The sequence below is a fragment of the Tsukamurella tyrosinosolvens genome (assembly GCF_900104775.1).
Taxonomy (GTDB): domain Bacteria; phylum Actinomycetota; class Actinomycetes; order Mycobacteriales; family Mycobacteriaceae; genus Tsukamurella; species Tsukamurella tyrosinosolvens.
This window is the reverse complement of record NZ_FNSA01000003.1, coordinates 2437348-2492765: the sequence shown is the minus strand read 5'-3', so window position 1 is coordinate 2492765 and position 55418 is coordinate 2437348. Positions and strand designations below refer to the sequence as shown.

Genomic DNA, 55418 nt, shown 5'->3' with positions numbered 1-55418 from the left:
CAGGTTCGCCTTCTCGACGAGCAGGTACTCCGCCGGCATCGGCGCGCCCTTCGCGACGTAGTTGCGGAAGGCGTCGAAGCGCGGCTCGAGCACGGCGAAGGACTCGACATCCGTGTCGGCCTGGGTGGCGTCGGTACGGCCCGGCGTGAACGGGATCGTCACGGCGACACCGGCGGCCTTCGCAGCCTGCGCCACGCCCGCGTTGCCCGCGAGCACCACGACGTCGGCGAAGGAGACCTTCTTGCCCGACTCCGCGTTGAACGCCTCGACCACGCCTTCGAGCGTCCGGATGACCTGGGCGAGCTCGTCGGGCTCGTTGACCTCCCAGCCGGCCTGCGGCTGCAGGCGCAGGCGGCCGCCGTTGGCGCCGCCGCGCTTGTCGGTGCGGCGGAACGAGGAGAAGGCCGCCCACGCGGTCTTCACCAGCTGCGCGGTGGTCAGGCCGGTGGCCAGGATGCGCTCGGTGATCGCGTCCGCGTCGGCCGCGTCGATCGGCGCGCCCTCGGCTGCGGGGATCGGGTCCTGCCACAGGTGCTCGGTCGCGGGGATCAGCGGGCCGACGTAGCGGGACGTCGGGCCCATGTCGCGGTGGAGCAGCTTGAACCACGCCTTGGCGAAGGCGTCGGCGAGCTCCTGCGGGTTGTCCAGCCAGCGCTTGGTGATCTCGCCGTAGATCGGATCGAACCGCATGGACAGGTCGGTGGTGAGCATCGACGGGTGGGTCTTGCCCGAGCCGAACGCCTCCGGCACCGAGTTCGCCCAGCCGCCGTCCTTCGGGCGCCACTGGTTCGCGCCGGCCGGGCTCTGGAACAGTTCCCACTCGTTGCCGTACAGGATCTCGAGGAAGCTGTTGTCCCACTTGGTCGGGGTGTGCGTCCAGATGACCTCGAGGCCGCTGGTCACGGCGTCGGGGCCGACGCCGGTCCCGTTGCCGCCCTTCCAGCCGAGGCCCTGCTGGTCGATGGGCGCGGCCTCGGGCTCGGGGCCGTTCTCGACGGGGCCCGCACCGTGGGTCTTGCCGAAGGTGTGGCCGCCGACGATGAGCGCCGCGGTCTCCTCGTCGTTCATCGCCATCCGGCCGAAGGTCTCGCGGATGTCGTCGGCGGCGGCCAGGAAGTCCGGCACGCCCTCGGGGCCTTCGGGGTTGACGTAGATCAGGCCCATGTGGGTGGCGCCGAGCGGCTGGTCCAGGTCGCGCTTGCCGGAGAACCGGCCGTCCGACCCGAGCCACGTGTGCTCGGGGCCCCAGTAGACGTCCTCCGGCTCGGCGACGTCGGCGCGGCCGAAGGCGAAGCCCTCGGTGGTGAAGCCCATGTCCTCGAGAGCGACGTTGCCCGCGAACACGATCAGGTCGGCCCAGGACAGCGCGCGGCCGTACTTCTGCTTGACGGGCCACAGCAGGCGGCGGGCCTTGTCCAGGCTGACGTTGTCGGGCCAGCTGTTGAGCGGGGCGAAGCGCTGCAGGCCCGCGCCGCCGCCACCACGGCCGTCCGTGGTGCGGTAGGTGCCGGCGGAGTGCCACGCCATGCGGATGAACAGCGGGCCGTAGTGGCCGAAGTCTGCGGGCCACCAGTCCTGCGAATCGCGCATGACGGCGACGACGTCGGCGCGCACGGCGTCCACGTCGAGCGTGGCGACCGCGGCCGCGTAATCGAAATCGGCGCCCAGGGGGTCACCCTCGGCGGGGTTGTTCGCGAGCACCTTCAGGTTGACCTCGTCGGGCCACCAGTCGCGGTTCCCACCGCCGGCCACTGGCGGTCGCAGCGACCCGTGGGCGACGGGGCAGCCCCCGCTCGTCTGTTCCTGGGGGGAGGTGGTCTGATCCTCGGACACGGCGTTCCTCTCGGTACGGATGTGTGTACGGCTGTTGAAGCGAGGCGGCCGGGCTGGCGGGCCGCGCGTCCTTCACTGTACGTCCGTGGAGCCGCGGATTCCAGCTTTTCTGGAATTATTCTAGAAATCCCTGAAATTCGAGGTGAAACGCCCTATCGGTGCGGTAGGAATGCCCTATCGGCGGCCCGCGCGACTGCCATCGAGCCTCAGTCGCGCGGCCGCGGGAACGCCGCGGTGATGGCGTCCAGGAGGGCCGGGTAGCGCTTGGCCTCGGGGTGGCTGCCGGGCTTCCCGCTCGACACCACGGATGCGGCCAGTTCCCGTTGCGGGTCGGCCCACATCGCGATCTCGGTGAGGCCGGTGTGGCCGAACGCGGCGGGCGCGTGCCGGCCGAACGGGCCGAACCGCTCGGACCCCAACATGTACCCGGTGCCCCAGCGCAGCGGCGCGCCGCCGGTGGCGAAGTCGGGGCGCAGGCGCCGAGCCTGCCGGGTCGCGGCCGCGAGGGTCTCCGGCCGGAGCACGCGGACCCCGTCGAGCTCGCCCCCGCGGCGGAGGATCTCCGCGAACCGGGACAGCTCGTGCGCGGTCGAGACGAGGTTGGACGACGGCACGATGCCGGTGAGGAACTGCGGCGAGTTCGACATCGGGACGATCTGCTGCATGGTGCCGCCCACCACCTTCCGGAAGGCGGCCTCGACGGCGGGCGGTGCGGGCTTGCCCGTCGCATAGCTGAGGCCGACGGCGGGCAGGTCCTCGGGGGCGACGCCGAAGTTGGTCCAGCGGAAGCCCAGCGGGTCGAGGATCTCGGTGGCGGCGATCTCGCGGATCGTTCGCCCCGTGGCGGCCAGCACCAGCTCGCGGACCAGCGGGCCCCAGGTCAGCGCGTGGTAGAAGTGCAGCCGGCCGGGGGAGTAGACGGGCTTGATACCGGCGAGCATCGCCCGCGTGTACTCGCTGTCCTCGGACCGCTTGAGGTCGGGCTTGGGACCGGTGTTGATCGGGATGCCCGCGCTGTGGGTCAGCACGTGCCGCACCGTGATCCGGTCCTTGCCGTCGCTGGTGAACTCCGGCATGTAGTCGGCGACGCGGGCCTCGAGGTCGAGGTCGCCGCGCTCGATCAGCCGGTGCAGCACGGTGACCGCCACGCCCTTCGCCGTGGAGTACGTGCAGAACGGGGTGTCGACGGTGACGCGCACGGGCTCGGCGGCGTCGTCGCGGTTCGACGGGAGGCCGGGGCCGTTTCCGCGCGCGTGCCCGATCGCCCGGTTCAGCACCGTGCGACCGCGGTGCCGCACGCACACCTGGATCGCCGGCTGCATGCCCGCGGCGTACCAGGACCGCGCCGCGAGCCAGATGCGCTCCATCGCGCGCGGGTCCACGTCGGTATGGTCCTCGTCGCCGACGTCGGTGATCGCGTCCAGGTCGCGAGGGACGCGGATGCGCCCCTCCTCGGGTGCGGGGGCCTCCGGCACGGTGTCGCTGCTCACGGGACGAGCCTACGGATAGATTGGCGCGGTGACCCGCCCCAGCACCGCCCTCAAGCTCGCCTACGCCGGACTCGCCGTCGCCGACACCGCGCTGTCGGCCTCGCGGTGGCCCGCGCATCACCACGCGCGGCGGTTCACCAAGCCGCTCCTGCTGCCGACGCTCGCCGCGTCCTTCGCGACCGATCCGCGGGCGCGGCGCTCGCCGCTGCGCCGCAGCACCCTGGCCGGACAGGCCGCGGGATGGGCGGGCGACGTGGCGCTCCTCGGCGACGAGCCGAAGCACTTCGCCCTGGGCGCGAGCGCCTTCGCTACCGGTCACGCGGCTTACATCGGCGGACTGCTGGCCCAGCGCGACCCCGACGCCTCGCTCGCGAAGCCCGCCGCCGTCGCCGCCGCGTGGGCCGTGGGGGCCCCGCGCACGCTCCTCGCCGCGTACCGCACCGCGCCCGCGCTCGCCCCCGTGCTCGCCGGCTACTCGGCGATGCTCAGCGGGACCGCCGCCGCGGCGACCGTCCTCGGCCCGCAGATCCCCGCCGACGCGCGGCGCGCGACCCTCGCGGGCGCCGGCCTGTTCCTGCTCAGCGACTCGATCCTCGGCCTGCGCAAGTTCGTCCTCACCGACCCGCCCGCGTGGCTCGAGGGCGCCGTCATGGCGACCTACACCGGCGCCCAGTTCCTCCTCGCGGAGGGGGCGGCCCGGGCCGGAGCTTGACCCTCACACCGTGTCAGCGGCCAGAGTGGAGACCGTGACCGACACCCCGGACCTCATGCCCATCGGCAGGTTCTCCTCCCTGAGCCGGATCAGCGTGCGGATGCTGCGCCACTACGACACCCACGGTGTCCTGGTGCCCGCGGACGTCGACGCGACGAGCGGCTACCGGCGCTACGCGGCCGCGCAACTCGCCGATGCCGCCGCGATCCGCAGGCTGCGCGACGTGGGATTCGGCGTGTCCGCCATCGGGGCCCTGCTGGCCGTTCGCGGCACCGCGGCGTTCGACGAGGCGCTGCGCGCGCAGCGCCTCGACCTCGCCGCGGCGGCCGAGGACGCCGCGGCGCGGCTCCGCCTCATCGACACTCTGATCCGGGAGCCCACCATGACCGACACCGTTTCCCTCACCACCCTGCCCGCGCGCACGCTCGTGCACCTGCGCGGCACCGTTCCCGACTACGCCGGGGAGGGGCTGCTCTGGGAGCGATTCCTCCCCGCGCTCCGGGCCCAGGACATCGTCCCGATCGGTCCTGGCGGGTGCATCGAGCACGACGACGAATTCCGCGAGTCCGACGTCGACGAGTCCGTGTTCCTCGAGGTGCCCGCGGTACGGTCGCCGCGGCGCCGCTCGACGTCATCGACGCCCCGTCGACCCGCGCGGTCGAGGCCGTGGTCGACGGGCCCTACGCCGAGGCGATCCCGCGGGCGCACGAGGTGATCGGCGCGTACGTCGCCGAGCACGGTCTGACGCTCGCGCGGACCGTCGACGACCCGGCGACGCACCACTTCAACGTCTATCTCAACGACCCCAGCGCTGTGCCGGAGGACGAGCTGCGGACCCGCGTCGTGGTGCCGGTCCGGTAGGTCAGTGCGCGGCGGGGGCGCCGCGGAGCCTGCCGATCACGTGCACGATCGCGACGACCACGGCGCCCACCGCCAGCCCGAACAGGGCCGAGCCGAGGGTGTTGGCGAGCCACCCGACCACCGAGCCGATGGCCGGGATCAGGTCGTGCGCCCAGGTCTCGAAGTGGTGCACCACGGAGTAGGGCCAGTGCCAGCCCAGGTCGTCGAGGCCCACCAGCAGGATGTGCCCGCCGACCCAGCACATGGCGACGATGCCGACGTTCGCCAGCACGCTCAGCACCACCGGCATGGCCTTGACCATCGCGGTGCCGACCTTGCGGCTGAACTCCGACGGGCGCTGCGCCAGGGCGAGGCCCACGTCGTCCATCTTGACGATCGCCGCTACCACCCCGTACACCAGCGCGGTGATGAGGATCGCGACGACGACGAGGATCAGCGCCCGGGACCAGATCGACTCGCTCGCGACCTCGTTCATCGCGATCACCATGATCTCCGCGGACAGGATGAAGTCGGTCCGGATGGCGCCGGCGACCACGGTGTCCTCGTCCACCTCGCCCGTCGACGAAGAGGGCTCGGCGGGCTCGGCGTGCCCGCTGATCTTCTCCCAGATCTTCTCCGCGCCCTCGTAGCAGAGGTACGTGCCGCCGAGCATGAGGATCGGCGTCAGCGCCCACGGCGCGAGCCAGCTGAGCAGCAGGATCGCGGGGAGGATGAAGATCAGCTTGTTGCGCAGCGAGCCCTTCGCGATGCGCGCGACGATGCTCAGCTCGCGCTCGGGCTTGATGCCCTGCACGTAGCGTGGGGTAACGGCCGTGTCGTCGACGACGACGCCCGCGGCCTTGACGCTCGCCCGCCCCGCGGCGGCGGCGACGTCGTCGACCGACGCGGCGGCGAGCCGCGCGAGCGCGGCGATGTCGTCGAGCAGGGCAGCGAGTCCTCCGGCCATGGCGACAGCGTAATCGGCGCGCGCGGCCCGCGTTTGCCGGACTGCCGTCGCGGCCCGTCGGCGTGGGGGAGGATAATGGGGGAACCGTTACATGGAGACTGACAGAGCAGTTCGTACAGAGTCGACCGACCAAGACATTCGGGAGAAGCAAACACACATGAGTGCGCAGCAGCAGACCATCATCTACACGCTGACCGACGAGGCCCCACTACTGGCCACCGCGTCGTTCCTGCCGATCATCCGCGCCTTCGCCGGGCCCGCCGGCATCGACGTGCAGACGAGCGACATCTCGGTCGCGGCGCGCATTCTGGCGACCTTCCCCGAGCGCCTCACCGACGAGCAGAAGGTGCCGGACAACCTCGCGGCCCTGGGCGAGCTGACCCTCGATCCGTCGGCGAACATCATCAAGCTCCCGAACATCAGCGCTTCGGTGCCGCAGCTGCTGGCCGCGATCGCCGAGCTGCAGTCCAAGGGCTACGACATCCCCGACCTGCCCTCGGAGCCCAAGACCGACGAGGAGCGCGACATCGCGACGCGCTACTCCACCATCCTCGGCAGCGCGGTGAACCCGGTGCTGCGCCAGGGCAACTCGGACCGTCGTGCCCCGCGCGCCGTCAAGGAGTACGCGCGCAAGAACCCGCACAGCATGGGCGAGTGGTCGATGGCCTCGCGCAGCCACGTCGCGCACATGAAGCACGGCGACTTCTACCACGGCGAGAAGTCCACGACGCTCGACCGCGAGCGCGACCTGCGCATGGAGCTCGTCACCACCGACGGCCGGACCCACGTGCTCAAGGACAGCGTCAAGCTCGGCGCCGGCGATGTCATGGACTCGATGTTCATGAGCAAGAAGGCCCTGCTCGAGTTCTACGAGGAGCAGATGCAGGACGCCTACGAGACCGGCGTCATGTTCTCGCTGCACGTCAAGGCCACCATGATGAAGGTCTCGCACCCCATCGTGTTCGGCCACGCCGTGAAGGTCTTCTACAAGGACGCCTTCGCCAAGCATCAGGAGCTCTTCGACGAGCTGGGCGTCAACGTCAACAACGGCCTCGGCGACCTGTACGACAAGATCGCCACGCTGCCCGCCAGCAAGCACGAGGAGATCGTCAAGGACCTGCACGCCTGCCACGAGCACCGCCCGGAGCTGGCGATGGTCGACTCGGCGCGCGGCATCTCCAACTTCCACTCGCCGTCCGACGTCATCGTCGACGCCTCGATGCCCGCCATGATCCGCGCCGGCGGCAAGATGTACGGCGCCGACGGCCGCACCAAGGACACCAAGGCAGTGATGCCCGAGTCCACCTTCGCGCGCATCTACCAGGAGATCATCAACTTCTGTAAGACCAACGGCGCCTTCGATCCCCGCACCATGGGCACCGTCCCCAACGTCGGCCTCATGGCGCAGAAGGCGGAGGAGTACGGCAGCCACGACAAGACCTTCGAGGTCCCGGCCGCCGGCACCGCCAACATCGTCGACAACACCACGGGCGAGGTGATCCTGTCCCAGGAGGTCGAGGAGGGCGACATCTGGCGCATGTGCACCGTGAAGGACGCCCCGATCCGGGACTGGATCAAGCTGGCCGTCAACCGCGCCCGCAATTCCGGTACGCCGGTGCTGTTCTGGCTGGACCCGTACCGCCCGCACGAGAACGAGCTCATCAAGGCGGTCAAGGCCGAGCTCAAGAACTACGACACCGAGGGCCTCGACATCCAGATCATGTCGCAGGTGCGCGCCATGCGCTACACCCTCGAGCGCGCGATGCGCGGCCTCGACACCATCGCCGCGACGGGCAACATCCTGCGCGACTACCTCACCGACCTGTTCCCGATCCTCGAGCTCGGCACCTCGGCGAAGATGCTGTCGATCGTGCCGCTCATGGCGGGCGGCGGCATGTACGAGACGGGCGCCGGCGGCTCGGCGCCGAAGCACGTCAAGCAGCTCACCGAGGAGAACCACCTCCGCTGGGACTCGCTGGGCGAGTTCCTCGCGCTCGCGGTGAGCTTCGAGGACATGGGCATCAAGAACGAGAACGGCGCCGCGAAGATCCTGGCGACCACGTTGGACGCCGCGACCGGCAAGCTGCTCGAGAACAACAAGGCCCCGTCGCGCAGCACCGGGGAGCTGGACAACCGTGGCAGCCAGTTCTACCTCGCCCTGTACTGGGCGCAGGAGCTGGCCGCGCAGACCGAGAACCCGGAGCTGGCGGCGAAGTTCGCGCCGCTGGCGAAGGCGCTCACCGAGCACGAGGCCACCATCGTGGAGGAGCTGCGCGCGGTCCAGGGCGAGCCCGCCGACATCGGCGGCTACTACTACCCGGACCCGGAGAAGATGGCCACGGTCATGCGGCCCAGCGCGACCTTCAACGCGGACCTGGCGTCGCTCGACGACTGATCGATCCCGCGGGAACGGGCATCGCCGACTCGGGTCGGCGGTGCCCGTTCCGCTATTGCGGGACGGGTGCGGCCAGCGCGACGACCATGTCGGCGACGGTGTCGAGGTCCGCGGCGGAGCGCGCCGGGTCGGGGTGCGCCACGTGCTGCAGGATCAGGCCGTCGACGGCGCCGAGGATGACCCGGGCGAGCCGGTCCAGCGGCACGGCGCTGGTCTCGTGGGCGCGGTCGGCCGCCTCGGCGCACCACTCCCGCACGGCCTCGGTGTAGCGCTCGTACTGGATCCGCGCGAGGTCCTCGAGGCCCGGGGTGCGCAGGGCGTGGGTCACCAGCTCGTACTGCAGCACCTGGAGCTCGCGCTCGTCGGTGACCAGCGCCGACCAGAAGTTCCGCATGCCGTTGCGGATGGCGTGCGCGAGGCCGGCGTCGGTCTCGGCCGTGCGCCGGAGCACGTCGGAGATGTCGTCGACCACACGCTCGATGACGGCCTGCAGCAACTGCTGCTTGCTCGGGAAGACGTGCTGCAACGTGCCCAGCGGGATCCCGGCCTCGGCGGCGACCGCGCGCAGGCTCGTCTTGGCGACCCCGTCGCGGATCAGGACCGCGCGCGCTGCCGCGACGATCTGCGGGCCGCGCACCGCGGACTCGACGTAGGGCATCCGGCCTCCGGTTCCAAAGGGTGGGTGTCCAGCAAAGCACACCGGATTCCGGTCGAGGCCTCGACACAGGGGTGTGACTCGGCTTACAGTACGTGACCAAGTCATACAACTGACTGAGATGAGGGAGCGGGACATGACGGATGTGGACGTGATCGTGGTGGGCGCCGGTCTGGCGGGCCTCTCGGCAGCGCGGTGCCTGACGGCCGAGGGGCGGACGGTGCGGGTGCTCGAGGCGCGGGATCGCGTCGCCGGCCGCAACCACGGTGGTCTCCTCAGCAACGGGACGCCCGTGGAGCTGGGCGGGCAGTGGATCGGCCCCGACCAGACCGCCGCGCTCGATCTCGTGGCCGAGCTCGGGCTGGAGACCTTCCCCTCCTACGACGACGGTGACGCGATCACCTTCGTGGACGGGCGCGCCGTCCGGTACGCCGACGAGAGCTTCGGTCTCGACGAGGTGTCGCTCGCGGAGGTCGGGCGGCTGTGGGTGGCCATCGAGACCCTCGCCGCGGGCGTCGACCCGGCCGCGCCGTGGGACGCCGACGGTGCCGCCGATCTCGACCGACACAACGTCGACACCTGGGTGGGCGCGAACACCCAGAACGCGATGGCGCGCAGCTTCTTCCGGATCATCGTGCCGGCCGTCTTCTCCGCCGAGACGGCCGAGCTCTCGTTCCTGCACTTCCTGGCCTACATCCGTTCGGGGACCAGTCTGGCGATGCTGCTCACCACCGGGAAGGGTGCGCAGGACTCCCGGGTGGTCGGGGGGACGCACCTGATCTCGGAGCGGATGGCGGAGCAGCTGGGGGAGTCGGTCGTCCTCGGCGCCGTGGTCCGCACGATCACGCAGGACGACGGGGGCGTCACCGTCGCCTACGAGAACGCCGACGGCACGCCCGGCGGCGCGCTCACCGCCGACGAGGTGGTCGTCGCGATTCCGCCGACCCTCGCCGGCCGTATCCGCTACCTGCCGGCGCTGCCCTCTTCCCGCGACGGACTGACTCAGCAGATCCCCGCCGGCTCGGTGATCAAGGTGCAGGTCGGCTACGACCGCCCCTTCTGGCGCGAGGAGGGGCTCAGCGGCTTCGTCATCAGCCTCGACGACGCTTTCAATGTGGTCCTCGACAACTCCCCGCAGGACGCGAGCTGCGGCGTCCTCGTCGGCTTCCTCGAGGGGGCGCACGCTCGGGCCGCGGAACGACTCACTCCGGCCGAGCGGCGCGATCTGGTCCTCGGCGCCCTGGTGAAGTACTTCGGCCCGCAGGCGGCGACACCCTTCGACTACGTCGAGATGGACTGGTGCGCCGAGGAGTTCAGCCGCGGCTGCTACGGCGGCCGGCTCGGCTGCGGCGTGTGGACCCAGTACGGTCACGCCCTCGCCGCGCCTGTCGGTCGGATCCACTGGGCGGGCGCGGAGACCGCGAGCCGCTGGAACGGCTACATGGACGGCGCTATCCGCTCCGGCCGGCGCGCCGCCGAGGAGATCCTCGCCCAGCGGGCCCGGTGACTCAGAGGAAGCGGGACTGCTGACCGTCGACGAAGGACATGAGGCGCTGGTACCCGGAGCCGGTGACCCGGACGAGCAGGTCGAGCGCGACGGCATCGGGTCCGATGAGGATGCGGCCGTGGTTCTTCTTGACCCCGTGCAGAATGGTCCGGGCCGCCGAGGCGGCGCTGGTGCGCGCGAGGTGCTTGTTGAAGAAGTCGGCGAAGGCGGCCTGATCCTGCCCCTCGGCGACGGTGGCGTTGTTGCAGATGTCGGTCTTGATGCCGCCCGGGTGCACGCAGCTCACGCCCACGTTGTGCCCGCTCGAGAGCATCTCGATCCGCAACGCCTCGGTGAAGCCGCGGACCGCGAACTTCGCGGCGTTGTAGGCGCTCTGCCCGCCGACGCCGAAGAGGCCGAAGATCGAGCTGGTGTTGGCGATGTGCCCGTCGCCCGAGGCGATGAGGTGCGGCAGGAACGCCTTGGAGCTGTTCACCACGCCCCAGAAGTCGACGTCCATCAGGCGGTCGTAGTCCTTGAAGGAGGTCTTCTCGACACTCGCGTGGTGCGCGATCCCGGCGTTGTTGAACACGAGGTTGACCACGCCGTAGTGCTCGGCGACCTCGTCCGCGTACGCGAGGATCTGCTCGCGCTCGCCGACGTTGACGACCTTGGTGTGCACCTCGGCGCCCAGGGCGCGGGCGTCCGCCGCGGTCGCCTCGAGGCCCGCGGCGTCGTAGTCGCACAGTGAGAGCTTCGCGCCCTGCCGGGCGAGCTCCAGAGCCAGCTCGCGGCCCATTCCGGACGCGACGCCCGTGACGACGGCGACCTTGCCGTGGAAGTCCTTCATTCGATCTACTCCTGGTTCTCCATGATCCGCGCCAGGAAGGCGGCGGCGTCGTCGGCGGCCGCGTACACGGTGCCGAAGTGGTCGGTGGGGTACAGCTTGAGCGTGACGGGTTGGCGGTGCAGCGCGAGCGCTGCGGCGAGCGAGAGCCCGGAGGCGACCGGCACGTCGATGTCGGTCAGGCCGTGGCCGAGGAAGATCGGCCGGTCGTACCCCTGCGTCGGCGTGCCCATGTGCGCGTGCAGCGCGTCGTAGACGCCGGGAACTGTGCGCAACGGGGCGGTCACCCACGTGCTGATCTTCGCGCCGCGCACCGCCTCGCGGGTGTCGTACAGGCTCAGCCGCTCGGACAGGTCCACGATCCGCCGGCCCTCGTCGCTGAGCAGCCCGTCGATCCCGAGGTCGGGGCGCGCGTCGCGGATGCCGGCGAGGATGTACGCCGCGTAGACGTTGGTCAGCGGCGGCAGCACGATCGGCGGGAACGAGGGCCGCAGGAACTGCGCGACCCGCTCGATGTTCGCGGGGGTGCCGGTCGCGACGGTCCCGCGCAGGTCGAGGCCGTACTCAGCGCCGAACTCGGCGGCGTAGCGGGCACCGTTCATGGCGGCCCCGGCGCCCTGGGACTGCCCGACGAGGGCCCACCGTCGGGCCAGGGGGAGCCCCAGCCGCCCGGCGGCCTGGACCGAGTCGATGAGGTTGTGCGCCTCGACCTTCCCGTTCAGGTAGCTCATCAGGCCCGGGGTGCCCATGCCGGCGTAGTCGGTGGCGACAACGGCGTAGCCGTGCCGCAGCCAGTGCCCCAGGTAGAACTGCTGCCGCTCGGACTGGGGCTGGGCCGAGGGGGTCGCGTCGTCGCACAGCCCGACGGTGCCGTGCGCCCACGCGATCACCGGCCACCCGCCCTCGGGGGCGTCGCCGGCGGGCAGGAACAGCGCGGCCGTGCTCACGGCGGCCCCGTGCTGGTTGGTGGTGGAGTAGAGGAAGCGGTACGCCTCAGCGGCCTCGTCGAGGCTCAGCTCCGCGGCCAGCGGCACCCGGTCGATCGGGCTGCCGGGCGGCATCGCGGGGCCCGCGTGCTCACGCGCGTCGAGGCCGGACCAGTTCGGCGGCCCGATGGGCGTGACGGGGTCGGGGGTCGCGAGGCCCCGGAGCAGGCCGCCGACGCGGCTCGTCACCGCGCGGGGCAGGGCGGACGGCGTGATCGGCACCACTGCAACCTAACAGTCGCGGGGCGCCTCCGCCGCCGGCCGGCGCGGGATCGCGAGCGAGCATGCCGCGGCGACGGCGCAGACGACGAGGCACAGCAGGATCGTTGCGGTGTATGCGCCGGTCGACGGCGTTTCGACCGGCCCCGCCGGGGTCGCGGTGACGACGGTGGCGCCCGTGAGCACCATCGCGACGACTGCGGTCGCCATCGACGTGCCGACCGAGCGCATGAGCGCGTTGACGCCGTTGGCCTCGCCGGTCTGCTCGACCGGCACGACGGCCATGATCAGCGCGGGCATCGCCGAATAGGCGATGCCGAGCCCGGCTCCGACGAGCGCGCTCGACGCCAGGATCCAGGCCCAGTGCACGGTCCACGGCCCGGCGATCGCCAGGAGCAGCACCAGGTAGCCGCCGGCGATGACGACGGCGCCGACGGCGAGCGAGATCCGTGCGCCCCGGCGGTCGGTGATCCACGAGCTGACGCGGGAGAAGGCGAACATCACCAGCCCGCTCGGCATCAGGACGAGGCTGGCCGCGACCATGCCGAGCCCCAGCCCGGCGGGGCTCTGCTCCGGCGCCATGAGCAGCTGGATCGGCATCATCTGCATCGCGTAGAAGGCGAAACCGGTGGCGATCGACGCCGCGTTGGTGAGCAGGATCGGCCGGTGCAGGAGCGTCCGCACGTCGATGAGCGCGTTCGGGGTGCGCAGCTCGTACCGCCACCACGCGGCGCCCGTCACGACGAAGGCCGCGAAGAGCCCCAGCGTCAGCGGGTCGGTCCAGCCCCATTCGGCGGCCTTCGACAGGGGGAGCAGGACGAAGGTCAGGACCGCCGTGAGGCCGACGGTGCCGATGGCGTCGAAGCTGCCGCCGGGGTCGGCCGGGCCCTCCGGCACGGACCGCAGGATCGCCGCGCCGCACACCACCGCGGCGAGCGCGCACGCCCAGAACAGGGCGTGCCAGCTGACGTGCCGCGCGATCGACGCGGCGAAGGGCAGGCCCAGGGCACCTCCGACGCCGAGCGAGGCGCTCATGGTGCCCACTGCGGAGCCGAGCCGCACCGCGGGGACGATGTCGCGCAGGATGCTGATGCCGACGGCGATCGCGCCGATGCCGAGGCCCTGCAGGCCCCGTCCGATGAGGAACGGGAGGAAGGCCGTCGCGAGCGCGCACACGGTGGATCCCAGCGCGACCGCGGCCATGGTGCCGAGCAGCACCCGGCGCTTACCGAACATGTCGCCCAGTCGCCCGGCGATGGGAGTGCCGACCGCGCCGACGAGCAGCGTGATCGTAAGGGTCCACGACGCATTGGTCGGGGTCGTGCCCAGCATCCCCGGGAGCTGGGGGATGAGCGGCACGATGATCGTCTGCATGAGGGCGACGACGATGCCCGCGGCGCACAGCACCGCGACGGCAGCACGGGGATAGGGCTCGGACAGGGTGATGCCTTCGTGATCGGCGGCGGGCAGGTAGCAATCCTAACAATGAGGCGCGCGGTACCGGCGTGTCGATCGGTCACCGGCGTGCAGTGCTCGGTGTGATCAGTCGCGCCGCTCCAGGTCGGCGTGGCCCGCGAATCTGGCCGCGGGTTCGGCGAGCGCGCCGCGCAGGTGGAGGAAGAGCTCACGGGCGGGTGCACCGGGCCAATCATCGGGCAGCGCAGCAGTGGGCAGGCCGGGGTCCCGGTAGGGCAGGTCGCGCCACGCCGTGACCAGGTGGAGGTGATCGGCGAAGGCCTCCGCGTCCGGCCCCGGTTCCGTGTCCCACCGGACACGGACGGGGGTGAACTCGGCGAGGAACGTGCGGTACTCGTCGGCGAGGGCGTCGAGGTCCCACCAGCCGCCGGCCTCTGCGCGGAGCCGGTCCGAGGCCGGGGGATGCAGGTCGAACCATTCCACATAGCCGTCGAGATCGAGCTGGCTCAGGCGCGCTCGGGCCTCCGCGCCGATCCCCGACGGGGCGATGTACACGCTGGCGCCGACGACGCCGAAGCCCATCTCTCCCAGGGTCTTCTTCAACAGCACGCGGCGCGCGCGCTGGGACTCGGGCACGGAGAAGACGGCGAGGGCCCACGGCGCGGCGGGGTCGTACGGGTGATCGCCGAAGATCCGGCTGTCGCCGGCCTCGAAGGCCGCGGCGCGGCGCCCCGCGAGGCGGTAGTGGCCCGGCGTCGCGGCGTCGAGGAGGCCCCGGGACTTCATCCGGGAGACGCTGGAGCGCACGGACTGCTCGTCCGGCCCGGCGGTGCCGATCAGGGCGATGATCTGGGAGATGGGGAGCGGCTCCGCGCCGCGGCCGTAGAGCCCGAACAGCGACACGATGAGGTCGCGCACCAGCGGCTGCGGTCGCACTGCCTCCGTCATCGCCCCTCCTCGGTGCCGCGCGGCGCGGGCGCGGGCTCCCCGCGAGGTTACCCCCGTGCGCCCGATCCGATCTCGGCGATGCCCGCGATCTCGATCAGCGCTTCGGGCTGCCACAGCTCGCTGATGCCGATCCCGGCCATGGCGGGGTAGTGGTCGCCCGCGAGCTCGCGCCAGATGCGGCCGATCTCCCTGCCGTTGCGCTGGTAGTCCTGCACGTCGGTGAGGTAGATGGTCACCGACACCAGGTCGTCGGGCGTGCCACCCGCCTCGGCCACGGTCGCGAGCACGTTCGAGAAGGCGCGGCGGAACTGCTCGACGATGCCTCCGGGCACGATCGCGCCGTCGGCGTCCATGGCGGTCTGTCCGCCGAGGTGGAGCGTGTTCCCGACGCGCGTGCCGTGCGCGAAGCCGCGGGGGACGGCGAGCTGCGGGGGATTGACGGTGACCTTGGCGGGCATGGGGTTCCTTTCGTGCAGAGGCGGATCGGTGGAGAAGTGGGGTCTGGTCCCGGTGTGTGATCCGTGCTACATTCAGCCTATCTGACGGCCGTCAGAAACGCTATATACGACTTCCGGAGGCGCTCGAATGAGGCTCGCAACCCATCGGCTCGGCGACGGGACGGTCGCCACGGTGGACGTCGGAGACGGCGCGCGGTGCACCGACGCCGCGAGTGTCGACGAGCTCCTGCGCCGGGAGGACTGGCGCGCCGCGGCCCGCCGCGCCGCGGACGAGGGCGCACCGCTCCCGTCCTCAGCACGCCCGCTCGCGCCGATCCTCGCCCCGGGCAAGGTGCTGTGCTGCGGACTGAACTTTCGCGCGCACATCGAGGAGATGGGGCGGGGCGTGCCCGCCGTGCCCACCTTCTTCGCGAAGTGGGCCGATACGCTCGTCGGCCCCGACGCCGACGTCGCCCTCTCCGCAGGTGACACCGAGAAGCTCGACTGGGAGGCCGAACTCGCCGTCGTCGTCGGCGCGGACCTGCGCCGCGCCTCCGTCGCCGAATGCGCCGCGGCGATCGCCGGCTACACCGTGAGCAACGACGTCTCCCTCCGCGACCGACAGTGGGCCACCACGCAGTGGCTCTCCGGGAAGTCGTGGGACGCCACGACGCCCATCGGTCCGGTCGTCGTCACCGCCGACGCCTTCGACCCCGTCGAGCACACCGTGACCTGCCGCGTCGACGGCGAGTCCGTGCAGCACGCGCCGCTCGACGACCTGCTCTTCCCACCTGCCGAACTGCTGCACCACGCCTCGCGATTCACCCGCCTGCGCCCTGGCGATCTGGTGCTCACCGGTACCCCGGCCGGCGTGGGCGCGGGCCGCGATCCCCAGCGCTTCCTCACCGACGGGCAGGTCCTGGAGACGGAGATCTCGGGGATCGGGCTCCTGCGCAACACCATCCGCATCTCGTCCTGACCGCACCCACCACCAGAAAGGCGAAGCCCATGACCGAACAGATCGTCGATCCCGCGCTCCTGCCCACCGGCGACGTCCCCGTCGTCACCCGCCACGGCGCCGAGAGCACCGACACCGCCCAGTCCGGCGACTGCATCCGCGTCTCCGGCGTCAGCGTCCAGCACACGCCTGCCACGAAGATCTGGTACGGCCAGGTGCGCAACAAGCCCGGCTACCGGTCGTTGCCGCACCACCACGGCGAGGCCGAGACCGGCGGCTACGTCCTTTCGGGCCACGGCCGGATCTACTACGGCGAGGGTTACGCCCAGTACACCGACATGACCGAGGGGGACTGGGTCTTCGTGCCGCCCTACATGCCCCACGTCGAGGCGAACATGTCCGTCACCGACGACCTCGTCTGGCTGACCTGCCGCACGCCGGAGAACATCGTCGTCAACCTCGACGATGTCGACGACGCCGCGCTCGAGGGGTACCGCCGCGCATGACCACCGTCGACGAGTTCACCAGCAACGTGGCCGATTCCGCACGCTTCCTCGACGCGGTGCGCCTCACCGAGGCCGACGACGCCCCCGCGGGGCACCGCGCGTTCACGGCCACTACCCAGTACGTCCCGTGGCCCAAGGCCTACGGCGGCGACCTCGTGGCGCAGGCGGTGGCCGCGGCGTGCGCCACGGTCGAGGGCAAGACCGTGCACTCGGCCCACAGCTACTTCCTCCGCCCGGCCGAGATCGGCGGCGACGTCCGCTACGAGGTCGAGATCCTCCGCGACGGGCGGGGATACGCCACCCGGCACGTACGCGGCCTGCAGGGCGGCAAGGTGATCTACACCTGCTACGCCTCCTTCGCCGCCGGAGCAGACGGGACCGAGGTGCCCGGTCCGCCGCTCGTCGGCGAGGTCACGACGACCGCTCTCGTGGGCGTTCCCGACCCGGAGAGCCTCCCGAGTTCGGCCGAGGCCCTCGCGGGCCGCGAGGGGGCCGACACCGACTACTGGTCGCACGGCCGCAGTTTCGAGATGCGGCATGTGCCCGACCCGATCTACCTCCCCGGCGACCGGGACCGCGTCCCGCGCCAGGCGGTGTGGATCAAGGCCTTCTCGGATCTTCCCGAGGAGCAGACGGTGCACGACATCGCGTTGGCCTACTGCTGCGACTACACGATCCTCGAGCCCTCGCTGCGGGCGCTGGGCGCGTCCTGGTCGGACGAGGGTCTGCGCACCGCCAGCCTCGACCACGCGATGTGGTTCCACCGCCCCGCGCGCCTGGACGACTGGGTGCTCTACTCGCAGGAGTCGGTCAACGTCGGCTCCTCCCGCGGCCTCAACACGGGCCGCTTCCACGACCGCAAGGGCACCCACCTGGCCACCGTGTGCCAGGAGGGGCTGCTCGCGCAGTGACGGAAGGCCGACGATGACCCTGTCGCCCAGCGCCCACGAGGACACCTTCGCCCGCGACCACCTGCCGCCGCCGGAGCAGTGGCCGACGCTCGAGTTCACGCTGCCCGAACTGCAGTACCCCGACCGGCTCAACGCCGCCGTGGCCCTCATCGACGAGGGCGCGCAGCGATTCGGGGCGCGGCCCGCGATCCGCACCCCCGAGGGCCTCGTCTGGACGTACGAGGATCTCCGCGCCGTGTCCGACCGGGTCGCGCAGGTCCTCATCGACGAGCTCGGCGTGCGGCCAGGCAACCGGGTCCTGCTCCGCGAGGGCAACACCCCGTGGCTCGTGGCCGCCTGGCTCGGCGCCCTCAAGGCCGGCGCCGTGCTCGTCACCACCATGCCGATGCTCCGCCCCACGGAGCTCGTGGACCTCCTGGAGCGGACCACCCCCGCCGTCTGCCTCAGCGGGGCGGCCGCAGCACCCGACCTCCGCGAGGCGCTGCAGCGCAGCGGATCCGGCGCCGCGCTGGTCCTCATCGGCGGCGACGACCCCGATCGGCTCGAGGCGCGCGCCGCGCGGCACGACGGTGCCTTCACGCCCGTGGCGACGGCCGCCGACGACGTCGCGCTGCTGTGCCCGACCTCGGGCAGCACCGGCCGGCCGAAGATCACCATGCACTTCCACCGCGACGTCCTGGCGAACGCCGACACCTTCGCGCGACACGTGCTCCGGCCGGCGCCGGACGACGTCTTCGCGGGATCGCCGCCGCTCGCCTTCACGTTCGGTCTCGGCGGGCTGGTCGTCTTCCCCCTGCGCTTCGGGGCGAGCAGCGTCCTCACCGAACGGGCCACACCGGTGCGGCTCGCGGAGGTGGTCGCCGAACACGGCGTGACGGTCCTGTTCACCGCCCCTACCGCGTACCGCGCGATCATCCGCAGCGGCGGCGCGGGCCTACTCCGCGGCGTCCGCGTCGGCGTCTCCGCCGGCGAACACCTGTCGGACGAGACCTTCGACCTGGTCCGCGACGAGTGCGGCCTCGAGCTGGTCAACGGCATCGGCTGCACCGAGCTGCTGCACGTCTTCCTCTCCACCGCACCCGGCCGCACCGTCGCCGGAGCACTCGGCCATCCCGTGCCCGGCTACCGCGCCACGGTGCTCGGCCCGGACGACGAGGAGGTCGGCCCGGGCGTCGCGGGGCGCCTCGCCGCCATCGGCCCCACGGGCTGCCGCTACCTCGACGATGCCCGGCAGCTCGGCTACGTGGTGGACGGCTGGAACGTCACGGGCGACACCGTCGTCCGCGACGCCGACGGCACGTTCCGCTTCCAGGCCCGGTCCGACTCGATGATCGTCTCCTCCGGCTACAACATCGGCGGCCCCGAGGTCGAGGCGGCGATCTGCGCCGACGACGCCGTCGTCGAGGCCGCCGTCGTCGGCCGGCCCGACACCGAGCGCGGCGCCGTCGTGTGCGCGTTCGTCGTGCTGCGCGACGGCGAGGATGGCGGCGCGGCGATGGTGCGGCGGATCCAGGACGGCGTGAAGGCCCGCCTCGCGCCCTACAAGTACCCGCGGGACGTCCGCTTCGTGGACGCCCTGCCCCGCAACCCCTCCGGCAAGCTCCAGCACTTCCGGCTCCGAGAACAACTGGCCCGCGAGGCCGACGCCGCGGTCCGCGGCTGACCCGCCCACCTGAGCACGAAGGACGACAGATGAAGATCGCAGTGATCGGCGGCGGCCCCGGCGGCCTCTACTTCTCCGCCTTGATGAAACAGCTCGACCCCGCCCACGAGATCACCCTGTTCGAGCGGAACCGCGCCGAGGACACCTTCGGCTTCGGCGTCGTGTTCTCCGACGAGACACTCGGCGGCATCGAGAACGCCGACCCGGTGATCTACGGGCAGATGGAATCGCTCTTCGCCCGGTGGACGGACATCGACGTGCACTACCGCGGTCGGTGGAACACCGTGGGCGGCCAGGGCTTCGCCGCGATGAACCGACACGACCTCCTCGCGCTGCTGCAGCGCCGCTGCCTCGACCTCGGGGTCGACGCGCGATTCGCGACGCCGGCCCCCGACGTCGAGGAGCTCATGGCGACGCACGACCTGGTGCTCGCCGCCGACGGGCTGAACTCCGCGGCGCGGTCGCGCTTCGCCGAGGGCTTCGAACCCGATCTGGATCGCCGCCGGTGCAAGTACATGTGGCTCGGTACCGACAAGGTCTTCGAGGCCTTCACCTTCATCGTGGAGGACACCGAGTGGGGCACGATGCAGATCCACGGTTACCCCTATTCGGACCAGGGCAGCACGTTCATCGTCGAGATGGCGGAGGACGTCTGGCGGCGCGCCGGCTTCGACGCGACTGAGGGCCGCGCCTTCGCGCCCGGCGAGAACGACGACGCCGCGATCGCCCGGATCGGGGAGATCTTCGCGCCCTACCTCGGCGGCAGTCGTATCCTCGCCAACAACTCGCAGTGGATCACGTTCACGACCGTCCGCAACACCAGCTGGGTGCACCGCAATCTGGTCCTGCTCGGCGACGCCGCACACACGGCGCACTTCTCCATCGGTTCCGGCACCAAGCTGGCGATGGAGGACGCGCTCTCGCTGGTCGCGTGCCTGCACGAGAACGGCGACCTGGGCACTGCGCTCAAGGTCTACGAGGAGGAGCGGCGGCCCGTCGTCGAGTCGACGCAGCGCGCGGCGCAGGCCTCGCTCGAGTGGTTCGAGACCATCGGCACCTACCGCGAGCAGGAGCAGGTGCAGTTCACCTTCAACCTGCTCACCCGCAGCCGCCGCATCACCTTCGACAACCTCCGCCTCCGCGACGCCGACTTCGCCGACCGAGTCGTGCGCTCCTTCGGAGCCGGAACCGGCGCCGGCCCGCAGACCCCGGCGATGTTCCACCCCGTGACGATCGGCGACCTGCGCCTGAAGAACCGGATCGTGGTCTCGCCCATGGACATGTACTCCGCCGTCGACGGCCTACCGAACGACTTCCACGTCATGCACCTCGGTTCGAAGGCGCTCGGCGGCGCCGGCCTGGTGATGACCGAGATGGTGTGCGTCTCCGCCGACGGCCGGATCACCCCCGGTTGCACGGGTCTGTACACGGACGAGCAGCGCGAGGCGTGGCGGCGGGTGGTCGACGCGGTCCACGCGTACTCCGGCGCGAAGATCGGCCTGCAGCTGGGCCATTCAGGGCGCAAGGGCTCGACCAAACTCATGTGGGAGGGCATCGACGACCCGCTGGACGACGGCAACTGGGAGGTCATGGCACCGTCGGCGCTGCCCTACGGGCCGAACAGCGCCGTACCCCGCGAGATGACCCGCGCCGACATGGATCGCGTCGTCCGGGAGTTCGCCGACGCCGCGCGCCGCGGCGCCGACGCCGGCTTCGACCTGCTCGAGTTCCACGCCGGCCACGGCTACCTGATCTCCTCGTTCCTCTCTCCGATCTCGAACACCCGCACCGACGAGTACGGCGGTTCCGTGGTGAACCGGCTCCGCTTCCCGCTGGAGGTCTTCGACGCCGTCCGCGCCGCCTGGCCCGCCGACCGGCCGATCTCCGTGCGGCTCTCGGCCACCGACTGGATCCCGGACGGCAACGACATCGACGAAGCCCTCGAGATCGCCCGCGCCTTCTGCGAGCACGGCGTGGACCTCGTCGACGTCTCCACCGGTCAGGTCGCCAAGCACGAGCGGCCCGCCTTCGGACGCAGCTACCAGACCCCGTACGCGGACCGCATCCGCAACGAGGTCGCCGGGCCCGCAGGGGTGAAGGTGGTCGCCGTGGGCGCGATCTCGTCGTACGACGACGTCAACTCGATCCTGCTCGCGGGCCGCGCGGACCTGTGCGCACTCGGCCGCGCCCACCTGTACGACCCGCAGTGGACTCTGCACGCCGCCGCGGACCAGGAGTACGCCGGACCGGGCGCCGAGTGGCCCGACCAGTTCCGGGCTGGCAACCGCAAGCCGCCGAGCGCCCGCACCGACGCCGTCCGGCCGCGGCTCGCGCTGCTCCGCGACGAGGAGCCAGAGCCGGCCGCACACGTGCGGTGGACCCCGTGATCCCCGCCGCGGTGACCCGCCGCGTCCTGCTCTGCTGCTGGCTCGCGATCCTCGCCGAGGGCTACGACGTCGGTGTCTTCGGCGCCGTGGTGCCGGGCCTGCTCGCCTACGAGCCCTGGTCGCTCAGCGCGGTCGAGATCGGCGGCCTCGCGGCCTGGTCGCTGGTCGGCATGCTGATCGGCGCCACCACGATCGGCGTGCTGGCCGACCGGGTCGGGCGCAAGAACATGTTGCTCGTCGCCGTGGCGCTGTGCGCACTGCCGCAACTCGGCGTCGCGCTGGCGCCGAGCCCCGAGGTCCTCGGACTGTTCCGATTCATCGGCGGCCTCGGCCTCGGCGGCGTCATCCCGATCGCCGCCGCGTACACCATCGAGTTCTCGCCGCCGGCCAAGAAGTCGATGAACTACGGGATCATGTACTCCGGCTACTCGCTGGGGATCATGCTCGCAGCGCTCGTCGCCGTGCTGTCCCTCGACGCCCTCGGCTGGCGCTGGGTGATGGGCCTCGGCTTCGGCGCCGTGATCCTGGTGCCGGTCCTCGCCGTCGCACTGCCGCCGTCGATCGAGCAGCTCGCGGCGAGCGGGCAGACCGATCGCGCCGCCGCCGAGGCCCGGCGACTGGGGATCGAGCCCTCACCCGGTGCGGTCGCCCAGGCGCCTCCGGCCGACGGAGAGTCGGAGGGCTTCCTCAGCGCCCTGCGCGTCGTCTTCTCTCCACGGTACCGCCTGGCCACCGCCTGTTTCTGGGTCGCCCTGTTCTGCGGTCTGCTGCTCGTCTACGGGCTCAACACCTGGCTGCCACAGATCATGCGCAAGGCCGGCTACGACCTCGGCTCGTCGCTGATGTTCCTGCTCGTCTTCTCGCTCGCCTCTGCGATCGGCGGGATCGTCGTCGGCGTGCTGGCGGACCGACGGGGCCAGAAGCCCGTCCTCGTGGTCTGCTACGCGGTGGGTGCGCTCGGGATCCTCGCCCTGATGTTCCGCGGACCGATGGTCGTGAACTACCTCCTGGTGGGCATCGCCGGCATCGGCTCGATCTCCACCTCGCTCGTGCTCACCGGCTGGGTGGCGCACTACTACCCGGCCCGCGTCCGCGCCGCCGCGACGGGGATGGCGCTGTCCTTCGCACGAGTCGGGGCCATCGTCGGTCCGATCGTCGGTGGCTTCATCGCGGGCGCGGGCTTCGGCTACCGCGCCAACTTCGTGTTCTTCGCAGTGGTCGGCGGTGTCGCCGCGCTCGCGGTGGCCGCGCTGCCGCTTCTGCGGGGCGAGCCCGACGAGGCCCCGGAGCCGGAGGAGAGAGTCACCGCCCGGACCTGACCCTCGCACGCGAGCGGCGGCGTCCCCGTGGGGGCGCCGCCGCTCGTCGATCTGGTGTCAGTCCGACGGTGCGGCGAAGGGCCGCCGCCAGACGTCGCGGTCCTGCAGGAGATCGATCTGCCGATCGATGACCTCGCGCCGGAACTCGGCGTGGTGCGGGGGAATCCGATCCAGGTACCGGTTCTTGGGATACAGGGGCTGCTCGTAGATGAGCTGAGCCATCTCGGTGCGGACGTCCTTGAGCCAGTTCGTCACCTGCGCCGACGCGCGGTGATGGCGCAGTGCCTCGATGTTGACGGTGCCCGAGACGAAGGTGGATCCGTTGCTGTCGAACTGCTTGCCGACGATCGCCCCCTTGTAGTCGACGATCATCGATCGTCCGCCGCCGGCGTCGATCGCGGGCTGCCCCGGTTCCATGCTGCCCCCGATGTTGGGCGCGACGACGTACATGTTGTTCTCGAGCGCCCGTGCACGGTTGGAGATCTCGAAGACGTCGTTCTCGGTGAACGGCGCGGGAAGAGAGGCGCGGTAGACCACCTCGGCACCGTTCAGCGCCAGCCCACGGCCGTTCTCGGGAAAGTTGCCCTCCATCGCCATCATGACGCCGAGCCGCCCGATCTCGGTGTCCGCGACCGGCCAGAAGGCGTCCAGGCTGCGGCCGTACTTCTCGATCCACCAGTCGAACAGGTCGTGCGGTGAGACCGAGCGCTCGACCGGGAGCAGAGCATTGAGCTTGTAATGCTGCAGGGCGATGTCGCCGTCCGGGGCGATGACGAAGCCGACGTTGAAGAACAGGTCGGGCCAATCCGGATGCCGGGCCTTGGCCTGGCCCATGACGAAGACGTTCCATCGTCGCGCCAGGTCTGCGAGCCGGTCGGTCTCGGGCCCCGGGATGTCGATGGCGCACGTGTGCGCGTAGTCGGTGTGGTCGGCGTCGTGGATCTCGTCGGTGAAGCCCTGCAGCGCGCCCTCGGGGACCGCGAGCAGGCGGACCGGGATGTCCAGATTGGACAACCAGAACGCGCCCGCGGCGAGGTGCTCGAGATGGTCGATGTTCGCGCCGATGTCCGCGCGCGTCGCGATCGGACGGAACACGGGGATAAGGCCGACGGCGTTGTACGGTTCGATCGGGCCGGTCGGGTCGCTCATGCAGTACCTCCGGTCAGGCCTGGACGAGGGCGAGGACGCGGGCGGGGGAGCCCGTGCCGCCGACGATCGGCAGCGGCGAGACCACGACCACCGCGCCCTGCGGCGGCAGCTGCGTCAGGTTCCGCAGGCTCGTGAGGCCGTACTTGTCGGCGCCGAGCAGGAAGTTGTGCGCGGGGAAGGGCGGCTCCAGCATCGCTGCGTTACCGGCGTCGATGCCCACTGTCTCGACGCCGAAGCCGGAGATCGGGACCTCCTCGGCGAGCCACTGCGCGCAGGCCGCGGAGACGCCGGGCGTGTGCGAGCCGCCCTCGTCGACATTGAGGAAGCGCTCGCGGTCCCCGCCGTACTGATCCCAGCCCGTGCGGAGCAGGAGCCACGCGCCCTCTGGGATCGCGCCGTGCTCGGCGATCCAGCCCTGAACGTCGGCGACGTCGAGCAGCCAGTCCGGATCGGCCGCGGCCCGGTCGGCGAAGTCCATCACGCACGCGGGCCCGACGAGGCGCGCCGGAGGCAACTGGCTCACGTCGGCACCGTCGCGGCCCGTGATCCAGTGGCACGGGGCGTCGACGTGGGTGCCGATGTGCTCGCCGGTGTGGATGTTGTTGTGCTGCCACGCCGGCGCGGTCGGCTCGAACGCCGCGACCCGCTCGAGGCTGAAGTCGATGAGGTTCACGAACGGCTCCGGCAGCCGGAGGGTCGGCGTGTCCGCCGAGAGCGGCGTGGTCAGGTCGAGTACCCGGATCCTGCCGCCCGCGAGGGCGGTGGCGAGTTCGGTGAGCATGGGTCCTCTTCTCCCCGGCACGGGCCGGCATCGGCTGAGCGGCCGCGCGGGCCGCACCGTCGGAACACGGCGGCTGCGCCCGACGGTAGGACGCGCCGCACCACCCGGCTATCCAGATCGCGACGGCCCGCTGTCCCGATCGGCGCGGGCCCACCGCGGGCCCTTCAACCCGTCCTGCGGCGAGGCTAGCGTGGGACGCATCACACAGCCCGTGATACGTGGAAGGCAGGTCGGGGCATGGCGGAACGCTCCTTTGCGAAAGAGGTCCTCAAGCTGCGCCAGGAGCCGGGGACCCGGTTCGAGGGCGAGGGCATCCTGGCGGTGACGAAGGCGCTGCTGCAGTCCGGCGTCGCGTACGTCGGCGGCTACCAGGGGGCGCCGATCAGCCACCTCATGGACGTCCTCGGCGACGCGCGCGAGATCCTCGACGAGTACGGCGTGTACTTCGAGAACAGCGCCTCGGAGGCGACCGCCGCGGCGATGCTCGCCGCCTCGGTGCACTACCCGTTGCGCGGCGCGATCACCTTCAAGTCGACGGTCGGCACCAACGTCGCGTCCGACGCCCTGGCGAACCTCGCGAGCGGCGGAGTCACCGGCGGAGCCCTCATCATCGTGGGTGAGGACTACGGCGAGGGCAGCTCGATCATGCAGGAGCGCTCCCACGCCTTCGCGATGAAATCGCAGATGTGGCTGCTGGATCCGCGACCCGACCACACGGCCATCGTGGACGCGGTGGAGCACGGCTTCGCGCTGTCGGAGGCGTCCAACACCCCGGTCATGCTGGAGCTGCGGCTGCGCTCGTGCCACCTGCACGGCACGTTCACCACCCGGGAGAACCGGCGGCCGCAGATGACCGTCGAGCAGGCGATGGAGAACCCGAAGCGCGATGTCAGCCGAGTCGTGCTGCCGCCCGCCAGCTTCCTGCACGAACAGGAGAAGATCGCTCACCGCTGGCCCGCCGCCGTGGAGTACATCCGTGAGCACGGGCTCAACGAGACGTTCGGGCCGTCGGACGGCAGGGTCGGCCTCATCGTGCAGGGCGGCCTGTACAACACGCTCAACCGCGCACTCGAACTCCTCGGCTGCTCGGACGCCTTCGGCGACACTGCGGTCCCGCTGTACGTCATGAACGTGACGTACCCCGTGATCGACGAGGAGATCGTCGAGTTCTGCGCCGACAAGGACGCGGTCCTCCTGCTCGAGGAGGGACAGCCCGACTACATCGAGCAGAATCTCAACGCGATCCTGCGACGCAACGGCCTCGACACCGCGCTGCACGGCAAGGACGTGCTGCCGAAGGCGGGGGAGTACACCCCGATCGCCGTGACGAGGGGCGTCGCCGAGTTCCTCGGCCGGTACGCGCCCGATCTCGTCACGGGCGACCCGGCGGTCCTGCTCCCGGCGGGCGACCCCCGCAGCCCGTTCACCGAGCGGGTCGACGGTCGCGCCGTGCAGCCGCGCCCGCCCGGCCTGTGCACCGGTTGCCCCGAGCGGCCCATCTTCTCCGCGCTCAAGCTCGCCGAACGCGAGACCGGCGTGGAGCACCACGTGAGCGCCGACATCGGCTGCCACCTGTTCGCCATCAATGAGCCCTTCAACCTGGGAGCCACGACGATGGGCTACGGCCTCGGCTCCGCCGGCGGAGCCGCACTGAGCAGCAAGGACGCCGGGCGGCGCGGCGTCGCCGTGATGGGCGACGGAGGCTTCTGGCACAACGGTCTCACCTCCGGCGTCGGCAACGCCGTCTTCAACGAGTCCGACCAGCTCCTCGTCGTCGTGGACAACGCCTACGCCGCCGCGACCGGCGGTCAGGACCTGCTCTCGTCCCGCGCGATCCTGCCCGACCGCAGCACCAACAACCCGATCGAGCGGGCCGTGCGCGGGGTCGGCGTGAAGTGGGCCAGGACCATGCCCGACACGTTCGACGTCGCGAAGATGCGCGACGTCTTCATCGACGCCCTCACCACCAAGAAGAAGGGCCCCAAGGTCATCGTCGCCCAGAGCGAGTGCCAGCTGAACAAGCAGCGCCGCGAGAAGCCGGAACGGGCCGCCGCGGTCAAGGCCGGAAAGCGCGTCGTCACCCAGCGGTTCGGCGTCGACCCGGAGACCTGCACCGGCGACCACGCATGCATGCGGATCTCGGGCTGCCCGTCGCTGACGATCGCGCCCAACCCCGACCCGATGCGCACCGATCCCGTCGCCGCGGTCACCGACACCTGCGTCGGCTGCGGGGTGTGCGGCAACAACGCCCACGCCGCGGCGCTGTGCCCGTCCTTCTACCGCACCGACGTCGTCACCAACCCCACTCGCGTCGACCGGATCCGCGACCGCGTGCGCGGCGCCGTGTCCGAGCGCCTCGGCCGCGGCCTCGAGGGACGCGCGGCCCGCTTCGAATCCACGGAGGCCTTCTCATGAGCTGGACCATCGGGCAGCGGCCCATCACCGTCGCGGTGCTCGCCATGGGCGGCGAGGGCGGCGGCGTCCTCGCCGACTGGATCGTCTCGCTCGGCGAGGACGAGGGCTGGACGGCGCAGAACACCTCCGTCGCCGGCGTCGCGCAGCGCACCGGCGCCACCGTGTACTACGCGGAGCTGTTCCCGCCGGACGTCGCGCACCGCAGCGGATCCGGGCGCGCCCGCGAGACCCCGATCCTCTCGCTCATGCCCACCCCCGGCGAGGTCGACGTGCTCATCGCGTCCGAGCTCATGGAGGCCGGCCGCGCGGTGCAGCGCGGCTTCGTCACCCCGGACCGGACGACCCTCATCACCTCCCTCAACCGCGTCTACTCGATACTCGAGAAGTCGACGCTCGACGACGGCCGAGTGGATTCGTCGGCCCTGCTCGACGGTGCCGTCGCCGCCGCGAAGACCCTCGTCTCCGGCGATTTCGCCACGCTCGCGCGGGACAACGGCAGCGTCATCAGTGCGTCCCTCTTCGGCGCCCTCGCGGGGAGCGGCGCCCTGCCCTTCCCGCGCGAGGACTTCGAGGAGGCGATCCGCAAGGGCGGCAAGGGCGTCGAGACCTCGCTCGCCGCCTTCGCCGCGGGCTACGAGCGCGCGCGGGAGAGCCTCGCGGAGGACGCCGCCCGTAGGACGGCCCCCGCGCCGGCCCCGTCCGGCGGCGGGCCCGTGCCGCTCACCCTGCAGGTGCGCCGGCCGAAGACGCCGGAGGAGCTCAAGGCCGACCGCGAGGCCGAGCGTAACGAGATCGCCGTCCGGGCCCCGGAATCCCTGGTCGGCCCGGCACTCGCCGAGCGTGCCCGCCGCGTCGCACGGTCCTTCCCGCCGGCGGCGGCGTCGATGCTCCTCCACGGTCTCGAACGCACCGCCGTCTACCAGGATCTCGCCTACGCGGACCGCTACCTCGACCGCGTCGCGCGGATCAGCGCGCTCGACCCCGACCACGAGGGGGAGGCCCGGCTCACCGTGGAGGCCGCCCGGCACATCGCACTGTGGATGAGCTACCAAGACACCGTGCACGTCGCGCTGCAGAAGGTACGGGGCCGCCGCATGGACCGCGTGCGCGCCGAGGTGCGGCCCGGCGACGAGCAGGTGATGCGGGTCCACGAGTACCTGCACCCGCAGGTCGACGAGATCACGGACACCCTGCCCACCGCACTCGGCCGCGCGCTCGAGCACAACCGCGCCTTCGCCAAGGCGGTCGACACCGTGTGCCACCGCGGCTTCATCATCAACACGACCTCGGTCTGGGGCTACACGACCCTCTCCACCCTCGCCCGGATGCGGCCCCTGCGACCCCGCTCCCTCCGGTTCGGCCGGGAGCAGGTCTTCATCGACACGTGGCTCGACACCGTGACGTCGGTGGGCCGCACCGATCCCGCGCTCGCGACCGAGGTGATCGTCGCCGCGCGGGTCCTCAAGGGCTACGGGCAGACCCACGCCCACGGCGTCGACAGCTTCGGCCTACTGATGGAGGGGCTCGAGCTGGTGCGCGGTCTGCCCGACGCCGCCGCGCGGATGCGTCGCCTGGTGGACGCCGCCGTCGCCGACGAGGACGGCGGAAAGCTCCGCGACGGACTGGCAGCCCTGCGCCGCACCGCGGCCTGAGGGGCGTCCCCCGGGGACACGAAGGAAGGGGCGAACCGGTGAACCGGTTCGCCCCTTCGCCGTCGGAGGTCTCAGCGGCCGAGGAGCCGCCGGACGCGGGTGAGGGCACCGTCGTCGCATTTGAGGAGTTCCTGTGCGACGAGGTGACCGGAGCCGCCGCCGAGGCCCGGCCCCGGGTGGGTGGCGGCGCCGATGTGCCACAGCCCGTCGACCGCGGTGCGGTGCCGCGCGGTGAGCGGCCCGGGGCGCCAGAAGATGTTCTGGTCGAGTTCCGCCGCGCCGCAGTAGGGATCGCCCTGCATCGCGTTGGGATTCGCCGCGGCCAGGTCGACGGGGCTGATCGCGCTGACCGCGAGGACGGTGTCACGGGTGCCGGGCGCCGCCTCCTCCACCAGGCCCAGGACCCGGTCCACGTAGCCGGCGACCAGGTCATCGGTCCAGCCCTCGGACGTGTCGAGCTCGCCCGCCGCGTCGCCCACCGGGGCGAAGGGCACTTCCTGCAGTTGCAGCCACAGCATGCCGCGCCCTGCGGGCACCCGGCTCGGGTCGATCAGGGCCTGCTGGCCCACGACGACCGTGGGGCGGGCCGGCAGCAGCCCGGCTTCGGCCTGCGCGCACGCGATGCCGACCGAGTCCGACCCCGTGGTGAGGTGCACGAGCGGCGCGCCGTCGAGCGCGGCGTCCGACCACTGGAGCGGCGCATCGAGCGCGACGTGCACCTGCATGGCCGCGCGGCCGTACTGGTAGCCGCGCGCCTCGGCGCGGACCGCCTCAGGGACGGCGGATTCCGGCAACAGGTCGCAGTACAGCGCCGTCGGGGTGACCGAAGCGAGGACGGCCTGCCGGGCGTCGACGCGGCGCCCGGCGACCATCACGCCCGCGGCGCGGCCGCCCTCGACCAGGATCCGGTCCACCGGCGCACCGGTCAGAACCTCGACGCCCCGCTCGGCGAGCAGCGACGCGAAGGCGTCGAGGAAGGCCCGCTGACCGCCCACGGCCACCGGTAGGCCGGCGCCGTGCATCGTCGCCGCGAAGACGGGGATCATGAGCCCTCCCGAGGCGCTGTCAGGGGAGAGGCCCGCGTGCAAGAGCCAGGGCGCCCAGAGCTGATCCACCTCGGTGCCCTTGAACGTCCTTCGGCCCCAGCGTCGCCCACTGGTGGCGGCGTCGCGGACCCACCCCTCGGTGCGGGCCAGGCCGCGGCGCAGCATCGTCGCCGCGTGGCCCAGCACGCCCGGGGCGCGCGTCTCGTTGCCGAGGAGGCCGCCGATGACGTCGAGGTCGCCGCCGATCCGGTCGAGCATCGCGAGGTAGGCGGCCCGGTCCGGCTCGGAGAACTGCTCGACGGTGCGCGCCGGGTCCCGGTGCGCGACCACCGCGCGGCCGTCGCCGGACACGGAACCGGTGACGGCGTCGTCCGCGTTCGCATACTCCAGCCCGTGGCGGTGCAGGTCCTCGCCGAGCGTCGCGTAGGCGCCTCCCGTCACGAACAGCGGGTGCCACGACGAGTACGTGTCGTGCAGGAAGCCCGGAAGGGTCAGCTCGTCGCTCGCGAGGAAGCCGCCGAGCCGGTCGGCCTTCTCGACGAGGCACACCGACCGGCCGGAGCCCGCGAGCTCGGCCGCGGCGACGAGGCCGTTGATCCCGGAGCCGATGACGATGACGTCGGCCGTCACGCGACGCGCCTCGAGCCGGCTCCGGACCGAGGTGCGGGCGCGACGGGGCGGGGGCGGCGGGCGAGCAGTCGCCGCGTCACCCACCGGTAGTCCGCGGGCTTCGGCGGGAGCAGCCACTCGCGCACCCGCTGGCGGCGGGGGAGGCGCAGGCCCATCTCCTCGATGATCTCGTCGATGTTGTGCATCGAGAACGGGATCAGGTTGGTGCCCCGGGCGTGGTGGCCCTCGGTGCGTCCGCGCATCCAGTGCAGCCGCGCCGACACCTGCTCGCGGCGGTCCGGCACCGGCGGCAGCTCGGCGGCGCCGTCGAGCACGTGCGCGACGTAGAGCGAGGCCATCTCCGCCGACAGGGGCGAGAAGAAGGAGGAGTTGTAGCCGACGAAGGCCAGGCCGGGGACCTCGTGCGGGAGGATGAACCGGTACAGCTCGAAGTCACCGTTCACGTCGGTGAGCCGGGCCTGCACGTCGGCGTCCAGGAAGGGCACGTCCTGCCGCCAGCCGGTCGCCGCGATGACCACCTCGGCCGGCACCGTCGACCCGTCCGACAGGCGCGCCGCCGGGCGGCCGTCCTCGACCAACAGCTCGGTGATCTCCGTGTCGCGGCGCACCGCGAGGGAGCCGTCCTGGACCGCCTCGAAGAAGCCCTCGCTGACGAGGCTCACGGTGCTGCGCGCGATCCTCTCGAAGTCGCCGTCCGGGACCAGCCCGTGCTGCTTGAGTTTGAGTTGCTTCGTCGCGACCGCCTGCAGGCTCGCGAGCATGCTGTTGCGGACGGGCTTGCCGGCGCCGTGGAGGAAGGCCTCGACGCCCCGCAGGCGCTGGTACTCGAACAGCGCCTCGCCGAGGCGGGTGAGCATGAGGAACTTGTAGTTGACGGCGCCGCCGAGGTGGCGCGGCATCTTCCACAGCAGCTTCCGCGCGATGACCGTGGCGCTGGCGGTGACGGGCGCGATGGCGGAGGCGACGTCGCAGGCCGACTTGCCGTAGCCGACGACGAGCACGTCGCGGCCGGTGACCTCGTCGAGCGCGTGCACGTCGCCGGGGGCGCAGACCCGGCCGCCCGCGGCCTCGAAGGCGTCCCGGCCCGGCCACGCGGGGATCGACGGTGCCGAGAAGATGCCGTTGGCGCCGACGAGGTAGTCGTAGTCCTCGGTGCTCACGCCCTCCGGGCCCTCGGCGGTCACCGACCAGATCACCGGTCGCAGCGCCGGATCCGCCGTCACGTCGCCCGACGGCGCACCGTCGGGCTCGGACAGGGTGGCGGAGATGACGGTGGTGGAGACCCGGAACCGGTCGCGCAGCCCGAACCGGTCGACGTACGCGTCGAGGTACTCCTGGACCTGCGCTCCCTCGAGCCACTGCGGGTAGTGCCGCGGCATCGGGAGGTCGGACAGGCAGTAGGTGCCCTTGTTGTTCTGCGTGCGCAGGCCGGGGTAGCGGCGGGACGCGCTCCAGACGCCGCCGATGTCGGGGGCCTTCTCGTAGACGGTGACGTCGTGGCCGAACTGGGTGAGGACCTTGGCTGCGGAGACTCCGGCGAAGCCGGCTCCGATCACGGCGATACGCATGGCTGTTCTTCTCCTACTCGGTGCCCGCGGGGGCCAACAGGGGGATCGCGGGGGCGGCCTGCTCGGGCCCCATCGCGGAGTAGCCGCCGTCGGCGGCCCAATCGGCGCCGGTCACCACGGACGCGGCGTCGGAGCACAGGAAGGCGACCACGCGGCCGACCTCGATCGGGTCCGCGACGCGGCCGGTGAGGTGGAAGGGAGCGGCGACGCCGTCGGTGTGCGCGCGGTCGTGTTCGGAGACGGTGTCCATGATCTTCGACCAGACCCAGCCGGGGCTGACCGAGTTCACGCGGATCCGCTCGGCGGCATAATCCATGGCCATCGACCGGGTGATCTGGACCAGCGCCGCCTTGCAGGCGGGGTAGACCCAGCGGCCGGTCTGCGCCACCGAACTCGAGATCGACGTGAAGTTCACGACGGAGCCGTGGCCGCTCGCGGCGAGCGCGGGCCGCGCCGCCGCCGCCACGCGCACGGCGCTCGCGACGTTGACATCGAAGGCCGTGAGCCAGTCGGCGCGGGCGGTGTCGGCACCGTCGTCGAGGTACGTGCAGGCGAGGTTCACGACGATGTCGAGCCCGCCGTGCTCGCGGACGGCTCCGGCGACCAGGTCCGCGACCTGCGCATCGTCGGTGATGTCGGTGGTCCGTGCGGTCACGCGGTCGCCGAGCCGGTCGGCGATCGCATGGGCACCGTCGGCGTCGATGTCGGCGACGATCACCGTGGCGCCCTCCGCGTGCAGCGCCTCCACCACGCCGTGCCCCACCAGGGTCGCTCCACCCGTCACGATCGCTGTACGCCCGTCCAGATTTCCCGTCATGCCTCCACCTCGCGTCGGTTCCGTGGCGCCGCGGAGGCGCCGGTCGATCGGGACGGTAGTGATGCAGGTCATAGCGCTGCTATCCGCTCCGACGCGGGCGCTATCCAGATCGCGGTATCGCGCCTGCTTGACGACAGGCAGGAATGCAGCACATGATGGGGGAGTGATCCACGCCACAGGGAGGTGCACGTGACCGCACCGACGGTCCTCCGGACGCGGGACGTCGACCTCGCCCGGGCGCGGGTTGCCGACTTCTTCTGCGACCACCGGCTCGACCCGGTGGGGCGCGCCCACGCCATCGACATGAGGCTGCGCATCGACACCGTCGGCTCGATGGGCCTCGTGCACCTCGACTACGGCGAGCCGGTCCAGATCCGGCCCGGCCCGCTGGCCACCTTCTACCTGGTGCAGATCCCTCTCGCGGGCCGGGCGGTCGTGGAACACGGCGCGACGCGCGTCCAGTCCTCGCCGCACCTGGCCACCGTCCTGTCGCCGACATCGCCGACGTCGATGACCTGGCAGCGCGGCAATCCGCAGCTGTGCGTGCGGCTGCGGCGCAGCACCGTCGACCGGGAGCTCATGCGGCGCCTCGGCCGCGAGATCACCACGCCCCTGCGGTTCGACGTCGGCATGGACCTGCGTCGGCCGGACGTGGCCTCCTGGGTCCGGATGGTCCGGTTCCTCGGCGACGAGGCGCTCCGCGGTGCGTCCTCCGTCGGCGGTGCGGACTGCTCCGAGTACCTGGCCCGCGGGGTCGTCAACCAGCTGCTCGACGTGCAGCCCCACAACTACAGTGCCGCGTTGGCGGCGGCGGCGGACGGGGCGGCCACGCTCGGCTCGCGGATGGTCACGCTCATCGACGACCACCTCGCCGACCCGCTCGGGCCGGGATGGCTCGCGGAGCGCCTGCGGGTCAGCGTTCGGGCCCTCCGTGAGGCGTGCCGCTCCGAGCTCGAATCGACGCCGACCGCGGTGGTCAAGGAGCGGCGGCTGCTCGCGGCGCGCGCCCGGCTGCTCGACGCGATGCATCCGGGCCGTACCGTCACCGACGTCGCGCTCAGCGTGGGGCTCACCCACCTCGGCAGGTTCGCCGTCGACTATCGGGCGCGCTTCGGGGAGTCGCCGAGCGAGACAGCCACGACCGCGGTGTGACGCCCCGCAGGTGACTTCCGCGTAACCCGCGGCGCCTGCTTAGATCATCGAATGCTCGTCGCCCTGCTCTCGTTCGCCGCCGCCTCCACGCTCCTCGTCGTGCTGCCCGGCCCCGACACCCTCGTCGTCGTCCGCGGCGTGGTGCAGGGCGGCCGGGGCGCCGGCCTGCGCACGAGTCTCGGTGTGCTCAGCGGCCTCGTGGTGTGGGTCGTCGCGGCCGTCCTCGGCATCTCGGCGATGCTCAAGGCCAGCGAGTACGGGTACACCGCGCTCAAGGTGCTCGGCGCCGCCTACCTGATCTCCATGGGCGTCCAGTCGCTGCGCGCCGTGGTGCGCGGCTCGGCCCTGGGGGAGGAGCCCGCGCCGCCGGTCGAGTCCTCGTGGCGCACCGGCGGGTTCACCGCGGGCTTCCTCACCGACATGCTGAACCCGAAGATCGGCGTGTTGTTCGTCAGCCTGCTCCCCGGCTTCGTGCCCAGCGGCTACTCGGTGACCTGGACGACGCTGGCCCTCGGCGGTGTCTACATCGCGCTGACGGCGGTCTACTGCGGCGTCCTGATCGCGGCCGCGGGCACCGTCACCCGGTGGATGCGGACCCCGCGCACCCGCCGGATGCTGGACGGCGTCGCCGGGGTCGCGCTCATCGGCTTCGGCGCGAAACTGGTCACGGAGCGCTAGCGGGCGGGTAGCGGTAGAAGCCCTCGCCGGTCTTCACACCGAGCCTGCCGGCGTCGACGTACTCGTGGAGCAGGCGCCGCGGCCCCTCGGGCAGGTGCGGGTTCTCGGCGGCGTAGTGGTCCTCGATGTCGAGCACGACGTCCAGGCCGACACGGTCCATCATCTGGAACGGCCCCGCGGGCATGTGCCAGTTGAGCCGGAACATGCCGTCCACGTCCTCCGGCCGCGCGACGCCCTCCGCGACGACGGCCAGCGACTCGCGCTTGATCGCCGCCCACACGCGGTTGAAGATGAAGCCCGTGCTCTCGCGGCGGGCCTCGAACGGGTGCACATCGAACTCGGGCAGCACGGTGAGCAGGGTGTCGATGACCTCGCGGGCCGTCTCGCCGTCGGACATCACGTCGGCCGCGTTGGCGGCCGGAGGCATGTAGAAGTGCAGGTTGCAGAAGCGGGTCCGGTCGCGGATGTTCTCGCTCATCAGCCGCGAGGCGTACGACGAGGAATTCGTCGTGAGGATCGCGTCGAACGGTGCGGCGCGGGCGATCTCGCCCCACAGCGGGATCTTGATGTCGAGCCGCTCCGGCACCGCCTCGACGACGAGCCAGGCACCGTCGAGCGCGGCGGCGAGGTCGTCGGCCGCGATGGCCCGCCCCGCCTCACCCGACCCGCGCCGGGCGAGGATCTCGGGCAGCGTGTCGGCCACGTAGTCCACTGCGGCGCGCGCCTGGTCGGGATTCGGGTCGTGGACGCGGACGTCGCCGCCGCGGGTCGCGAACATCAGCGCGATCCGGCGGCCGAGGGTGCCGGCGCCGACCACGGCGACCGGACGGCGGCGGACGTCGTCGAACGTGAAGGGGAGGGGCATGGCGACTCCGTTCTCAGTGCGGGTCGGTGGCGGGGAGGCCGACGATGCCGGATACGAGCGTGCCGAGGTCGACGAGGATCTCCGGGGCGCGGCCGTCGAGCGGCGCGCGCCAGATACGTCCACCGAGGTCGGAGACGTAGGCGAGTCCCGCGGTGGCGTCGACGGCCAGGCCGATCGCCTCGTCGAAGCCGCGCGCCAGGATCTCGGGCGCGCCCCCACGGCCGCCGGCCGCCGGGAGCGGAGCCCGGTTGAGCGAGTTCCCGTCGGGGGCGGCGCCCCGGTCGGTCCAGTAGAGGGTGTCGCCCACGATCTCCAGGTCGATCGGCTCGGGCAGTCCGTCCCACAGCGTCTCGATGTCGTCGCGGTCCTCCGGTGTCGCCCCGGGCGGGAGGTCGAGGCCGGCGCGGAGGATCCGTCCGCGGCCGCCCTTCGCGGGTCCCTTCTGCGTCCAGTACAGGTAGCGGCGCGCGGGGTCGACCGCGACGCCGACGCACTCGGCGAGGCGGTCGGGCTCGGGGGAGTTGACGACGAGGTCGTGCAGGCCGGTGCCGTCGGTCCGGACGGAACTCACCCGACAGCCCTCGCGATCGCCCCAGTAGAGGCGGCCGGCACCGTCGGACGCGAGCTGCTTCCCGGTGGTCATCGCGCCCGGTGCCACGAGGTCGCGCCGGTCGGTGCCGTCGGTCCGGATCGAATGCACGCCGCCCGTGCGGGCCGAGTAGTCCAGGCCCGCCTCGCCGGTGCGCTCCGGATCGCGGACGGGACGCCCCATCGTGGTCCAGAAGATCCGCCCGTCCTCCACGAGGACGCCGTCGGGCGAGGCCCCGGCCTCGTCGGTGTACACGGTCTCGACCGCGCCGCCGGGGAGGGAGACGCGGACGATCGTTCCGTTGCGGATCCCGAGCGCCAAAAGTCCTTCGAACATGGAACTTATTCTACGGGTGGAACCCTCGAAGGGGCCGCTCCTCACGATGTGATCTTCGAGACCGGCTGTGCGCCGAACAGCGTCTCCTCCGAGCGGAGGAGGTACTCCTCGAGCAGCGTCGCCGCCTCGTCGCCGCGGCCGCCGAGGAAGGTCTCGAGGATCGTCACGTTGTCGTCGAGGAACGGCGCGTGCAGGAACTCGGGGTCCGCGATCGCGCCGAAGGCGAGGCGCAACTCGGCGAGGATCGAGTCGAGGACGGCGTCGAGCCGGGGGCTGTCGCTGAGCCCGACGATCGCGCGGTGGAACTCCAGGTCGGCGGTGCCCACCGCCTGCCAGTCGCCGCGCCGCGCCGCAGCCTGCGCCGTGGCGACGGCGTCGCGCATCCGGACGGTCCCGGGGTGCTCGGGCCCCGCGGCGCGCAGCGCGGGCGGCTCGACGGTGCGCCGGACCAGGTAGATGTCCCGCACTGACGCCCGGGTGGGCGCGGTGACCCGGGCGCCGCGGTTGGCCTCGTGGACGATCAGGCCCTCGTGGGCCAGGGTGCGCATGGCCTCGCGGAGGGTGTTCCGAGAGACCCCGAGCTCCGCCGCCAGGCGCTCCTCGCGCAGCGGGTCGCCCGGCCGCAGTGCACCCTCGACGATGGCGCGCCGCAGGTCGTCGGTCGCCTCCGTCGCGGCGTGGCCGCGTTGCCGTCCGGTGCTCACGCGGACGATCCTACGGAGCGAAGCGGATTTTTGTTCAACAAATCGACCCCCGACTAGTGACAGATTGTTCAACAATCGTTTATGGTGTGGATCACATCAGAGCCCGATCGCTCGACCGAGAAGAGACCCACCCATGTCCACCACTTCGCCGGAGCCCAGTGCCGCCCAGAAGGGCGCCGTCAAGGCGTACATCGCCAGCCTCACCGGTACCTCCCTCGAGTACTACGACTTCGCCCTGTACTCCGTCGCCTCCGCGCTCGTCTTCCCGCACGTCTTCTTCCCCGCGGAGGACCCGTTCATCGGGCTCCTGCTGTCCTTCTCGACGTTCGCCGTCGGCTACTTCGCGCGCCCGATCGGCGGCGTCGTCTTCGGCCGCCTCGGCGACCGCATCGGCCGCAAGAACGTCCTCGTCGCGACGCTCCTGCTCATCGGCGTCGCCACGGTGCTCATCGGCGTGCTCCCGAGCTACGGCACGATCGGCGTGATCGCGCCGACGATCCTCGTGTTGCTGCGCTTCGCGCAGGGCGTCGGCGTCGGCGGCGAGTGGGGCGGCGCGGTGCTGCTCTCCAGCGAGTTCGGCGATCCGCGTAAGCGCGGATTCTGGGCGTCCGCGGCGCAGATCGGCGTGCCGGTCGGCAATCTCATGGCGAACGGCGTGCTCGCGCTCGTCGCAGCGCTGCTCACCGAGGACGCCTTCCGCGACTGGGGCTGGCGCATCGGTTTCCTGCTCTCGGCCGTCCTCGTGGTCTTCGGTCTCCTCATCCGCCTGCGACTGGAGGAGACCCCCGTATTCCAGGCCATCGCCGAGCGCGCGGAGCAGCCCAAAGCTCCGATCTCGGAGGTGCTCCGCGGGCACCCGCGCGCGCTGCTCGCCGCCGCGCTCTCGCGCATCTGCCCCGACGTCCTGTACTCGCTGCTCACCGTCTTCCTCGCCAGCTACGCCACCAAGGAACTGGACTTCCCGACGAGCCACGTGCTGACGGCGGTGCTGACCGGATCCGCGGTGCAGGTCTTCGTCATGCCGCTGGCGGGCTCGCTCACGGACCGCTTCAACCGGCGCCTGGTCTACGGCATCGGCGCGGCGCTCACCGCCGCGTGGGTCCCCGTGCTGTTCCTCATGATCCAGTCCGGCAGCCGGGTGCTGCTGACCGTCGGCGTGGTCGTCGGCATGTCGCTGCACGCCCTCATGTACGGACCGCAGGCGGCCTTCATCACCGAGCAGTTCCCCGCCCGCCTGCGCTACGCAGGCAGCTCGCTGGCGTACACCTTCGCCGGTGTCGTGGGCGGCGGCATGGCGCCGCTCATCTTCACCGTGCTCTTCCGCTGGACCGACTCCTGGGTGATCATCGCGGCGTACGTCGCCGTCGCCGCCGTCGCGACCGTCGCCGGCATGGTCATCGGCCGCGACCCGGCCCCCGAGGAGGAGCTGGAGCTGCTCGCCGACGCCCCGGACGGTGTCGATGTTCCCCACTGACGTCCGCCGCCTCGGCGCTCGCGCCGTCCGGGTCCGGGTGGACCCCGGCACCGTCGAGGCGCTCCGGGGCCACCTGGCGGCCGAGCCCTTGCCGGGCCAGCGGGAGCTCGTCGCCGGGGGCGAGTCCGTCACCGTCCTGTTCGACGGGGCCGATTCCGCCACAGAAGCCGAACGCGTGCTCGGGGCGATGGCGCCGCCGGAACCGGTCGCCGCCGACGGCCCGCTCGTCGAGATCGGCGTCGTCTACGACGGTGAGGACCTGCGCGCCGTCGCCGAGCAACTCGGCACCGACGAGGCCGGCGTCGTGCGGATGCACACCGACCGCGCGTGGCACGTGGGCTTCCTCGGGTTCGCCCCCGGATTCGCGTACCTCCGGTCGGCCGACGCCGGGCCCGAGATCGCGCGGCGGGCATCGCCGCGCGTCCGGGTCCCCGCCGGGGCCGTCGGGCTCGCGGGGGAGTGCAGCGCGGTCTACCCGCGCACCTCGCCGGGCGGGTGGCAGCTCATCGGCCGCACGGACGCCGAACTCTGGTCGCTCGACCGCGACCCGCCCGCGCTGCTCGTGCCCGGCACGCGGGTGCGGTTCACCGCCGTCCGCGAGCGCCTCGCCGTGCCGACCGCCCCGCCGCCGAGCGGAGCGACCGCGCGCCCGGAGCGCGGCCTCCTCGTGCGGGAGACGGGCTTGCAGAGCCTCGTCGAGGACCTCGGCCGACCCGGCCGCGCGGCGATCGGCGTCACCCGGTCCGGCGCCGCCGACCGCGGTGCGTTGCGCCAGGCCAACCGGCTCGTCGGCAACGATGCCGGCGTCGCCGGCATCGAGAACGCCGGGGGCGGAATGGAGCTCGTGGCGGCGGGGGCGCAGGTGCTCGCCGTGACCGGCGCCGACGCGCCCCTCGTCGTGGAGTCGCCGGACGGGCGCTGGCGCACCGTCGAGCGGGGGCGCCCGTTCGCCCTCGACGACGGCGACCTCCTCGAGATCGGCCCGGCGACCGCGGGCCTGCGCGTCGTGATCGCGGTGCGCGGCGGGATCGACGTGCCGCCCGTGCTGGGCAGCCGCAGTACCGACACCCTCGCCCACCTCGGACCCGCCCCGATCGCCGCCGGTGACGTCCTGCCCGTCGGGCGCGCGCCGCGGACCGTCGTCGCCGAGCCCGAGGCCGTCGCCGCAGTGCCGGACGGGAGCTCTCCGACGGTGCTCGACGTGCTGCCCGGGCCCGACGCGGAGGTCTTCCCCGACGGCGCCTGGGCGCACCTGCTCGACGAACAGTGGGAGGTGACGCCGAACAGCGACCGCGTCGGCGTGCGGCTCGCGGGTCAGCCGCTCGCGCGCGCCGACGGTGAGGTGCAGAGCCAGGCGCTGGTGCCCGGCGCGATCCAGATCCCACCGTCCGGGGAGCCGGTCGTCTTCGTCGTCGATCACCCGACGACGGGCGGGTATCCCGTGCTCGCCGTCGTCGCGGAGCACCACCTGGACCTGCTGGCGCAACTGCCGCTCGGGTCGCCCGTGCGGTTCGCGGCGACGGCAGGGCCACCGGGAGGTGCGTGAAAGCGCCGGTCCGCGGCGCCCGGATGTGGTTACGTCGGGGAACGAGCGGTGTCCGAACGGCCGCTCGGTCGACTCGGAGCACCACCGGAAGGACCCATGAGGAAGATCGCAGCTCGGCGGATCATCGGCGTCGTCGCAGGCCTGACGGCCGCATCCCTGGTCGTCGCGGGATGTGGGAACGGCGACTCGGGTGAGGGGGCGGCGGCCACGTCGGCCGTGACCTCGGCGGCCGACGCTTCGGCCGGGGGCGCCGCGGGCTCGTCCACTGCTGCGTCGTCGGCGACCGCTCCGTCGTCCGCGTCGGTCTCCGCGTCCCGGCCGGCGGGATCCTCCGCGGCGATGCCTGCCGGCGGTGTCAAGGTGAAGGGCGCCAACGGCAGCGACGTCACGCTCACCGGCCCGATCGCCGCGAAGTACTCCGCCGCGACGCAGGCGCAGCGCACCGCCCTGGGGGTGGTGCTCACCGGCGACCACAACGCGGGAACGCGGGAGAGCGGCGTGATCTTCCAGCAGTTCAAGGGCGGCGTCATCACGGCGAAGAACGGCGACGTCGGCACACCCGCCTACATCACCTGGGGCCGGATCCGGGACGCCTGGAACATCGAGCGCAGCCCCGACGGCAAGCCCTCGCCGGACGGCAAGAACGGCTCCGCCGGGCCGCTGGGCGCAGTGACCAGCGACGAGACCACCGCGGGTGCGGTGAAGCAGACCACCTTCGAGCACGGGAAGATCACCTTCAACCCGCAGACCGGCAAGGTCGAGGTGACCGTCAACGGCAAGGTCGTCCCGGCCGGAATCTAGGAGGGCGCAGCCATGGCCGATACCGCGGGACCGATCGACATCACCTTCTCCGCCGTCCTCGGCAAGGTGCGCGAGGGCGATACCTGGACGTGCGTGCAGCTGCCGGGCTCCGCAGAGATCTTCGGCACCCGCGGCCTGGTCAAGGTCGCCGGCACCGTCGACGGCGTGCCCTTCACCTCGTCGTTCATGGCACTGGGCGACGGAACGCACAAGTTGCCCGTCGCCGCGGCGATCCGCCGCCGCATCGGCAAGACCGACGGCGACGAGGTCGAGGTGCACCTCACGGACCGCCTCAACTGACCTCTCCGGCGTCCGGCTGACACGTCAGCGGGCGAGGACGCCCGTCGCGAGCCGCTCGGCCGTCTCGGCGACGGTGCGCCGCCAGTCCGCCGGGTCGACCGCGTGTGCGCCGTTCTCGCCCGCGAAGGCGCTGGAGGCGACGAGGTCGGGCTCCAGGTCGCCGAGCACCCGCAGGCTCGCGAGCAGCTGCTCGCCGTCGCTCATGCCGGGGAGGTAGCCGGCGTTCCAGCGCCCGTCGGCGCCGCGGTAGAGCGTGTCGCCCGTGAACAGGTAGCGCGCACCGTCGGCGCCGGTGACGAGGAAGGACGTGCTCCCGGGCGTGTGGCCGGGGGTCGGAATGGCCTCGACGCCGTTACCGTCGACGGCCCGGTCGTCGAGCAGGACGCCCGGCACGGCGTGCTCCGCGATGCCCGCGAGGTCGCCCTCCGGCGCGTGCAGGACGGGGCCGAAGCGTTCGGCGATCGCGCCCAGCATCGGGCCGGCCTCGTCCTGGTGGCTGAGGTACTGGTGGGCGACGCCGCCGCGCTCGGCGAGGGCGTCGAAGTCCGCGGCGTCGCCGGGGGAGTAGAACAGGACGTTGCCGCCGGTCGGGGGAGTCCACAGGTACGCATGCGTGGTCAGGCCCGGGAACGGCGAGTACGTCGGGGTCTCGAGCAGGTCGCGCCGGATCGTGGTGAGCATCGGATGTCCTCTCGTCGGGGTGTTTCCGACGCTATGACCTGAACAATGCTTCAGGTCAAGGCCGCCTCGACGGTCCGTGGCCGATGCGCCCGGTGCGCGACCACCAGCAGTGCCACGCCCAGGCCGCAGCGCCACCAGAGGAAAGGATCGATCGCGGCTCGTTCGGTTCCGCCCGCGCCGAGCGGGTTCGCGAACGGGATGACCAGCGCGGCCACCCCGGAGACCGCGATGCAGACGGCGGTGAGAGCCGCGAGCCGCGGGCGGGACCGGATCAGCAGCAGGCCGGCGAGTCCCATCAGCGCCATCCCGCTCACGTGCTCGACGTACGCCGCGATCGGATGCACGACGATGCGCGCCCGAGGCCCGTCCGGGAACTCCCCGGCGCTGCCGGGGAAGAGGCCGACACACGCGAGGGCGACACCGTTGATCGCCGCCAGTGCGACGGCGGCCCGGTCCCAGTGGCGGGGAAGCAGTGGGCGAACCGCCACGGCAGCTGCGACGCCGAGTGCGCCCACGAGAACGAACGCCGTGTTCATGAGTGGGTGCCACGGGGAGCAGACGAATCTGTCGGTCACCGCGAGTCCGCCGTCGCGACTGAGGTCGCCGAGGCACTCCGGCACCCCCAGGTCGCTGATCATGTTGTTCGTCCAGCTGTAGGTCCGGGGCCACTGTCGGGCGACGACGAGTTCGGCGAGGAAGTACGCGACCGTCGCGATGAGCAGCGTCCCGGCGAGGACCCTCCGGCGCCCGGTCAGGGACGCCCCAGGATGGATCGAGGGCAGGGCCGAGGTCTTTAGCTGCATTCATTATTTCTACGCGACGGGCGCCGTTGCACGCTGTGGTGTGCATCTCGCTCGCGGCGTACGGTCGGAAACATGGCGAAGAAGACCCCGGGGCCGTCTGTGAAGGACGGTGAACTGTACGAAGAGCTCCGCGACAAGGGGGACTCGAAGGAGAAGGCGGCGCGGATCGCGAACGCCGCGGCGAAGCGCGGCCGATCCGCGGTGGGCGCCGCCGGTGGTCACTCCCGCGCTTACGACGAGTGGACCGTCGACGAGCTCAGGTCCCGCGCCAAGGAACTCGGCCTGACCGGGTACTCCTCGAAGCGTAAAGCCGCGCTGATCGACGAGCTCAGAAACCACTGACCGGCACGCGGCGAGCGCCGCGCGGTCAGCAGCAGTCGGGGTCGAGCACCCGGCAGAGCGCGGTGAGCGCCTCGCGGCGGGGCGTGTGGTGCACGCTCATGCCCTGTCGTTCGGAGGTGACGAAGCCGGCTGTTCGCAGCTGGCCGAGGTGATGGCTGACCGTCGATTCGGCGAGATCGACCGCGGCCGCAAGAGATCCGGTGGTGCACGGTTCGCCGCACGTGAACAGCAACGACATCAGTTTCACTCGGACCGGATCAGCGAGAGCCTTGAGCCGCATCGCGACGTCCAGGGCGGTGGCATCGTCCGCCGGTGCAGCGGCCATGGGGGTGCAACACACCGGATCCGACATGTCGATCACGGGCAGAGCCTTGGGCATGGCGCCGATGCTAGGCACCTCGTTGACATATGTCGAAGAGGTCGCGTAGAACTGGTTCGCCCGTATCGCACCGGCTCGTGGAGGTTCCCGTCGTGATCGCACCGTCGACCGGCAGCCCTGTCGTGGGAAAGCTGTCGACGCTCGATCGATTCCTGCCGGTGTGGATCGGTGTCGCGATGGTGGTCGGGCTGCTGCTCGGCCGGTCCGTGCCCGGCCTGGGCACCGCGCTGGAGGCGGTGCAGGTCGCCGGCGTCTCGCTGCCCATCGCGGTGGGCCTGCTCATCATGATGTACCCCGTGCTCGCCAAGGTCCGCTACGACCGTCTCGACGCCGTCACCGGGGATCGGCGGCTCCTCCTCGGCTCGCTCCTGCTGAACTGGATCGTGGGCCCGGCGCTGATGTTCGCGCTCGCCTGGATCCTGCTGCCGGATCTCCCCGAGTACCGCACGGGGCTGATCATCGTCGGCCTCGCCCGCTGCATCGCCATGGTGATCATCTGGAACGACCTCGCCTGCGGCGACCGGGAGGCCGCCGCCGTGCTCGTGGCCCTCAACTCGGTCTTCCAGGTGCTGATGTTCGCGGTCCTCGGCTGGTTCTACCTCTCGGTCCTCCCCGGGTGGCTCGGTCTCGAGCGCACGACCATCGACACCTCGCCCTGGCAGATCGCCACGTCGGTCGCCGTGTTCCTGGGGCTTCCGCTGGCCGCCGGCTACCTGTCCCGCCGGATCGGGGAGCGGGCGAAGGGGCGTGAGTGGTACGAGTCGACTCTTCTGCCCCGCGTCGGGCCATGGGCCCTCTACGGTCTGCTGTTCACCATCGTCGTGCTGTTCGCCCTGCAAGGGGAGCAGATCGCGTCGCGGCCGTGGGACGTGGCCCGGATCGCTCTGCCGCTACTGGTGTACTTCGCCGTCATGTGGGGCGGCGGATACCTCCTCGGCGCGGCCCTCGGCCTCGGCTACGAGCGCACCACGACGCTCGCTTTCACCGCGGCGGGCAACAACTTCGAGCTCGCGATCGCCGTCGCGATCGCCACGTACGGAGCCGCGTCGGGGCAGGCCCTGGCCGGCGTCGTCGGTCCCCTGATCGAGGTCCCCGTCCTCGTCGCACTGGTCTACGTCTCGCTGGCGCTGCGGCGCCGCTTCACCGCCGAGGGGTCCGCCGCATGAACCCGTCCGTCCTGTTCGTCTGCGTGAAGAACGCGGGCAAGTCGCAGATGGCCGCCGCACTACTGCGGCAGCGCGCCGGAGGCACCGTCGACGTCCACTCGGCCGGAACCCGGCCGGGCGACGCCGTCAACGCCCTGTCGGCCGAGGCGCTCGGCGAGGTCGGCGTCGACATCACGGCCGAGACGCCCACGCCGGTCGATCCGTCCCTGCTGGCGCGGATGGACCGAGTGGTCATCGTGGGAGCGGAGGCGCACCTGGATGTCCCCGAAGGCCTCCCGTGCGAACGGTGGATCACCGACGAGCCCTCCGACCGCGGCATCGATGGGATCGAGCGGATGCGCCTGGTGCGTGACGACATCGCCGCGCGGGTGGCAGTGCTGGCGGAGGAACTCACCCGGCGACGGTAGAACTTCGTCGTCACTCCGCCCGGGCCGGCACCGACTCGCGCTCGGCGAGGGAGCGAGCGTCGAGGGCGCGCACCAGTTCGACGACGGGCCGGTGGACGGCGGTGACCACGTCGAGGGCGGGATTGACGAGGCCGCGCAGGAGGCTGTAGCCGGTCCAGCGTGCGGGCGCGATCGTGCGCGCGGCGCGGCGCTCGATCCCGCGGACGGTGCTCTCGCCCGCCTGCTCCGGCGTGATCCGGGCGGTCAGGAACGACGGCAGGAGGTCGGTCACCGCGGAGGCGAGTGGGTCCTCGTCGAAGCCGACCTTGACCATGTGGGTGTCGACGAAGCCGTAGTACACGACGCCTGCGGTCGCGCCGTAGGGCGCGAGCTCGACGCGGAGCGCGCGGCCGAGCTGCTCGACGCCCGCCTTCGCCACCGCGTACGGGGAGACGCCGACACCGTTGACGAAGGCGTAGACCGACGACGTGAGCAGCAGGTGGCCGTTGTTCTTGAGGACGTGCGGCATCGCGGCGAGGACGGTGTTGTAGACGCCGTGCAGGTTGACCGCGAGGACCCGGTCGAACTCCTCGGGGGCCATGCCCTGCACGGTGGCGCCGCGCGGGGCGATGCCGGCGTTGGCGACCACGACGTCGATCGCTCCGAACCGGTCGGCGACGGCGGTGAACGCGTCGGCGAGGGCGTCCCGGTCGGTGACGTCGGCGGCGAGGCCGATGGCGCCATCGCCGATCTCGGCGGCGGCCGCGGCGACGTCGTCCTGGCGGAGGTCGAGCACGGCGACCCGCGCGCCGCGGGCGGCGGCGGCCTTCGCGGTGCCGAGGCCGATGCCGCGCGCGGCTCCCGTGATGACGACGGTCCGGCCGGCGAGGTCGAGGTTCATGGTGGGGGCTCCTTAATCGTGGGATGTCAGCCCGCGAAGGCGTAGGCGGTGAGGGGGAACCGGCGGCTCTGCCAGGCCGCTTCGAGCGTGGTGGACGCCCGGAACGGGACGTCGCCCTGCTGGGTGAAGTAGTAGCTGTTGGCGCCGGCGCAGCTGGGATCCGAGAACACCTGCAGCGGGCGGCGCGCGAGGATCGACTCCATGTAGGACTCCTGCGCGGTCGACGTGACCTCGGCGGTCGTCGCGTCGCGGCGGCGCGCTTCGTCGAGGACCCGGACGATGTGGGCGGCGCTGTTCTCGACCAGCGTGAAGAACGAGGACCCGTTGTAGCCGTACGGGCCGAACACCGTGAAGAAGTTCGGGAAGCCCGCGGTCGCGACGCCCTGGTACGAGTGGAACCGCCCGGCCTCCCAGTGTTCGGCGAGGTCGGTCCCGTCGGCGGCCGTGAGGCGGTAGGTAGGGAGGGCGTCCCGGTCGGTGACCTTGAAGCCCGTGGCGAGGATCAGCACGTCGAGGAGGTGCTCGGTGCCGTCCGTCGTGCGGATCCCGGTGGGCGTGATCGCCTCGATCGACGTGGTCTCCAGCGCGACGTTGGCGCGGTTGAAGGTCGCGAGGTAGGAGTTGTGGAAGCTCGGGCGCTTGCAGCCGAGGGCGTACGTCGGCGTCAGCTTGTCCCGGGTGACCGGATCAGAGACCTGTGCCCGGATGTAGTTGCGGGCCGCGACCTCGAGGACGTCGGTGCCCGGAATCCACTTGTGGAAGTGGGCGAGCACCGGGAACGTCGCCTCGACGAACGCCTGGCTGGCGAGCCGCGCGGCCTGCCGTACGCCCGGGATCGCGGCCAGACCTGCGCGGCCCACGCTGCCGAGCGGGAAGTCGGGCTTGGGCAGACACCAGATCGGCGTGCGCTGGAAGACGGTGAGCTGTTCGGTGCCGGCGGCGATCTCGGGGATGACCTGCACCGCCGTGGCGCCCGTGCCGATGATGCCCACGCGCTTCCCAGCCGTGGTGACGTCGTGATCCCACCGGCTCGTGTGCATCGTCTCGCCCTCGAAGGAGTCGATGCCGTCGATGTCCGGGAGCTTCGGCTGGCTCAGCGGCCCGCCCGCGTGGATGAGCCATCGCGCCGTGATCTCACCGGTGCTGGTCGTGATCGTCCAGCGGGCGGCGGCACCGTCGAACGACGCGGAGTGCACGCGCGTGCCGAAGCGGAGCCGAGGGGCGAGGCCGTACTCGTCGACGATCTGCTCCGCGTACGCGCGCAGTTCCCGGCCTGGCGCGTAGCTCCGCGACCACGTCGATCGCTGGGCGAAGGAGAACTGGTAGCTGAACGACGGGATGTCGACGGCGACGCCGGGGTAGGTGTTCCAGTGCCAGGTGCCGCCGGGGCCGGCCGCATCGTCGACGAGGAGGACGTCGTCGAATCCCGCCCGGGCCAGGGCGATCGCGGTGCCGAGGCCGGAGAACCCGGCGCCGACGATGACGATCTCATGGTGGGGGACCACGGGGAGCGGTGTATCGGGCACGGGTGCCGCCTCATTTCAGATACGATGAGTATTCGAAAACAGACTGTATCCCGATAGGATGGCCGGATGCAACGGTTGTCGAGGGCGGACGCCCAATCGCGCACGCGGGCACTGATCGTCGCCTCGGCGACGGAACTGTTCCTTCGCGACGGGTTCACCGCGACCTCACTCGAGGCCGTCGCGGCGCATGCGGGCTTCACCCGCGGCGCCGTCTACTCGAACTTCGCCAACAAGGTCAGCCTGGGCACGGCGGTCATCGACGGCCTCTACGAGCAGGAGACGGCGCGGGTGCTGGCCCTGGCGGAGGCCGCGCGGGCCGACGGTCTCGCCGCGGTGATCGACTCCCTCGACGCCTGGGGCCGCACCATCGTGGGGGACCGGGCGTGGTTCCGGCTCGAAATGGCGGTCTCGGCCACCAGCGCCGCGGACGGCGCGCTGATGACGGCGACGGCGTCGCGCTACGAACGCATCCGCGCCGCCACGACGGCACTCGTCGAGGAGCTCGAGGCGGCCCACGGGCTCGAGCTGCCGGTGGATGCGGAGACGCTGGCGCTGGGCCTGTTCAGCCTGATCCTGGGGCTGGGCATGCAACGCGCCACCGATCCGACGGTGTCGACCGATGTCGTGGCGGTCTTCGTTCAGCGGCTGCTGGGGGAGTAACGAAGGAGAACGACGCCGCTGTCGAAGCGTCGATGGTCGAGGAGTTCGAGGTCGACACGGATGCCCGTCGGGAGCCCCGGTTTCCCGCCGCCGACGGCGAGCGGCAGGACGTACAGCTGGACCTCGTCGATGAGGCCTGCGGCGAGCGCCTGGGCGGCGAGATCGGCGCCGCCGAGGAGGAGGTCGCGGTCGGAGGCGGCCTTGAGGGCACGGACGTGATCGCGGTCGAAGGCGCGCTCGATCCGGGTGTTCGCGGTCGACGGTGTCGTCAGGCTCGTGGAGTAGACGACCTTCGCCGCCGCTCGCCATGCGGCCGCGAAGTCGGCTGCGGCAGGGGAGCGCCCGGCCAGAGACGGGTCGGTCTCCCAGACGGACATCATCTCGTAGAGGCGCCGGCCGTACAGGAGAGTGCCGGCGGATCGCATCAACGCGGTGTGTGCGGCGAAGACGTCGTCGTCGCCGGGAAGCCAGTCGAAGCGACCTTCGTCATCCTCGATGTAACCGTCAAGGGAGACGTTCGTCGGGTAGATCAATGAGGGCACGACGCTAACACTCGTCTCGCGTCGGCCGATCCGTCAACGATCGCCAGGTGCTAGTCCCACCAGAACGACCACCGGTCCCACGTGGACAGGCCTTGGCTGTAGGTCTCGGGCACGGATGCTGCGAAGTTGTCGGGGCAGATCCAGTAGTGCTCGGAGACCAGCTTGCCGCGCTGCTGCGTGGTTTCGGGGCGATTCCCAATCTGCACCTCGAGCGTGTCCCACCCGATCGACACCAGTACGGCTTCGAATCGGTCTTCCCATGATCGGAGAACCGCGGTGATGTCGGCCCCGGTGAGCTGAGAATTGGTCGCACCCAGCCAGCCCAGGGCTGCGGGTACGTCGGCGGGGCGCGCGACGGGGACCAGGAGGAGTCCACCGCCCTGAGCGATCCGAAGTCGGCTCGGCGTCAGCTCCGGACCCGGCTGACGTCGCGCCAGAGACGTCACCGGTGGCACCATCGGCTCGAGGTCGGCGCTATAGCGCGCGTGGTCGCGGCAGAGGCGCTCGTACACGGCCTGCGCTGTCGGGACCGCGGTCAGGGATAGAGGCGGTCCCGTATCCGGCCACGGAGGTTCGAGGGTGCTGCTGCTTCGGTATTGCGTCGGAATCCTCATCGGCCACAGGCCCGTGCGGGAGAACGCGCCTGTGAGATCTCGGATCAGTCCGGTCAAGCGATGCTCGCTGAGTACGTCGGTTCCGAGCCAGGCGACGGCGACGCCGTCGGCGTTCTGCACCTGGCGCCCGGGTGGCAGCGTGACACCGCCGACCTCGGCGGCGCCAGGTGCCGGCAATCGTCCCGGTACGGCGCGGAACGTCGGAGATCTCGCGCTGTCCTCACTCGACCCGGTTGTTGGGCGCGGCGTGCAGTCGAGGGGTGCTACGGAGGTGGGCGCGGCGGCGCTGGGCGCAGCGGCTCTGGTCGGATCGGCGGCGTTCGGACCGCTACCGCACGCGCTGAGCACGAGCAGGCCGACCAGAATGACTGCGTTCAGGGATACTGATCGCGCCGGCGAGCACCTCGCCAGGCCTCGTGTGCAGGACATGTCACCAGCATGTCGGTCGAAGGTTGTTCATCACCAAAGGCTGGCCTGCCCAGGGGCGGGTCGGGCGCGAGGGGTAGGCAATGATCGGGCTACTGGAATCCCTGTGTATCGGATTCCAACGTCATCGTGGACACTGTCGCCCACACGCTCGCTCCTGACGGGCCAGGAGAGCGTGGGCCCCGGTGGAGTCTCGGCGTCTGCCGATCTTCACACTGATCGAAGCGTGGTTCTCGACGTGATCCTGCCTTCAATCTGCCGCAGCGGTAATCGCTGCGATCAAGTCCGCGGAGCGGAATTGGCGACCGCCGATGCCCCATCCACCGTCTGGGGCGTTCATGATGTTTACCCAGGTGTCGTCGGAGGAATGATCCTCCACGGTCAGGTCGGCGACGATCTCGGTGGCGCGCGCGATGAAGTCTGCGCGGGCGGCCACATCGGCGAGGCCGATATCCGGCAGCTTCAGTTCCACCATGACGAGACGGCTGTGGGCGGCACCCGCGTACACGTTCTCCGTGGGCAGGACGTGGACCGTGCCGCCGATAATCTTCGACAGGGAGTTTCGATCGTGTGCGCGGATGATGCGCATCCAGAATCGACCATGTGGCATGTGGTGTTTCTGCGACTCGACATGACTGGATAGTGTCAATATCAAGTTGTCATTGTTGCCCGTCATTCGTCGATCTGGGCCTGTCGGTAGTAGGCGAATCGGTTGATCGCCTCGTCGGCGGTCATCAGGCCAAGCTCGACGTCGACGAGCGGTGCGATGAAATGCCGGTATGGCGGCTCGGCGCCGGCGAGGTAGTTCGAGTAGATGACTGAGCTGATGCGGTCTTGCTGCTCGGCCGAGAGGTGCGCGAGCAGGTCTGCGCTGTCGGCAAGCCACCACGGCAGAGGCGCTGAGTTCATTGTCTTGAATGTACTTTCGCCAGAATAGTTTTCGCTAGGCAGCCGGTCGTTCCACTCTTCGCGGATCAGTCGTGTTCGGGGAGGTCTTTGAGCTGGTGCTCGGCGGCGTTGAGGGCTTCGATGAGGAGGCGCCGGACGTGTCCGCCGCGCACCCGGTAGAGCAGGCGGCGGCCGTCGCGCCGGTGCGCGATGAGGCCTGCGAGTTGGAGTTTGGCTAGGTGCTGGGATACCGCGGGGCGGGCCTGGCCGACCTGTTCGGTGAGGGTGGTGACGTCGAGCTCGCCGGCTCCGCTGAGCGCCCAGAGGATCTTCGTCCGGGCCGGCACGGAGAGCATCTTCAGTGCCAGGCAGGTCGCCTCGATCTGCTCGTCGGGCGGCGTCCGGTCCCATTCCGACGTGACGTCATGTGCGTACACGGTCACAGGATAGCCGGTCGGCAGTCCGCTCCTATGGTTAGTATGTGCGTACACAGGCACGCGTTTGTGGTGTGGGGCTTTCGAGAGGTGAGATGTGACGTCGCTGTTCGGGATCCGGGACTACCGGCATCTGTTCACGGCGCAGGTGGTGGCCCTGTTTGGCACGGGGATGACGACGGTCGCGCTGGGACTGTTGGCGTACGACCTAGCGGGTGCGCGGGCTGCCGCTGTGTTGGGGACGGCGCTGACGATCAAGATGGTCGCGTACGTGGTAATCGCGCCGCTGGCGACGGCGTACGTGGATCGGATGCCGCGGCGGCTGTTGCTGGTCAGCCTCGATGTTCTGCGGGCGTCGGTGGTGCTGGCGTTGCCGTGGGTCGACCAGGTGTGGCAGATCTACGTGCTCATCGCGGTCCTGCAGTCCGCGTCGGCGGCGTTCACGCCGACGTTCCAGGCGGTGATCCCCGACATCGTCACCGACGAGGCGCAGTACACCCGCGCACTGTCGGCCTCGCAACTGGCGTCGACGATGGAATCGCTGCTGAGCCCGGTCCTGGCGGCGGTCGCGCTCGCGGTGATGAGCTACCACTGGTTGTTCGGGTTCACCGTCATCGGCTTCGCGCTGTCCGCGCTGCTGGTGGTGTCGACGTCGATCCCGGACGCAACGCGCAGTGCCCGGGCGGGCGTGTTCGACCGCACCTTCGCGGGCGTGCGGATCTTCGCAGCGACGCCGCGGCTGCGCGGCGTCCTCGGGCTCGACCTGGCGGTCGCCGGGGCCGGGGCGATCGTGATGGTCAGCACCGTCAACGTGGTGCGGGATCACCTCGGCGGGACGCAGGCCGGCGTCGCCTGGCTGCTCGCGGCCTCGGGTATCGGGACCATGCTCGTCGCGCTGCTGCTGCCGCGGCTGCTCGACAGGGTGCCGGAGCGGCCGGTGATGCTCACCGGCGGCGCACTGCTGGTCGTCGCTGCCGCCGCGGCGGCGGTGCTGATCTCGGTGCCGGGCGCGCTGGTATGGCCGGCCGCGGTCGTGGTGTGGTCGGCCATCGGGATCGGGATGAGCCTGGTGCTCACCCCGGTCGGGCAGGTGCTGCGACGCTCCTCAGTACCTGCGGACCGGGCGTCGGTGTTCGCCGCGCAGTTCTCGCTCTCGCACCTGTGCTGGCTGATCACCTACCCGATCGCCGGATGGCTCGGCACCTCCGCCGGGTTCGGCCCCGCCTACGCGGTCCTCGGCAGCTTGTCCCTAGCCGGGCTGCTGGTGGCGGTGCGGATGTGGCCGCGGCGTGATCCGAGCGAGCTCGAGCATCAGCATGTGGCCGCAGAAACGGCGCCTGAGCATCTTGCCGACGCGGTCGCCGTCGGTGGCGGTGTCTACCGGCACCGGCACCCGTTCGTCATCGACACCGAGCACGTCCGCTGGCCCGCCTGACCCGGACGAGCCGCGAGCGCAGCAGGAACGTAGCCGTCAGGGAAGTGGGAGCCCTGCGACGGCGGCCGCGGCTCCGAGGGCGGCGCACACGCCGAGGGTGCGTAGTACGGGCCACTTGAGTCGGAAGATCAGTACCAGGGCGATGACGGTGATGACGGTGCTGACCGGCTGCCAGGTCGCGAGGTCCGGCCATTGGAGGTTCACCGGTCCCCATCGCACCGTTGTGGTCTCGGCGAAGAGGGTGTGGAAGGCGAAGTAGAGCGCGAGGTTGGCGATCACGCCGACGACGGCGGCGGTGATCCCGGTCAGGGCGGCCGAGAGGGCCTTGTTGTTGCGGAGCCGCTCGATGTACGGGGCGCCGAGGAAGACGAACACGAAGCAGGGCACGAAGGTCACCCAGGTGGCGATGAGGGCGCCGAGGGTGCCGGCGAGCCAGGGGTCGAGGCTGCCGGGGTTGCGGTACGCGCCGACGAACGCGACGAACTGCACGACCATGATCAGCGGGCCAGGTGTGGTCTCGGCGAGTGCGAGGCCACGGACCATCTCGCCGGGTGCCAGCCAGCCGAAGACCTCGACGGCGCGTTGAGCGACGTAGGCGAGCACGGCGTACGCGCCGCCGAAGGTGACCAGTGCGGTGCCGGTGAAGAACAGTCCCTGGGTGGTGAAGACGCTGTCGGTACCGGTGAGCAGTGCGAAGGCGAGCACGGGCACGCCCCAGGCGACGATCCCGATCGCCAGCACCAGGAGCGTGCGGCGAGCTGCGGGACGTTCAGTGTGCAGGATGTCGTCCGGGATCAGCGGCGGCTTCTCGTCCGCCTCCGTCGCGGTGGTCTTGGCGGGTCCCTGAAGAGCCTCGGGACGAGTGCGGCCGAGGATGCAGCCGATCAGGGCCGCGATGGCGATGACCACGGGGAAGGGGAGTGCGAACACCGACAGCGCGAGGAACGAGCCCACGGCGAGCAGCTTGAGCGCGGGCGTGGTCAGGGCCCGGCTACCGACGCGGTGCACGGCCTGGGCGACGATCGCGACCACTGCGGGGGCGAGGCCGGCGAAGATCGCGGTGACGGCGGTGGTGTCGCCGTAGGCGATGTAGATCGCGGAGAGGGCGAGCATCGCGAGCATGCCGGGGAGGACGAACAGGGTGCCGGCGGCGATGCCGCCGCGCGTACCGTTGAGCAGCCACCCGGTGTAGATCGCCAATTGCTGAGCCTCCGGCCCGGGAAGCACCATGCAGTAGTTGAGGGCGTGCAGGAACCGCTTCTGCCCGATCCAGCGCTTCTCGTCGACGAGCGTGCGCTGCATGACCGCGATCTGACCGGCGGGGCCGCCGAACGTCTGCAGGCTGATCGCGAACCACGCCCGCAGGGCGACGCCGAAGGGGATGACATCACCGGTCGGGGGCCGCTCCCGCGGCTGTCCAGAGCCGTCGGTGTTCGGCGGCGCGGCCAGGTCTTCGCGTGCGGCTCCGTTCTCGGGAATGCTGTTGTGAGACATGAAGGGATTCTCCTTGAAGGCGTGAGCGGTGAAGGCCGGTGCGGCGTTCGGTTAGAGGGGAGCGCGGCCGAGCAGGGAGCGGCGGAAGAACTCGTAGAGGCCGTCGAAGACCGGCCCGGTGACCGTTATCGTCTGCCGGTCGTCGCCGATCATCGACAGGCCCCGTAGGACGGTGTCCAGGCCGGCGGCCTCGGGAGCGTCGTAGCGATCGTCCTCGATGTCGGCCTCGTGCACGATCTCGGCGATCCGCCAGAGCGCGGGGTCATCGAGGTCGTAGCGCCGCAGGATCGTCTCGAACGTGCAATCGCCGCCGTGGTGGGACAGCTCGACTCCGCGCATGTCGAACGGCGTCGCGTCCGGTGGAACCTCGTCCGGGCCCGCGACGAACACGAACTCCGCTCCCGGGTCGATGAACCGGACGATCAACCACGCGCACGCCGCGCGGTCGATGTGGATCCCGGCGCGTGTGCTCCACCTCACCGGACTGCTCCCTCTGCGCCGGTCGATACACCGTCGCTGAGCTGCCGAAGAGCGGCGCGGGCACGATCGCGTTCCGCGGGCGGGAAGTAGTCGCGGCGCGCGATCTGCCGCCACTGTGCCCGCAGACGGCGCACAGTCTTCGTCCTGTCCGCTCCGGCCGTGGCCGCAGCGGCCTGCGCCTGCTCGGCGAGGTCGGTGTACTCCGCCGCCCGGGCGGTGGTCATCTGCTCGATCAACACCGCTTCCTGCGACCGGGACGTGGGCGTGGCCACCCATACACCGGCCTCGCCGCCCCACTCGTGGACTTCATCGGCCAGCCATTCCATGTGCTCGCGGGACCGGGCATCGTCGGGGAGTGCGACGACGCCGTCGGACATCTGCGCCACCCCCAGCTTCTTAAGCTTGCGCCACAGAGTGATCCGTGGCGTGGACGGCTCCCGAGGGAGCCGATAGCTCAGCAACACCCACCGTCCACGCTCGGTCGATCCGTATCCAGCCACACGATCATGTAACCACGGTTGCATCGCAGCGTCGCGGGCTAGCCTCCGCGTGAGCGGAACCTGTCAAGCAACAACTTTGTCGGTCGGTCTCGTTAGAGTCGTGGCATGTTGTTGGAGCGGCTCGCCTACCCGTTGTGTGCGATCTTCGTGGCTGTCGCCCTGGGGTTTCTCGCTGCAGGAAACGCGCTGGGCACGGCGTGGTTTGCTATGTCGGTGATGTGGTTCACGCTCGGCTACACCCGGCGGCCGCCGAAGTCGTAGGTCGTGGTTCGGACCTATGGCC

Annotated in this window: 56 protein-coding genes (2 of these 56 only partly in view); 25 read left to right on the top strand and 31 right to left on the bottom strand. The window is 71.2% G+C overall.

Annotated features, from left to right (window positions below; all coding sequences use genetic code 11):
• On the bottom strand, nt 1-1833 hold the 5' portion of the coding sequence (katG, locus tag BLW32_RS13500; protein WP_068626727.1) for a catalase/peroxidase HPI. It extends 381 nt beyond the left edge of the window; only the first 1833 of its 2214 coding nucleotides appear in the window; the start codon lies at nt 1831-1833; its stop codon lies off the left edge, out of view.
• 206 nt (nt 1834-2039) lie between these two features.
• Nucleotides 2040-3323, bottom strand: a complete 1284-nt coding sequence (locus tag BLW32_RS13495) for a serine hydrolase (RefSeq protein ID WP_082791420.1) — start codon at nt 3321-3323, stop codon at nt 2040-2042.
• Nucleotides 3324-3351: 28 nt separating this feature from the next.
• Between BLW32_RS13495 and BLW32_RS13490 the strand changes: the two genes are divergently transcribed.
• From BLW32_RS13490 to BLW32_RS28165, 3 genes are read left to right on the top strand one after another with little or no spacing between them, the layout of a single operon-like run.
• Nucleotides 3352-4035 carry a lysoplasmalogenase family protein gene (locus BLW32_RS13490; RefSeq protein ID WP_068741851.1) on the top strand — a complete coding sequence of 228 codons (684 nt, stop codon included), beginning with the start codon at nt 3352-3354 and terminating at the stop codon, nt 4033-4035.
• 34 nt (nt 4036-4069) lie between these two features.
• Nucleotides 4070-4750, top strand: coding sequence for a MerR family transcriptional regulator (locus tag BLW32_RS13485; protein ID WP_231857376.1), 681 nt, complete (start codon nt 4070-4072; stop codon nt 4748-4750).
• A complete protein-coding gene (locus tag BLW32_RS28165) occupies nt 4702-4896 on the top strand; it encodes a GyrI-like domain-containing protein (protein ID WP_148673205.1) in 195 nt (64 codons plus the stop codon). Before BLW32_RS13485 ends, BLW32_RS28165 begins: the two co-directional genes overlap by 49 nt.
• Before the next feature lies 1 nt (nt 4897).
• Here BLW32_RS28165 and BLW32_RS13480 read toward each other — a convergent pair whose 3' ends face one another.
• The gene (locus BLW32_RS13480) at nt 4898-5842 is read right to left on the bottom strand and encodes a DUF808 domain-containing protein (RefSeq protein ID WP_068525728.1); all 945 of its coding nucleotides are present in this window, start codon (nt 5840-5842) and stop codon (nt 4898-4900) included.
• A 157-nt stretch (nt 5843-5999) separates the two neighbouring features.
• Here BLW32_RS13480 and BLW32_RS13475 point away from each other — a divergent pair, with 157 nt between their 5' ends.
• On the top strand, nt 6000-8237 hold the full coding sequence (locus tag BLW32_RS13475) for an NADP-dependent isocitrate dehydrogenase (protein ID WP_068525727.1): 2238 nt from the start codon (nt 6000-6002) through the stop codon (nt 8235-8237).
• Nucleotides 8238-8289: 52 nt separating this feature from the next.
• Here BLW32_RS13475 and BLW32_RS13470 read toward each other — a convergent pair whose 3' ends face one another.
• Nucleotides 8290-8895, bottom strand: a complete 606-nt coding sequence (locus BLW32_RS13470) for a TetR/AcrR family transcriptional regulator (RefSeq protein WP_068741852.1) — start codon at nt 8893-8895, stop codon at nt 8290-8292.
• 133 nt (nt 8896-9028) lie between these two features.
• On the opposite strand from BLW32_RS13470, the gene BLW32_RS13465 reads away from it, so the two are divergent.
• Nucleotides 9029-10399, top strand: coding sequence for a flavin monoamine oxidase family protein (locus BLW32_RS13465; RefSeq protein WP_068741853.1), 1371 nt, complete (start codon nt 9029-9031; stop codon nt 10397-10399).
• A gap of 1 nt (nt 10400) precedes the next feature.
• On the opposite strand, the gene BLW32_RS13460 is transcribed toward BLW32_RS13465, so the two are convergent.
• The 5 genes from BLW32_RS13460 to BLW32_RS13440 form a co-directional block, all read right to left on the bottom strand.
• Nucleotides 10401-11228, bottom strand: coding sequence for an SDR family NAD(P)-dependent oxidoreductase (locus BLW32_RS13460; protein WP_068525725.1), 828 nt, complete (start codon nt 11226-11228; stop codon nt 10401-10403).
• Between the two features lie 5 nt (nt 11229-11233).
• Nucleotides 11234-12436, bottom strand: a complete 1203-nt coding sequence (locus tag BLW32_RS13455; protein WP_068741854.1) for a lipase family protein — start codon at nt 12434-12436, stop codon at nt 11234-11236.
• A gap of 6 nt (nt 12437-12442) precedes the next feature.
• The gene (locus BLW32_RS13450; RefSeq protein ID WP_082791421.1) at nt 12443-13837 is read right to left on the bottom strand and encodes an MFS transporter; all 1395 of its coding nucleotides are present in this window, start codon (nt 13835-13837) and stop codon (nt 12443-12445) included.
• A gap of 135 nt (nt 13838-13972) precedes the next feature.
• On the bottom strand, nt 13973-14794 hold the full coding sequence (locus tag BLW32_RS13445) for a PaaX family transcriptional regulator (RefSeq protein ID WP_068525722.1): 822 nt from the start codon (nt 14792-14794) through the stop codon (nt 13973-13975).
• A 47-nt stretch (nt 14795-14841) separates the two neighbouring features.
• Nucleotides 14842-15252, bottom strand: coding sequence for a RidA family protein (locus tag BLW32_RS13440; protein ID WP_068525721.1), 411 nt, complete (start codon nt 15250-15252; stop codon nt 14842-14844).
• Between the two features lie 127 nt (nt 15253-15379).
• Here BLW32_RS13440 and BLW32_RS13435 point away from each other — a divergent pair, with 127 nt between their 5' ends.
• Genes BLW32_RS13435 through BLW32_RS13410 form a run of 6 tightly spaced genes read left to right on the top strand, consistent with a single transcriptional unit; the run spans nt 15380 to nt 22975 of the window.
• Nucleotides 15380-16210 (top strand): fumarylacetoacetate hydrolase family protein, encoded by an 831-nt coding sequence (locus BLW32_RS13435; protein ID WP_068741855.1) that lies wholly within the window; start codon nt 15380-15382, stop codon nt 16208-16210.
• 29 nt (nt 16211-16239) lie between these two features.
• Entirely contained in the window at nt 16240-16695 is a 456-nt protein-coding gene (locus BLW32_RS13430) for a cupin domain-containing protein (RefSeq protein WP_068525719.1), read from the top strand.
• A complete protein-coding gene (locus BLW32_RS13425; RefSeq protein WP_068741856.1) occupies nt 16692-17606 on the top strand; it encodes an acyl-CoA thioesterase in 915 nt (304 codons plus the stop codon). Before BLW32_RS13430 ends, BLW32_RS13425 begins: the two co-directional genes overlap by 4 nt.
• A gap of 13 nt (nt 17607-17619) precedes the next feature.
• Nucleotides 17620-19269: an AMP-binding protein gene (locus tag BLW32_RS13420; RefSeq protein ID WP_068741857.1), complete on the top strand. Its 1650-nt coding sequence runs from the start codon at nt 17620-17622 to the stop codon at nt 19267-19269.
• A gap of 29 nt (nt 19270-19298) precedes the next feature.
• Entirely contained in the window at nt 19299-21656 is a 2358-nt protein-coding gene (locus BLW32_RS13415) for a bifunctional salicylyl-CoA 5-hydroxylase/oxidoreductase (protein ID WP_068741858.1), read from the top strand.
• Nucleotides 21653-22975 carry an MFS transporter gene (locus BLW32_RS13410; RefSeq protein WP_197467606.1) on the top strand — a complete coding sequence of 441 codons (1323 nt, stop codon included), beginning with the start codon at nt 21653-21655 and terminating at the stop codon, nt 22973-22975. Before BLW32_RS13415 ends, BLW32_RS13410 begins: the two co-directional genes overlap by 4 nt.
• A gap of 57 nt (nt 22976-23032) precedes the next feature.
• Here the strand turns inward: BLW32_RS13410 and BLW32_RS13405 are convergent, their stop codons facing one another.
• Both BLW32_RS13405 and BLW32_RS13400 read right to left on the bottom strand, forming a co-directional pair.
• Nucleotides 23033-24124 (bottom strand): nitrilase-related carbon-nitrogen hydrolase, encoded by a 1092-nt coding sequence (locus BLW32_RS13405; RefSeq protein ID WP_068525714.1) that lies wholly within the window; start codon nt 24122-24124, stop codon nt 23033-23035.
• A 13-nt stretch (nt 24125-24137) separates the two neighbouring features.
• Complete coding sequence (locus tag BLW32_RS13400) at nt 24138-24905, bottom strand: cyclase family protein (RefSeq protein WP_068741860.1); 768 nt, start codon at nt 24903-24905, stop codon at nt 24138-24140.
• A 237-nt stretch (nt 24906-25142) separates the two neighbouring features.
• Between BLW32_RS13400 and BLW32_RS13395 the strand changes: the two genes are divergently transcribed.
• Together BLW32_RS13395 and BLW32_RS13390 are read left to right on the top strand one after the other, a co-directional pair.
• Nucleotides 25143-27320, top strand: a complete 2178-nt coding sequence (locus BLW32_RS13395; RefSeq protein ID WP_068525712.1) for a thiamine pyrophosphate-dependent enzyme — start codon at nt 25143-25145, stop codon at nt 27318-27320.
• Complete coding sequence (locus BLW32_RS13390) at nt 27317-28972, top strand: indolepyruvate oxidoreductase subunit beta family protein (RefSeq protein WP_074850566.1); 1656 nt, start codon at nt 27317-27319, stop codon at nt 28970-28972. The genes BLW32_RS13395 and BLW32_RS13390 overlap by 4 nt, the downstream gene beginning before the upstream one ends.
• 71 nt (nt 28973-29043) lie before the next feature.
• Here the strand turns inward: BLW32_RS13390 and BLW32_RS13385 are convergent, their stop codons facing one another.
• From BLW32_RS13385 to BLW32_RS13375, 3 genes are read right to left on the bottom strand one after another with little or no spacing between them, the layout of a single operon-like run.
• Entirely contained in the window at nt 29044-30648 is a 1605-nt protein-coding gene (locus BLW32_RS13385; protein ID WP_068742308.1) for a phytoene desaturase family protein, read from the bottom strand.
• The gene (locus tag BLW32_RS13380; RefSeq protein ID WP_068741861.1) at nt 30645-32216 is read right to left on the bottom strand and encodes a flavin-containing monooxygenase; all 1572 of its coding nucleotides are present in this window, start codon (nt 32214-32216) and stop codon (nt 30645-30647) included. Before BLW32_RS13380 ends, BLW32_RS13385 begins: the two co-directional genes overlap by 4 nt.
• A 13-nt stretch (nt 32217-32229) precedes the next feature.
• Nucleotides 32230-33033: an SDR family oxidoreductase gene (locus BLW32_RS13375; RefSeq protein WP_068742309.1), complete on the bottom strand. Its 804-nt coding sequence runs from the start codon at nt 33031-33033 to the stop codon at nt 32230-32232.
• Nucleotides 33034-33222: 189 nt separating this feature from the next.
• Here BLW32_RS13375 and BLW32_RS13370 point away from each other — a divergent pair, with 189 nt between their 5' ends.
• Nucleotides 33223-34185: an AraC family transcriptional regulator gene (locus BLW32_RS13370; protein ID WP_170181049.1), complete on the top strand. Its 963-nt coding sequence runs from the start codon at nt 33223-33225 to the stop codon at nt 34183-34185.
• A gap of 51 nt (nt 34186-34236) precedes the next feature.
• Entirely contained in the window at nt 34237-34863 is a 627-nt protein-coding gene (locus tag BLW32_RS13365) for a LysE family translocator (protein ID WP_068741863.1), read from the top strand.
• Here BLW32_RS13365 and BLW32_RS13360 read toward each other — a convergent pair.
• From BLW32_RS13360 to BLW32_RS13350, 3 genes are read right to left on the bottom strand one after another with little or no spacing between them, the layout of a single operon-like run.
• Nucleotides 34850-35728, bottom strand: a complete 879-nt coding sequence (locus tag BLW32_RS13360) for a 3-hydroxyacyl-CoA dehydrogenase family protein (protein WP_068741864.1) — start codon at nt 35726-35728, stop codon at nt 34850-34852. The two genes, BLW32_RS13365 and BLW32_RS13360, sit on opposite strands and share 14 nt — an antisense overlap.
• 13 nt (nt 35729-35741) lie before the next feature.
• On the bottom strand, nt 35742-36653 hold the full coding sequence (locus BLW32_RS13355; RefSeq protein ID WP_068741865.1) for an SMP-30/gluconolactonase/LRE family protein: 912 nt from the start codon (nt 36651-36653) through the stop codon (nt 35742-35744).
• Between the two features lie 41 nt (nt 36654-36694).
• Nucleotides 36695-37357: a GntR family transcriptional regulator gene (locus BLW32_RS13350; RefSeq protein ID WP_068525705.1), complete on the bottom strand. Its 663-nt coding sequence runs from the start codon at nt 37355-37357 to the stop codon at nt 36695-36697.
• 133 nt (nt 37358-37490) lie between these two features.
• Here BLW32_RS13350 and BLW32_RS13345 point away from each other — a divergent pair, with 133 nt between their 5' ends.
• The 4 genes from BLW32_RS13345 to BLW32_RS13330 all read left to right on the top strand — a co-directional run bounded on the left by BLW32_RS13345 (nt 37491) and on the right by BLW32_RS13330 (nt 41478).
• On the top strand, nt 37491-38831 hold the full coding sequence (locus BLW32_RS13345) for an MFS transporter (RefSeq protein ID WP_068741866.1): 1341 nt from the start codon (nt 37491-37493) through the stop codon (nt 38829-38831).
• Complete coding sequence (locus tag BLW32_RS13340) at nt 38818-40377, top strand: 5-oxoprolinase subunit B/C family protein (RefSeq protein WP_068741867.1); 1560 nt, start codon at nt 38818-38820, stop codon at nt 40375-40377. The genes BLW32_RS13345 and BLW32_RS13340 overlap by 14 nt, the downstream gene beginning before the upstream one ends.
• 96 nt (nt 40378-40473) lie before the next feature.
• A complete protein-coding gene (locus tag BLW32_RS13335; protein ID WP_068741868.1) occupies nt 40474-41178 on the top strand; it encodes an LGFP repeat-containing protein in 705 nt (234 codons plus the stop codon).
• A gap of 12 nt (nt 41179-41190) precedes the next feature.
• Nucleotides 41191-41478 (top strand): DUF1905 domain-containing protein, encoded by a 288-nt coding sequence (locus BLW32_RS13330; protein ID WP_068525702.1) that lies wholly within the window; start codon nt 41191-41193, stop codon nt 41476-41478.
• 24 nt (nt 41479-41502) lie between these two features.
• On the opposite strand, the gene BLW32_RS13325 is transcribed toward BLW32_RS13330, so the two are convergent.
• Nucleotides 41503-42159, bottom strand: coding sequence for an MBL fold metallo-hydrolase (locus BLW32_RS13325; protein WP_068741869.1), 657 nt, complete (start codon nt 42157-42159; stop codon nt 41503-41505).
• A 50-nt stretch (nt 42160-42209) separates the two neighbouring features.
• Complete coding sequence (locus BLW32_RS13320) at nt 42210-42962, bottom strand: DUF998 domain-containing protein (protein ID WP_068741870.1); 753 nt, start codon at nt 42960-42962, stop codon at nt 42210-42212.
• Nucleotides 42963-43034: 72 nt separating this feature from the next.
• On the opposite strand from BLW32_RS13320, the gene BLW32_RS13315 reads away from it, so the two are divergent.
• Complete coding sequence (locus BLW32_RS13315; RefSeq protein WP_068525699.1) at nt 43035-43304, top strand: DUF7218 family protein; 270 nt, start codon at nt 43035-43037, stop codon at nt 43302-43304.
• A 25-nt stretch (nt 43305-43329) separates the two neighbouring features.
• On the opposite strand, the gene BLW32_RS13310 is transcribed toward BLW32_RS13315, so the two are convergent.
• Nucleotides 43330-43683 carry an Rv2640c family ArsR-like transcriptional regulator gene (locus BLW32_RS13310; protein ID WP_068741871.1) on the bottom strand — a complete coding sequence of 118 codons (354 nt, stop codon included), beginning with the start codon at nt 43681-43683 and terminating at the stop codon, nt 43330-43332.
• A gap of 92 nt (nt 43684-43775) precedes the next feature.
• Between BLW32_RS13310 and arsB the strand changes: the two genes are divergently transcribed.
• Nucleotides 43776-44849 carry an ACR3 family arsenite efflux transporter gene (gene arsB / locus BLW32_RS13305; RefSeq protein ID WP_068742310.1) on the top strand — a complete coding sequence of 358 codons (1074 nt, stop codon included), beginning with the start codon at nt 43776-43778 and terminating at the stop codon, nt 44847-44849.
• Nucleotides 44846-45256: an arsenate-mycothiol transferase ArsC gene (locus BLW32_RS13300; protein WP_068741872.1), complete on the top strand. Its 411-nt coding sequence runs from the start codon at nt 44846-44848 to the stop codon at nt 45254-45256. The genes arsB and BLW32_RS13300 overlap by 4 nt, the downstream gene beginning before the upstream one ends.
• Nucleotides 45257-45266: 10 nt before the next feature.
• Here BLW32_RS13300 and BLW32_RS13295 read toward each other — a convergent pair whose 3' ends face one another.
• Nucleotides 45267-46136 carry a short-chain dehydrogenase/reductase gene (locus BLW32_RS13295; RefSeq protein ID WP_068525696.1) on the bottom strand — a complete coding sequence of 290 codons (870 nt, stop codon included), beginning with the start codon at nt 46134-46136 and terminating at the stop codon, nt 45267-45269.
• 26 nt (nt 46137-46162) lie between these two features.
• Entirely contained in the window at nt 46163-47641 is a 1479-nt protein-coding gene (locus BLW32_RS13290) for a flavin-containing monooxygenase (protein WP_068741873.1), read from the bottom strand.
• An 87-nt stretch (nt 47642-47728) separates the two neighbouring features.
• Here BLW32_RS13290 and BLW32_RS13285 point away from each other — a divergent pair, with 87 nt between their 5' ends.
• Nucleotides 47729-48322, top strand: a complete 594-nt coding sequence (locus BLW32_RS13285) for a TetR/AcrR family transcriptional regulator (RefSeq protein ID WP_068741874.1) — start codon at nt 47729-47731, stop codon at nt 48320-48322.
• On the opposite strand, the gene BLW32_RS13280 is transcribed toward BLW32_RS13285, so the two are convergent.
• The 5 genes from BLW32_RS13280 to BLW32_RS13260 all read right to left on the bottom strand — a co-directional run bounded on the left by BLW32_RS13280 (nt 48301) and on the right by BLW32_RS13260 (nt 51229).
• Complete coding sequence (locus BLW32_RS13280) at nt 48301-48864, bottom strand: dihydrofolate reductase family protein (protein ID WP_068741875.1); 564 nt, start codon at nt 48862-48864, stop codon at nt 48301-48303. The two genes, BLW32_RS13285 and BLW32_RS13280, sit on opposite strands and share 22 nt — an antisense overlap.
• Before the next feature lie 50 nt (nt 48865-48914).
• Nucleotides 48915-49598, bottom strand: a complete 684-nt coding sequence (locus BLW32_RS13275) for a DUF4253 domain-containing protein (RefSeq protein ID WP_068741876.1) — start codon at nt 49596-49598, stop codon at nt 48915-48917.
• Nucleotides 49599-50154: 556 nt separating this feature from the next.
• Nucleotides 50155-50580 carry a tautomerase family protein gene (locus BLW32_RS13270; protein ID WP_175546295.1) on the bottom strand — a complete coding sequence of 142 codons (426 nt, stop codon included), beginning with the start codon at nt 50578-50580 and terminating at the stop codon, nt 50155-50157.
• Nucleotides 50577-50813 (bottom strand): hypothetical protein, encoded by a 237-nt coding sequence (locus BLW32_RS13265; protein ID WP_068741878.1) that lies wholly within the window; start codon nt 50811-50813, stop codon nt 50577-50579. The genes BLW32_RS13270 and BLW32_RS13265 overlap by 4 nt, the downstream gene beginning before the upstream one ends.
• 65 nt (nt 50814-50878) lie before the next feature.
• A complete protein-coding gene (locus BLW32_RS13260; protein ID WP_068742311.1) occupies nt 50879-51229 on the bottom strand; it encodes an ArsR/SmtB family transcription factor in 351 nt (116 codons plus the stop codon).
• Between the two features lie 94 nt (nt 51230-51323).
• Between BLW32_RS13260 and BLW32_RS13255 the strand changes: the two genes are divergently transcribed.
• A complete protein-coding gene (locus BLW32_RS13255) occupies nt 51324-52661 on the top strand; it encodes an MFS transporter (protein WP_068741879.1) in 1338 nt (445 codons plus the stop codon).
• 36 nt (nt 52662-52697) lie between these two features.
• On the opposite strand, the gene chrA is transcribed toward BLW32_RS13255, so the two are convergent.
• From chrA to BLW32_RS13240, 3 genes are read right to left on the bottom strand one after another with little or no spacing between them, the layout of a single operon-like run.
• Nucleotides 52698-54155: a chromate efflux transporter gene (gene chrA, locus BLW32_RS13250; protein WP_082791424.1), complete on the bottom strand. Its 1458-nt coding sequence runs from the start codon at nt 54153-54155 to the stop codon at nt 52698-52700.
• A 51-nt stretch (nt 54156-54206) separates the two neighbouring features.
• Nucleotides 54207-54635, bottom strand: a complete 429-nt coding sequence (locus tag BLW32_RS13245; protein WP_068741880.1) for a chromate resistance protein ChrB domain-containing protein — start codon at nt 54633-54635, stop codon at nt 54207-54209.
• On the bottom strand, nt 54632-55159 hold the full coding sequence (locus BLW32_RS13240) for a Chromate resistance protein ChrB (RefSeq protein ID WP_068741881.1): 528 nt from the start codon (nt 55157-55159) through the stop codon (nt 54632-54634). Before BLW32_RS13240 ends, BLW32_RS13245 begins: the two co-directional genes overlap by 4 nt.
• A gap of 81 nt (nt 55160-55240) precedes the next feature.
• Between BLW32_RS13240 and BLW32_RS27540 the strand changes: the two genes are divergently transcribed.
• Nucleotides 55241-55396 (top strand): hypothetical protein, encoded by a 156-nt coding sequence (locus BLW32_RS27540; RefSeq protein WP_156486415.1) that lies wholly within the window; start codon nt 55241-55243, stop codon nt 55394-55396.
• A 14-nt stretch (nt 55397-55410) separates the two neighbouring features.
• On the opposite strand, the gene BLW32_RS13235 is transcribed toward BLW32_RS27540, so the two are convergent.
• Nucleotides 55411-55418, bottom strand: partial view of a site-specific integrase gene (locus tag BLW32_RS13235; protein ID WP_068741882.1) — the 3' portion only. 436 nt of this gene lie beyond the right edge of the window; the window shows 8 of its 444 coding nt (coding positions 437-444); the start codon falls outside the window, past its right edge; its stop codon occupies nt 55411-55413.

Coding starts and splice junctions, on each gene's coding strand:
- BLW32_RS13265 (WP_068741878.1), bottom strand. CDS start 50,813: ATGAACTCAGCGCCTCTGCCGTGGTGGCTTGCCGACAGCGCAGACCTG.
- BLW32_RS13420 (WP_068741857.1), top strand. CDS start 17,620: ATGACCCTGTCGCCCAGCGCCCACGAGGACACCTTCGCCCGCGACCAC.
- BLW32_RS13345 (WP_068741866.1), top strand. CDS start 37,491: ATGTCCACCACTTCGCCGGAGCCCAGTGCCGCCCAGAAGGGCGCCGTC.
- BLW32_RS13270 (WP_175546295.1), bottom strand. CDS start 50,580: ATGACGGGCAACAATGACAACTTGATATTGACACTATCCAGTCATGTC.
- BLW32_RS13285 (WP_068741874.1), top strand. CDS start 47,729: ATGCAACGGTTGTCGAGGGCGGACGCCCAATCGCGCACGCGGGCACTG.
- BLW32_RS13475 (WP_068525727.1), top strand. CDS start 6,000: ATGAGTGCGCAGCAGCAGACCATCATCTACACGCTGACCGACGAGGCC.
- BLW32_RS13440 (WP_068525721.1), bottom strand. CDS start 15,252: ATGCCCGCCAAGGTCACCGTCAATCCCCCGCAGCTCGCCGTCCCCCGC.
- BLW32_RS13340 (WP_068741867.1), top strand. CDS start 38,818: ATGTTCCCCACTGACGTCCGCCGCCTCGGCGCTCGCGCCGTCCGGGTC.
- BLW32_RS13295 (WP_068525696.1), bottom strand. CDS start 46,136: ATGAACCTCGACCTCGCCGGCCGGACCGTCGTCATCACGGGAGCCGCG.
- BLW32_RS13240 (WP_068741881.1), bottom strand. CDS start 55,159: ATGCAACCGTGGTTACATGATCGTGTGGCTGGATACGGATCGACCGAG.
- BLW32_RS13315 (WP_068525699.1), top strand. CDS start 43,035: ATGGCGAAGAAGACCCCGGGGCCGTCTGTGAAGGACGGTGAACTGTAC.
- BLW32_RS13355 (WP_068741865.1), bottom strand. CDS start 36,653: ATGTTCGAAGGACTTTTGGCGCTCGGGATCCGCAACGGAACGATCGTC.
- BLW32_RS13330 (WP_068525702.1), top strand. CDS start 41,191: ATGGCCGATACCGCGGGACCGATCGACATCACCTTCTCCGCCGTCCTC.
- BLW32_RS13465 (WP_068741853.1), top strand. CDS start 9,029: ATGACGGATGTGGACGTGATCGTGGTGGGCGCCGGTCTGGCGGGCCTC.
- BLW32_RS13310 (WP_068741871.1), bottom strand. CDS start 43,683: ATGCCCAAGGCTCTGCCCGTGATCGACATGTCGGATCCGGTGTGTTGC.
- BLW32_RS13395 (WP_068525712.1), top strand. CDS start 25,143: ATGGCGGAACGCTCCTTTGCGAAAGAGGTCCTCAAGCTGCGCCAGGAG.
- BLW32_RS13460 (WP_068525725.1), bottom strand. CDS start 11,228: ATGAAGGACTTCCACGGCAAGGTCGCCGTCGTCACGGGCGTCGCGTCC.
- BLW32_RS27540 (WP_156486415.1), top strand. CDS start 55,241: ATGTTGTTGGAGCGGCTCGCCTACCCGTTGTGTGCGATCTTCGTGGCT.
- BLW32_RS13480 (WP_068525728.1), bottom strand. CDS start 5,842: ATGGCCGGAGGACTCGCTGCCCTGCTCGACGACATCGCCGCGCTCGCG.
- BLW32_RS13320 (WP_068741870.1), bottom strand. CDS start 42,962: ATGCAGCTAAAGACCTCGGCCCTGCCCTCGATCCATCCTGGGGCGTCC.
- BLW32_RS13425 (WP_068741856.1), top strand. CDS start 16,692: ATGACCACCGTCGACGAGTTCACCAGCAACGTGGCCGATTCCGCACGC.
- BLW32_RS13300 (WP_068741872.1), top strand. CDS start 44,846: ATGAACCCGTCCGTCCTGTTCGTCTGCGTGAAGAACGCGGGCAAGTCG.
- BLW32_RS13445 (WP_068525722.1), bottom strand. CDS start 14,794: ATGACGGAGGCAGTGCGACCGCAGCCGCTGGTGCGCGACCTCATCGTG.
- BLW32_RS13400 (WP_068741860.1), bottom strand. CDS start 24,905: ATGCTCACCGAACTCGCCACCGCCCTCGCGGGCGGCAGGATCCGGGTA.
- BLW32_RS13325 (WP_068741869.1), bottom strand. CDS start 42,159: ATGCTCACCACGATCCGGCGCGACCTGCTCGAGACCCCGACGTACTCG.
- BLW32_RS13380 (WP_068741861.1), bottom strand. CDS start 32,216: ATGCGTATCGCCGTGATCGGAGCCGGCTTCGCCGGAGTCTCCGCAGCC.
- BLW32_RS13335 (WP_068741868.1), top strand. CDS start 40,474: ATGAGGAAGATCGCAGCTCGGCGGATCATCGGCGTCGTCGCAGGCCTG.
- chrA (WP_082791424.1), bottom strand. CDS start 54,155: ATGTCTCACAACAGCATTCCCGAGAACGGAGCCGCACGCGAAGACCTG.
- BLW32_RS13430 (WP_068525719.1), top strand. CDS start 16,240: ATGACCGAACAGATCGTCGATCCCGCGCTCCTGCCCACCGGCGACGTC.
- BLW32_RS13470 (WP_068741852.1), bottom strand. CDS start 8,895: ATGCCCTACGTCGAGTCCGCGGTGCGCGGCCCGCAGATCGTCGCGGCA.
- BLW32_RS13390 (WP_074850566.1), top strand. CDS start 27,317: ATGAGCTGGACCATCGGGCAGCGGCCCATCACCGTCGCGGTGCTCGCC.
- BLW32_RS13360 (WP_068741864.1), bottom strand. CDS start 35,728: ATGCCCCTCCCCTTCACGTTCGACGACGTCCGCCGCCGTCCGGTCGCC.
- BLW32_RS13405 (WP_068525714.1), bottom strand. CDS start 24,124: ATGAGCGACCCGACCGGCCCGATCGAACCGTACAACGCCGTCGGCCTT.
- BLW32_RS13375 (WP_068742309.1), bottom strand. CDS start 33,033: ATGACGGGAAATCTGGACGGGCGTACAGCGATCGTGACGGGTGGAGCG.
- BLW32_RS13435 (WP_068741855.1), top strand. CDS start 15,380: ATGAGGCTCGCAACCCATCGGCTCGGCGACGGGACGGTCGCCACGGTG.
- BLW32_RS13365 (WP_068741863.1), top strand. CDS start 34,237: ATGCTCGTCGCCCTGCTCTCGTTCGCCGCCGCCTCCACGCTCCTCGTC.
- BLW32_RS13415 (WP_068741858.1), top strand. CDS start 19,299: ATGAAGATCGCAGTGATCGGCGGCGGCCCCGGCGGCCTCTACTTCTCC.